52 protein-coding genes, 1 tRNA gene and 1 other RNA gene (2 of these 54 running past the window's edge) are annotated in these 56,073 nt (G+C 63.4%); 26 read left to right on the top strand and 28 right to left on the bottom strand.

The features are described 5' to 3' along the window. The 6 genes from trpC to ACXJ1Z_RS17540 form a co-directional block, all read right to left on the bottom strand. A protein-coding gene (gene trpC, locus ACXJ1Z_RS17565; RefSeq protein WP_463778436.1) for an indole-3-glycerol phosphate synthase TrpC crosses the window boundary here: on the bottom strand, positions 1-244 show its 5' portion. 545 nt of this gene lie to the left of the window's left edge; the window shows 244 of its 789 coding nt (coding positions 1-244); it begins with the start codon at positions 242-244; the stop codon falls past the left edge of the window. Between the two features lie 4 nt (positions 245-248). Further along, positions 249-1,229: an anthranilate phosphoribosyltransferase gene (gene trpD / locus ACXJ1Z_RS17560; protein WP_463778434.1), complete on the bottom strand. Its 981-nt coding sequence runs from the start codon at positions 1,227-1,229 to the stop codon at positions 249-251. Beyond that, complete coding sequence (locus ACXJ1Z_RS17555) at positions 1,226-1,810, bottom strand: anthranilate synthase component II (RefSeq protein WP_463778433.1); 585 nt, start codon at positions 1,808-1,810, stop codon at positions 1,226-1,228. Before ACXJ1Z_RS17555 ends, trpD begins: the two co-directional genes overlap by 4 nt. Next, a complete protein-coding gene (locus ACXJ1Z_RS17550; RefSeq protein WP_463778431.1) occupies positions 1,807-2,595 on the bottom strand; it encodes a phosphodiester glycosidase family protein in 789 nt (262 codons plus the stop codon). Before ACXJ1Z_RS17550 ends, ACXJ1Z_RS17555 begins: the two co-directional genes overlap by 4 nt. A 100-nt stretch (positions 2,596-2,695) precedes the next feature. Continuing rightward, entirely contained in the window at positions 2,696-4,204 is a 1,509-nt protein-coding gene (locus ACXJ1Z_RS17545) for an anthranilate synthase component I family protein (RefSeq protein WP_463778429.1), read from the bottom strand. Positions 4,205-4,223: 19 nt separating this feature from the next. Next, complete coding sequence (locus ACXJ1Z_RS17540; RefSeq protein WP_463778428.1) at positions 4,224-6,110, bottom strand: peptidylprolyl isomerase; 1,887 nt, start codon at positions 6,108-6,110, stop codon at positions 4,224-4,226. Between the two features lie 233 nt (positions 6,111-6,343). Between ACXJ1Z_RS17540 and tpiA the strand changes: the two genes are divergently transcribed. The 4 genes from tpiA (at position 6,344) to ACXJ1Z_RS17520 (ending at position 9,833) form a co-directional block, all read left to right on the top strand. After that, positions 6,344-7,093: a triose-phosphate isomerase gene (gene tpiA / locus ACXJ1Z_RS17535; RefSeq protein ID WP_463778427.1), complete on the top strand. Its 750-nt coding sequence runs from the start codon at positions 6,344-6,346 to the stop codon at positions 7,091-7,093. 129 nt (positions 7,094-7,222) lie between these two features. Then, complete coding sequence (secG, locus tag ACXJ1Z_RS17530; RefSeq protein WP_463781287.1) at positions 7,223-7,612, top strand: preprotein translocase subunit SecG; 390 nt, start codon at positions 7,223-7,225, stop codon at positions 7,610-7,612. A 112-nt stretch (positions 7,613-7,724) separates the two neighbouring features. Continuing rightward, complete coding sequence (gene pyrG / locus ACXJ1Z_RS17525; RefSeq protein WP_463778425.1) at positions 7,725-9,356, top strand: CTP synthase; 1,632 nt, start codon at positions 7,725-7,727, stop codon at positions 9,354-9,356. Positions 9,357-9,380: 24 nt separating this feature from the next. Then, positions 9,381-9,833, top strand: coding sequence for a tRNA (cytidine(34)-2'-O)-methyltransferase (locus ACXJ1Z_RS17520; protein ID WP_463778424.1), 453 nt, complete (start codon positions 9,381-9,383; stop codon positions 9,831-9,833). A 224-nt stretch (positions 9,834-10,057) separates the two neighbouring features. Here ACXJ1Z_RS17520 and ACXJ1Z_RS17515 read toward each other — a convergent pair whose 3' ends face one another. Continuing rightward, positions 10,058-10,231 (bottom strand): hypothetical protein, encoded by a 174-nt coding sequence (locus tag ACXJ1Z_RS17515; protein ID WP_463778422.1) that lies wholly within the window; start codon positions 10,229-10,231, stop codon positions 10,058-10,060. Positions 10,232-10,631: 400 nt separating this feature from the next. Next, positions 10,632-11,012 (bottom strand): winged helix-turn-helix transcriptional regulator, encoded by a 381-nt coding sequence (locus ACXJ1Z_RS17510; RefSeq protein ID WP_463778421.1) that lies wholly within the window; start codon positions 11,010-11,012, stop codon positions 10,632-10,634. 103 nt (positions 11,013-11,115) lie between these two features. Between ACXJ1Z_RS17510 and ACXJ1Z_RS17505 the strand changes: the two genes are divergently transcribed. Continuing rightward, positions 11,116-12,177, top strand: a complete 1,062-nt coding sequence (locus ACXJ1Z_RS17505; protein ID WP_463778419.1) for an SDR family oxidoreductase — start codon at positions 11,116-11,118, stop codon at positions 12,175-12,177. Between the two features lie 506 nt (positions 12,178-12,683). On the opposite strand, the gene pncB is transcribed toward ACXJ1Z_RS17505, so the two are convergent. The 5 genes from pncB to ACXJ1Z_RS17480 all read right to left on the bottom strand — a co-directional run bounded on the left by pncB (position 12,684) and on the right by ACXJ1Z_RS17480 (position 20,187). Next, on the bottom strand, positions 12,684-13,988 hold the full coding sequence (pncB, locus tag ACXJ1Z_RS17500; protein ID WP_463778417.1) for a nicotinate phosphoribosyltransferase: 1,305 nt from the start codon (positions 13,986-13,988) through the stop codon (positions 12,684-12,686). Positions 13,989-14,194: 206 nt separating this feature from the next. Next, a complete protein-coding gene (locus ACXJ1Z_RS17495; RefSeq protein ID WP_463778415.1) occupies positions 14,195-15,346 on the bottom strand; it encodes a hybrid sensor histidine kinase/response regulator in 1,152 nt (383 codons plus the stop codon). Positions 15,347-15,351: 5 nt separating this feature from the next. After that, on the bottom strand, positions 15,352-15,918 hold the full coding sequence (locus ACXJ1Z_RS17490; RefSeq protein ID WP_463778413.1) for a chemotaxis protein CheB: 567 nt from the start codon (positions 15,916-15,918) through the stop codon (positions 15,352-15,354). Then, complete coding sequence (locus ACXJ1Z_RS17485) at positions 15,915-16,739, bottom strand: CheR family methyltransferase (RefSeq protein WP_463778411.1); 825 nt, start codon at positions 16,737-16,739, stop codon at positions 15,915-15,917. Before ACXJ1Z_RS17485 ends, ACXJ1Z_RS17490 begins: the two co-directional genes overlap by 4 nt. A gap of 10 nt (positions 16,740-16,749) precedes the next feature. Further along, complete coding sequence (locus ACXJ1Z_RS17480) at positions 16,750-20,187, bottom strand: response regulator (RefSeq protein WP_463778409.1); 3,438 nt, start codon at positions 20,185-20,187, stop codon at positions 16,750-16,752. A gap of 557 nt (positions 20,188-20,744) precedes the next feature. Between ACXJ1Z_RS17480 and ACXJ1Z_RS17475 the strand changes: the two genes are divergently transcribed. After that, entirely contained in the window at positions 20,745-21,692 is a 948-nt protein-coding gene (locus ACXJ1Z_RS17475; protein ID WP_463778407.1) for a hypothetical protein, read from the top strand. A gap of 617 nt (positions 21,693-22,309) precedes the next feature. Here ACXJ1Z_RS17475 and ACXJ1Z_RS17470 read toward each other — a convergent pair. Further along, positions 22,310-22,386, bottom strand: a tRNA-Pro gene (locus tag ACXJ1Z_RS17470). A gap of 241 nt (positions 22,387-22,627) precedes the next feature. Between ACXJ1Z_RS17470 and yajC the strand changes: the two genes are divergently transcribed. The 3 genes from yajC to secF are packed head-to-tail and all read left to right on the top strand — an operon-like array spanning position 22,628 to position 25,585. Beyond that, positions 22,628-22,963, top strand: coding sequence for a preprotein translocase subunit YajC (yajC, locus tag ACXJ1Z_RS17465; protein WP_463778405.1), 336 nt, complete (start codon positions 22,628-22,630; stop codon positions 22,961-22,963). A 15-nt stretch (positions 22,964-22,978) separates the two neighbouring features. Beyond that, positions 22,979-24,586 (top strand): protein translocase subunit SecD, encoded by a 1,608-nt coding sequence (gene secD, locus ACXJ1Z_RS17460; protein ID WP_463778403.1) that lies wholly within the window; start codon positions 22,979-22,981, stop codon positions 24,584-24,586. 12 nt (positions 24,587-24,598) lie between these two features. After that, complete coding sequence (secF, locus tag ACXJ1Z_RS17455) at positions 24,599-25,585, top strand: protein translocase subunit SecF (RefSeq protein ID WP_463778402.1); 987 nt, start codon at positions 24,599-24,601, stop codon at positions 25,583-25,585. Between the two features lie 31 nt (positions 25,586-25,616). Here secF and ACXJ1Z_RS17450 read toward each other — a convergent pair whose 3' ends face one another. Continuing rightward, positions 25,617-26,804, bottom strand: a complete 1,188-nt coding sequence (locus tag ACXJ1Z_RS17450) for a glycosyltransferase (protein ID WP_463778400.1) — start codon at positions 26,802-26,804, stop codon at positions 25,617-25,619. A 4-nt stretch (positions 26,805-26,808) separates the two neighbouring features. Then, the gene (locus ACXJ1Z_RS17445) at positions 26,809-27,378 is read right to left on the bottom strand and encodes a helix-turn-helix transcriptional regulator (RefSeq protein ID WP_463778399.1); all 570 of its coding nucleotides are present in this window, start codon (positions 27,376-27,378) and stop codon (positions 26,809-26,811) included. Positions 27,379-27,543: 165 nt separating this feature from the next. On the opposite strand from ACXJ1Z_RS17445, the gene ACXJ1Z_RS17440 reads away from it, so the two are divergent. Next, complete coding sequence (locus ACXJ1Z_RS17440) at positions 27,544-29,349, top strand: DUF885 domain-containing protein (RefSeq protein WP_463778398.1); 1,806 nt, start codon at positions 27,544-27,546, stop codon at positions 29,347-29,349. A gap of 23 nt (positions 29,350-29,372) precedes the next feature. Here the strand turns inward: ACXJ1Z_RS17440 and ACXJ1Z_RS17435 are convergent, their stop codons facing one another. Further along, positions 29,373-31,175 carry an ABC-F family ATP-binding cassette domain-containing protein gene (locus ACXJ1Z_RS17435; protein WP_463778397.1) on the bottom strand — a complete coding sequence of 601 codons (1,803 nt, stop codon included), beginning with the start codon at positions 31,173-31,175 and terminating at the stop codon, positions 29,373-29,375. A gap of 67 nt (positions 31,176-31,242) precedes the next feature. Here ACXJ1Z_RS17435 and ACXJ1Z_RS17430 point away from each other — a divergent pair, with 67 nt between their 5' ends. From ACXJ1Z_RS17430 to ACXJ1Z_RS17420, 3 genes are all read left to right on the top strand, one after another. Continuing rightward, positions 31,243-31,608 carry a PepSY domain-containing protein gene (locus ACXJ1Z_RS17430; RefSeq protein WP_463778395.1) on the top strand — a complete coding sequence of 122 codons (366 nt, stop codon included), beginning with the start codon at positions 31,243-31,245 and terminating at the stop codon, positions 31,606-31,608. A gap of 90 nt (positions 31,609-31,698) precedes the next feature. Further along, a complete protein-coding gene (locus ACXJ1Z_RS17425; protein ID WP_463781286.1) occupies positions 31,699-32,376 on the top strand; it encodes a response regulator transcription factor in 678 nt (225 codons plus the stop codon). Continuing rightward, positions 32,348-33,781 carry an ATP-binding protein gene (locus ACXJ1Z_RS17420; protein WP_463778393.1) on the top strand — a complete coding sequence of 478 codons (1,434 nt, stop codon included), beginning with the start codon at positions 32,348-32,350 and terminating at the stop codon, positions 33,779-33,781. Before ACXJ1Z_RS17425 ends, ACXJ1Z_RS17420 begins: the two co-directional genes overlap by 29 nt. A gap of 7 nt (positions 33,782-33,788) precedes the next feature. On the opposite strand, the gene ACXJ1Z_RS17415 is transcribed toward ACXJ1Z_RS17420, so the two are convergent. Beyond that, on the bottom strand, positions 33,789-34,106 hold the full coding sequence (locus ACXJ1Z_RS17415; RefSeq protein WP_463778392.1) for a chorismate mutase: 318 nt from the start codon (positions 34,104-34,106) through the stop codon (positions 33,789-33,791). An 89-nt stretch (positions 34,107-34,195) separates the two neighbouring features. On the opposite strand from ACXJ1Z_RS17415, the gene ACXJ1Z_RS17410 reads away from it, so the two are divergent. Beyond that, positions 34,196-35,212 carry a polyprenyl synthetase family protein gene (locus ACXJ1Z_RS17410; protein ID WP_463778391.1) on the top strand — a complete coding sequence of 339 codons (1,017 nt, stop codon included), beginning with the start codon at positions 34,196-34,198 and terminating at the stop codon, positions 35,210-35,212. A 51-nt stretch (positions 35,213-35,263) separates the two neighbouring features. On the opposite strand, the gene ACXJ1Z_RS17405 is transcribed toward ACXJ1Z_RS17410, so the two are convergent. After that, positions 35,264-35,473 (bottom strand): hypothetical protein, encoded by a 210-nt coding sequence (locus ACXJ1Z_RS17405; RefSeq protein WP_463778389.1) that lies wholly within the window; start codon positions 35,471-35,473, stop codon positions 35,264-35,266. Between the two features lie 257 nt (positions 35,474-35,730). Between ACXJ1Z_RS17405 and hrpB the strand changes: the two genes are divergently transcribed. From hrpB to ffs, 3 genes are all read left to right on the top strand, one after another. Then, positions 35,731-38,217, top strand: a complete 2,487-nt coding sequence (gene hrpB / locus ACXJ1Z_RS17400) for an ATP-dependent helicase HrpB (protein WP_463778388.1) — start codon at positions 35,731-35,733, stop codon at positions 38,215-38,217. Between the two features lie 56 nt (positions 38,218-38,273). Next, on the top strand, positions 38,274-38,552 hold the full coding sequence (locus ACXJ1Z_RS17395) for an ETC complex I subunit (RefSeq protein ID WP_463778386.1): 279 nt from the start codon (positions 38,274-38,276) through the stop codon (positions 38,550-38,552). Positions 38,553-38,606: 54 nt separating this feature from the next. Further along, positions 38,607-38,701: signal recognition particle sRNA small type (gene ffs, locus ACXJ1Z_RS17390), an RNA gene on the top strand. Here the strand turns inward: ffs and ACXJ1Z_RS17385 are convergent. Next, positions 38,697-39,191, bottom strand: coding sequence for a DUF4188 domain-containing protein (locus ACXJ1Z_RS17385; RefSeq protein ID WP_463778385.1), 495 nt, complete (start codon positions 39,189-39,191; stop codon positions 38,697-38,699). The two genes, ffs and ACXJ1Z_RS17385, sit on opposite strands and share 5 nt — an antisense overlap. Positions 39,192-39,307: 116 nt before the next feature. Between ACXJ1Z_RS17385 and ACXJ1Z_RS17380 the strand changes: the two genes are divergently transcribed. The 4 genes from ACXJ1Z_RS17380 (at position 39,308) to ACXJ1Z_RS17365 (ending at position 45,290) form a co-directional block, all read left to right on the top strand. Beyond that, positions 39,308-41,137 carry a DNA polymerase III subunit gamma/tau gene (locus tag ACXJ1Z_RS17380; RefSeq protein WP_463778383.1) on the top strand — a complete coding sequence of 610 codons (1,830 nt, stop codon included), beginning with the start codon at positions 39,308-39,310 and terminating at the stop codon, positions 41,135-41,137. Between the two features lies 1 nt (position 41,138). Next, positions 41,139-41,474 (top strand): YbaB/EbfC family nucleoid-associated protein, encoded by a 336-nt coding sequence (locus tag ACXJ1Z_RS17375; protein ID WP_463778382.1) that lies wholly within the window; start codon positions 41,139-41,141, stop codon positions 41,472-41,474. A gap of 194 nt (positions 41,475-41,668) precedes the next feature. Then, positions 41,669-44,077, top strand: coding sequence for an endopeptidase La (gene lon, locus ACXJ1Z_RS17370; RefSeq protein WP_463778380.1), 2,409 nt, complete (start codon positions 41,669-41,671; stop codon positions 44,075-44,077). Positions 44,078-44,264: 187 nt separating this feature from the next. Continuing rightward, complete coding sequence (locus ACXJ1Z_RS17365; protein WP_463778379.1) at positions 44,265-45,290, top strand: aspartate-semialdehyde dehydrogenase; 1,026 nt, start codon at positions 44,265-44,267, stop codon at positions 45,288-45,290. A gap of 64 nt (positions 45,291-45,354) precedes the next feature. Here ACXJ1Z_RS17365 and ACXJ1Z_RS17360 read toward each other — a convergent pair whose 3' ends face one another. The 4 genes from ACXJ1Z_RS17360 to ACXJ1Z_RS17345 all read right to left on the bottom strand — a co-directional run bounded on the left by ACXJ1Z_RS17360 (position 45,355) and on the right by ACXJ1Z_RS17345 (position 48,972). Continuing rightward, on the bottom strand, positions 45,355-46,296 hold the full coding sequence (locus ACXJ1Z_RS17360; RefSeq protein ID WP_463781285.1) for a cation diffusion facilitator family transporter: 942 nt from the start codon (positions 46,294-46,296) through the stop codon (positions 45,355-45,357). Between the two features lie 66 nt (positions 46,297-46,362). Continuing rightward, positions 46,363-47,382, bottom strand: a complete 1,020-nt coding sequence (locus ACXJ1Z_RS17355) for an acyl-CoA dehydrogenase family protein (RefSeq protein WP_463778378.1) — start codon at positions 47,380-47,382, stop codon at positions 46,363-46,365. Beyond that, positions 47,379-48,566, bottom strand: a complete 1,188-nt coding sequence (locus ACXJ1Z_RS17350) for an acyl-CoA dehydrogenase family protein (protein ID WP_463778376.1) — start codon at positions 48,564-48,566, stop codon at positions 47,379-47,381. The genes ACXJ1Z_RS17355 and ACXJ1Z_RS17350 overlap by 4 nt, the downstream gene beginning before the upstream one ends. A 91-nt stretch (positions 48,567-48,657) precedes the next feature. Then, a complete protein-coding gene (locus ACXJ1Z_RS17345) occupies positions 48,658-48,972 on the bottom strand; it encodes a Rieske (2Fe-2S) protein (protein WP_463778374.1) in 315 nt (104 codons plus the stop codon). Between the two features lie 238 nt (positions 48,973-49,210). Here ACXJ1Z_RS17345 and ACXJ1Z_RS17340 point away from each other — a divergent pair, with 238 nt between their 5' ends. The 3 genes from ACXJ1Z_RS17340 (at position 49,211) to ACXJ1Z_RS17330 (ending at position 52,188) form a co-directional block, all read left to right on the top strand. Further along, positions 49,211-50,356 carry an acyl-CoA dehydrogenase family protein gene (locus ACXJ1Z_RS17340; RefSeq protein WP_463778372.1) on the top strand — a complete coding sequence of 382 codons (1,146 nt, stop codon included), beginning with the start codon at positions 49,211-49,213 and terminating at the stop codon, positions 50,354-50,356. Beyond that, positions 50,356-51,273: an acyl-CoA dehydrogenase family protein gene (locus ACXJ1Z_RS17335; RefSeq protein ID WP_463778370.1), complete on the top strand. Its 918-nt coding sequence runs from the start codon at positions 50,356-50,358 to the stop codon at positions 51,271-51,273. Before ACXJ1Z_RS17340 ends, ACXJ1Z_RS17335 begins: the two co-directional genes overlap by 1 nt. Before the next feature lie 111 nt (positions 51,274-51,384). Further along, complete coding sequence (locus ACXJ1Z_RS17330) at positions 51,385-52,188, top strand: SDR family NAD(P)-dependent oxidoreductase (RefSeq protein WP_463778368.1); 804 nt, start codon at positions 51,385-51,387, stop codon at positions 52,186-52,188. 3 nt (positions 52,189-52,191) lie between these two features. On the opposite strand, the gene ACXJ1Z_RS17325 is transcribed toward ACXJ1Z_RS17330, so the two are convergent. From ACXJ1Z_RS17325 to ACXJ1Z_RS17310, 4 genes are all read right to left on the bottom strand, one after another. Continuing rightward, positions 52,192-53,238, bottom strand: coding sequence for an ABC transporter substrate-binding protein (locus ACXJ1Z_RS17325; RefSeq protein ID WP_463778366.1), 1,047 nt, complete (start codon positions 53,236-53,238; stop codon positions 52,192-52,194). Positions 53,239-53,372: 134 nt separating this feature from the next. Continuing rightward, positions 53,373-53,894 carry a nuclear transport factor 2 family protein gene (locus tag ACXJ1Z_RS17320; protein ID WP_463778364.1) on the bottom strand — a complete coding sequence of 174 codons (522 nt, stop codon included), beginning with the start codon at positions 53,892-53,894 and terminating at the stop codon, positions 53,373-53,375. 26 nt (positions 53,895-53,920) lie between these two features. Continuing rightward, a complete protein-coding gene (locus ACXJ1Z_RS17315; RefSeq protein WP_463778363.1) occupies positions 53,921-54,733 on the bottom strand; it encodes an SDR family NAD(P)-dependent oxidoreductase in 813 nt (270 codons plus the stop codon). A gap of 85 nt (positions 54,734-54,818) precedes the next feature. Then, on the bottom strand, positions 54,819-55,214 hold the full coding sequence (locus ACXJ1Z_RS17310) for a hypothetical protein (RefSeq protein ID WP_463778362.1): 396 nt from the start codon (positions 55,212-55,214) through the stop codon (positions 54,819-54,821). Between the two features lie 121 nt (positions 55,215-55,335). Here ACXJ1Z_RS17310 and efp point away from each other — a divergent pair, with 121 nt between their 5' ends. Next, complete coding sequence (efp, locus tag ACXJ1Z_RS17305) at positions 55,336-55,899, top strand: elongation factor P (protein ID WP_463778361.1); 564 nt, start codon at positions 55,336-55,338, stop codon at positions 55,897-55,899. Continuing rightward, positions 55,899-56,073 carry the beginning of a hypothetical protein gene (locus ACXJ1Z_RS17300; RefSeq protein WP_463778360.1) on the top strand. It continues 254 nt past the right edge of the window, so the window shows 175 of its 429 coding nt (coding positions 1-175); it begins with the start codon at positions 55,899-55,901; its stop codon lies beyond the right edge, outside the window. The genes efp and ACXJ1Z_RS17300 overlap by 1 nt, the downstream gene beginning before the upstream one ends.

Raw genomic sequence — 56,073 nt, 5'->3', positions numbered from 1 at the left:
AGGCCATGGCGTGTTCGGCTGGACGAAAGTCATTCCTGATCAGCCCCTTAGAGGGGGATGCTTTCTTGATCTCAGCGATAAGGGCAAAACCATTTGCCGCCTTCGCCTCCAACGCACGGCGAAAACCACGAGGCGCGGTCTGCTCGCGCGCTTTGGCATCGAGGTCGGCGAAGGTCTCGAAGCCCTTGCGCGTGGCGACTTCCTCGCGCTTGGTGGCGCAGATTTCTTTGAGCTTGTCGGACATGATCCTACTTTGCTGTTGTGGCGATCCAGCAATCGAGCAGGGTCTTGGCAAGGCCCTTGTCGATCACCTCAGCGGCTTCCTCGGCGCCTTCGCGCCAATCGGCGGCTTCTCCGGAAAGGATAAGCGCAGCGGCGGCATTGAGCAGAACGGCGTTACGATAGGCGCCCGCTTCGCCATCCAGCAGCCGACGCAAAGCCGCAGCATTGTAAGCGGCGTCACCGCCACGCAACTGATCCAACGGGTGACTCTGCAGCCCCGCATCGGCGGGCGTGATCCGCCGTGGAAGCGCGGGAAGGCCTATCGAAGCGACGACACTGCCGCCGTCGATCGACAGTTCATCGAGCCCTTCATCGCCCCCGACGACGATTGCGGCTCCGGTTCCGACCATCGCCATGGCGTCTCGATAAATCGGCACATAAAGGGGATTGGCAACGCCCACGAGTTGGCGAGACACTGATGCCGGGTTCGCCATCGGACCCGTCAGGTTGAAGATCGTCCGCTTGCCGATCGCCTTGCGGATGGGGGCGATCCGCGCGAGCGCCGGATGATGCTTTTGAGCGAACAGAAACGCTAGGCCCATATCGGCCAGCGTCTGCTCCGCCATGTCACTGGCGCGATCGAGGTCGAGCCCGAGGGCCTCGAGGGTGTCCGCACCTCCAGCTTTCGAGGAGGCCGCGCGATTGCCATGCTTGGCAACCGGAACGCCGCACGCGGCGACGACGATCGCCACAGCGGTGGAGACGTTGAGGCTATGCTGCCCGTCACCGCCGGTTCCACACACGTCGATGGCATTGGGCGGCGCCTTCACAGGGATCATGCGGGCGCGCATCGCCAGGACGGCGCCTGCGATATCCTCGGCAGTCTCGTTACGCTCCGACAGCGCCAGCAGAGCGGCGGTGATCTCGTCGTCTTGCATGTCGCCATCGAGCATGCGGCCGAACAGAGCTTCGCTCTCGACCAGGGCGGGCGTGATCGCGACGGTCACGCGGGCAACCGCGCCTCGATGCCGCAGACCTTGAGGAAGTTCGCCAGCATCGCGTGACCGTGCTGCGTGGCGATGCTCTCGGGATGGAACTGCACGCCGTGGATCGGGAGTGTCGCGTGGCGAAACCCCATGACATGGCCATCGTCGGACCGGGCATTGACCTGCAGAGCCTCGGGAATGTCCTCGACAATGAGCGAGTGGTAGCGGGTCGCGGAGAACGGCGAGGGAATGGCGGCGAACACGCCACTGTCATCATGGGTCACCGGCGACGTCTTGCCGTGCATCAGCCCGCCGCGCACCACCTTTCCGCCGAAATGCTGACCGATCGCCTGATGCCCCAGACAAACGCCCAACAACGGCAACTCGGCGTCGGCGGCGGCCGCCACGAGGTCGAGGCTGATGCCAGCCTCGTTCGGCGTGCAGGGGCCCGGCGAAATCAGCAATCCTTGCGCACCAGTGCCGATCGCCTGGCTTGCCGACATCGCATCGTTGCGCACCACCTCGACCTTCGCGCCCAACTCCATCAGGTAATGGACGAGGTTCCAGGTGAAGCTGTCGTAGTTGTCGATGACCAGGATCATGGCGTTGCCTTCGTCCTTTTCTCGACCACGATCAAGGGGCCGAGCGGTGGTCCGCCATCGACGCGGTGCATTTGCGGATCCCACAAGGATGATACGCTGCCATCGAGGAACAATGCGTTTGGAGTATGCAGCTCGTCCCGAAAATAGCGTGCGAGCTTGCCGAACGAGATGGGGGCCTCGCTGATCACGAAGTGCGCGCGGCCTTGCCGGTCGACGCCTACGGCGTTGCGCAGCTTCTGCGATGGACCGTCGTGATCGAGGCGAGGGTGAAGCTTGCCGGCGATCACCAGCATCGGCCCGGACTGCGTGCCGAACTGCGGGCGCTTGGCGACGTGAGCGGCGAAATCCGTGGTGCTGCGAACCTCCCATTTGGTGCCGGTCCCGTAGAAGACGCCATTGGGTTGCAGATGGAAGTTCCCCCAACCCTGGGCGCGGTTGAGGGGATGGCCTCGGCGCCCGTTCTCGACATAATAGCCAATGGGCAGTCCGGCATCGTCGAACATGCCGCCATTCATCGCGAAGGCGACCCGGTTCGATCTCGAGCCAAGCGCGACGGCGAGTTCCGACAGACTGCGATGAGGTTTTCCTTCAGGGCCAAGAACCATGCGAATGGTGTGGCGCGCAGGATCGGCGATGCAGTGGGTAAGCGGCGTGCCCTCGAACGTGGCGCCGACACATGCCGGCGGCGGGGGCCTGGTTGGCGCGGCGGCCTGCCGTTCCTTCTCCCCGCAGGCGCCCAGCGTCACCACTAAAGCCAGCGCCGCGCAGCGATAACCTTTCAGCACCGAGGCGGGATGCCAGCTTGGGTGGGGAGGGCAGGCCGGTGGTTTGGCTCCGCTGAAGACAGTGGAGCCTCAAGCGTGCCTGGCTGCGACGCCGATCCCGTCACTGGCCGAAGCCCGGCTCTCCCGCGACCCTGATCGCTTCGCGCGCCGCGGCGAAGAGTGCGCCCGACTTAGCTTCGCATTCGCGCTGCTCGGACGCAGGGTCGCTGTCGGCGACGATCCCGGCGCCCGCCTGAACGTGGAGCACGCCGTCCTTGAGCACGCCGGTGCGCAGGACGATACAGCTGTCGACCGATCCATCGGGCGCGAAATACCCCACGCCGCCCGCATAGGCGCCGCGCGTTTCGGGCTCCAGTTCCGCAATCACTTCGCAGGCGCGTACCTTGGGCGCCCCCGAGACGGTGCCGGCCGGGAACCCCGCGAACACCGCATCCACCGCGTCGTGCCTGGCAGTGTCGAGCTTGCCGACCACGTTCGAGACGATGTGCATGACATGGCTGTAATGCTCGACCATGAAACTGTCGGTCACCTCGACGCTCCCGGCAGCCGACACCCTTCCCACGTCGTTGCGGCCGAGGTCCAGCAGCATCAGGTGTTCGGCAAGCTCCTTGGGATCGGCGAGCAAACTGGCTTCATTCGCCTTGTCCTCGGCCGGGTTCGCACCGCGTGGCCGGGTGCCGGCGATGGGCCGGATGGTCACCTCGCCATCGCGGACCCGCACTAGGATCTCGGGGCTCGATCCGATGAGCGCGAACCCCGGCAGATCCAGAAAATAGAGAAATGGCGAAGGGTTGATCCTGCGCAGTGCACGGTACAATGCCAGCGGCGGCAGCGGGAAGGGGCAGGTGAAACGCTGCGCCAGAACCACCTGGAAGATGTCGCCCGCTTCGATGTATTCCTTGGCCCGCAGAACGCGCGATCGGTAATCCTGCGGCTCCATCACGGGCGTACGGACAGGATCTTCCAAGGCTGGTGATGGTATCACCAGCGGGATCGGTTGGGCCAGCCGCCGCAACGCGTCGTCGATGCGATCTTCGGCTCGTGCGATACCGGCCTCGCCGTTCTCGGGCCACACCGGAGCGACGCAGAACAGTTCGTCGCCGAGGCGATCGAATACCATGATCAGCGAAGGGCGAACGAACAGCATGTCGGGGAGCTCAAGCGCGCTTTGCGGCGCACGCGGCAGTCTTTCGACCAGCCCGATCGTCTCGTAACCGAAGTAGCCGACAAGGCAGGCCAGCGCCGACGGCAGTTCGTCAGGTACGTCGATCCGGCAAGCCTCTACCAGCAGGCGAAGCTCGCTGAGGCTGTCCGCGGTCAGCGAAGTGAACGCGTCGCGGTCCACTTGCCACGAGCGGTTGATCGTGCAGCCGCTGGCGTCGGCGCGAAACACCAGATCGGGATCCAGGCCGACGAGGCTATAGCGCCCGCGCGTTTCGCCGCCCTCCACCGATTCCAGCAGGAAATCGCCCCGCTCGCCCTCGAACAGCTTGAGCGCGGCTCCGACCGGCGTCTCCGTGTCGGCGACCAGCCGCTTCCAGATAAGCGCGGGCTTGCCCGAACAGAGCGCGGCGCGAGCTTGGCGGCGTTGTGCGTCGCTGTCGATCACCACTTTCAGCCGCCCAGACTCATTCGCCGTCGCCCTTGCCGGAAAGCTGGTCGCGCATGGCCTTGATCGCCGCCTCGTTGCGCTTGACGCCGACGTCCTTGGTGATCGCCTTGCGCAGGGCCTCGGAATATTCGCTGCCCGCGGCTTTGCCCAGTTCGCGCTGAGCGCCGGTCAGGGACGGATCGCTACGATCGATCTTGCCCGGCTCGATCGTGTCGAGGACGACAACGAACCAGCCACGCTTCTGCGGCGCTTCCTGAACCTTCACGGTGCCACGCGCCATCGCGAACATGAGCTGGACGGGTGGGGGCACCGGGCGGCCGGATTGTTGGATCTGGGCCAGCTGCGGACGGCTGAGGCCAATACGTTCGACCGGGGGCAGCTTCTTGCCGATCCCCGCGACCACCGCATCCAGCTTCTGTCCACCACGTAAAGCCGCCTGGACCTTCAAGGCCTGGGCCTTTGCCGCCTGCGCGCCCTTGTCGATCGCATAGGCGAGCTTCACGTCAGGCACGATCTGGTTGAACGGGGCAGGTGCCGAGGGCGTGATCGCCGAAACGTCATAGATCACGAAGGTCGTCCCAGCCTGCGCTTCCGCCACTTGCGGCTCGCTTTCCTGCATCGCGAATGCCGTCTTGAGGACGGGCTTGAGCGTCGGCGCGATCTGCTGGCCGGGCTGCTGATACACGGCCCCATCCGCGGTGACTTGCGGCGTCGTTTGCACCTGCAGACCCAGCTTGCGGGCGACTTCAGGCAGATTTGCGTTGTTTTCGAACTGCTCTTCGACCTTGGCGACATAGTCGCTGAGCGCGGCGCGCTGCTTCTCGGTCGCAAGCGCTGTGGCGATCTCGCCGGTCACCTGATCGAGGCTGCGCGCGGGGCGGGTATCGACGGTTTCAATCCGCACGACATACCAGCCAAGCGGACTGCGTGCCGTGATCAGCGTGCCCTGTTTTGCCTTGAAGACAGCATCGGCAACCTCAGGAGCGGTCTGGGCGGCCAGATCCTGCTTGCCGAGGGGGGCAATCTTCGCTGCGGACAGACCTTTCTGCGATGCTGCGGCTTCCAGCGTCTTGCCGCCTCCAACCTCGGCGACGATCGCGTTCGCGGCAGCCTGGGTCGGGACCACGAGTTGCGTTATGCCGCGCCGTTCCAGCGCGGCATACTGCGCCTTGTTGGCGTCATAGCGCTTGGCGATCTCGGCAGCGGTGGGCGCTGCAACGTTCTTCACCACGTCGGCGCCGAACGTCGCATAACGGATCACGCGGCGTTCGGGGCGGATGAAGGTGGCGGTATTTGCCTTGTAGTAGGCCTGCAACTCGGCGGTGTCCGGTGCGCGTTCCGGGGCGAAAGCCAGTGCTGGCAAAACCAGCACCGAGCCGGTGCGTCGCTCGGTCAGCAGCTGACCATAGCGCCATGCCATCTCGCGCGGCAGCACGGCGCCATATTCGGCCGGAGCAAGGATCTGGCGCGCGACCAAGCGAGTCGCGACCGACTTGCGCGGAATGGCCTGGGGCTGGAGAGCACCGGCCCGCTGAAGCTCGCTATCGATCAGCCGCTCGCCGGCGACGATCCCATGGTCCTTGCCAAAGGCGAACAGCGCGTTGAGGTCGATCAGGTCACCGAGCAGGACACTCATCGCGCCGCGGGCCATCAGGCCGCCCATGGTGATCGTCGGATCTTGCTGGCGAACCCGTTGCAAGGCTTCTTCCGCAGCCTGGTTCATATCGGCCGACGTGATGTCCTCACCGCCCACATCGGCCAGCGTACCGCTACTGGCACCGCCGAGGCCGCCGCTCCCGCCGACATCGGCCACGACAAAGGTGAGCGCAATCAATCCCAGTACGACGATCGCGACGAGGGCGCCGACCTTGGACTTGATCATGGAGCGAAAGAACTGGAGCATGCGCGAAATGGCCGTTCAGCGTAGGATGTTGGTGGGATCGCCTGCGCGTTCCCGGAGCGGCGACGCTTTAGGAGGCAAAGCGGCGTCCTGCAATGGCACGCGGCAATCTAGTGGCTGAGGGGGCACACCGGGCATCGCCTCACCGCTTTGACAAGGCGGGCACGCCTGTCCTAGCTGCCATGCACAAGGGGGAGCCGTGTCACCGGATTCGGCTCGAACAATAAGGGTACACCATGGCGCATCTGCCTTACATCGTCGGCAACTGGAAAATGAACGGCACGCGCGCGATGCTGAACGAGGCCCGCGCGATCGATCGCGCAGCCGCGCGCTTGACCAAGGTGCAGGTAGCCGTCGCTCCGCCGGCGACGTTGCTCTATCGTACACGCGATGCGGTCGAACTGATCGGCGTCGGCGGGCAGGACTGCCACGAGAAGGAGAACGGGGCGTTCACCGGCGATATCTCCGCGGCGATGCTCAAGGATGCTGGCGCCGACTTCACGCTCGTCGGTCATTCCGAGCGACGCACGTTGCACGGCGAAACCGATGCGATCGTGCGCGCGAAGGCCGAGGCGGCTTTGTCCACCGGACTGGCGGTTATTCTCTGCATCGGCGAAACCGAGGCCGAGCGCGATGCCGGCAGCGCCGAGACGGTCGTTGGTAACCAGCTCGAAGGTTCGGCACCCCATGCCGATGGTGCGGTCGAGAAGCTGACCGTGGCCTATGAGCCGGTATGGGCCATCGGCACCGGACGCGTTCCGTCGGTTGCCGATGTCGCGGCCATGCACAAGGCGCTACGGGCCAAGCTCATCGACATCTACGGTGATGCCGGCGCTTCCGTGCGAATCCTCTATGGCGGATCGGTCAAGCCGGACAACGCCGCAGAACTGCTGTCGATACCGGACGTGGGCGGCGCCCTGGTCGGCGGTGCAAGCCTGACTGCCGAGAGCTTCCTTGCCATCGTGAGTGCAGCTGCGGCTATCTGACGCGAAAGCGAGGGCAGTTGGGTCGACCGGGCACAACGGCTTGCGCCCCGGTCACCAACCGCCTATCTGCGCGAGCAAGACGACGGGACGTTTGCTCCCGCGAAGATCGATTTACCAGAGGTCCGCATGCTGTTTACCTTCCTGACCGTTGTCCAGGCGCTGGTCGCCGCCGCACTTGTCGGCACGATCCTCGTCCAGCAGTCCGAAGGCGGTGGTCTCGGTACCGGTGGCGGCAATCCTTCGGGGCTGATGTCGGCGCGTGGGGCTTCGAATTTCCTGTCCCGCGCCACTGCAGTGCTGGCGACGATCTTCGTTTCGCTCAGCATCGTCATGGCGGCGCTCGCGGTGGACGTGACCTCGGGTCGGCAGCTTGATACATCCTTGCAGCGCAACGCCCCGGTTCAGGCGCCGGTCGATCCGCTGGCGGGCACGACGAACCCCGGTTCCGCCGCACCTGCTCCGGCCAGCCCGGCCGCGCCCGCGGCCAACGATCCCCTTGCCGGCTCGGCCGCGAAGTAAGCTGCCGCGCGATGACCTTGCGCGGCAAGGTCATCGCTTCAACCTCGTAATTGTGGATTGCGGCGCGGGGCACTTGCCCCGGCGTCGCCTTGCGTTTTAAGGCCCAGAACCCATGGCGCGGCATATCTTCATCACCGGCGGCGTGGTCTCCTCGCTAGGCAAAGGGCTGATGGCGGCAAGCCTCGCCGCCCTTCTGCAGGCGCGCGGCTACAAGGTCCGCATTCGCAAGTTCGACCCCTATCTGAACGTCGATCCCGGTACGATGAGTCCGTACCAGCATGGAGAGGTGTACGTCACCGACGACGGCGCCGAGACGGACCTCGACCTGGGCCATTACGAACGCTTTACCGGCGTCTCGGCGCACCAGGGCGACAACATCACCTCCGGTCGTATTTATCGCGATATTATCGCCAAGGAGCGCCGCGGGGACTATCTGGGCGCGACCGTCCAAGTGATCCCGCATGTGACCGATGCGATCAAGCAGTTCGCCATGGCCGATACCGACGACCTGGATTTCGTACTCAGCGAGATCGGCGGTACCGTTGGCGATATCGAGAGCTTGCCGTTTATCGAAGCGCTTCGCCAGTTGCGCAACGAAATGGGGCGTGAGCAGACCTGCTTCGTCCATGTCACGCTGGTTCCTTACATCGCCGCCGCCGGCGAGTTGAAGACCAAGCCGACACAGCATTCGGTGCGCGAGTTGACCGGGCTGGGTATCCAGCCCGATATCCTCCTGTGCCGCTGCGATCGCCCGCTACCCGACAGCGATCGCGCCAAGATCGCGCTGTTCTGCAACGTGCGTCGCGAGGCAGTCATTCCCGCGTTGGACGCGCCGAACATCTACTCCGTGCCGCTTCAGTACCATGGCGAGGGTCTGGACGCGGAGGTGCTCCACCACTTCGGCATGAGCACCCCGCTGCCGACGCTTACGCGATGGAGCGACATCGTCGATCGCTATCAGCATCCCGAAGGCGAGGTTACGATCGGCGTGGTCGGCAAGTACGTCGGCCTGCCGGACGCCTACAAATCGTTGAACGAGGCGCTGGTCCACGGCGGTATGGCGAACCGGGTCAAGGTCAACATCAACTGGCTCGATGCCGAGATCTTCGAACGAGACGATCCGTCCGAGATCGCGGCGATGCTCGAACCGATGCACGGAATCCTCGTTCCGGGTGGTTTCGGTGAACGCGGGACCGAGGGCAAGATCGCCAGCGTGCGGTTCGCGCGCGAGCGGCAGGTGCCGTTCTTCGGCATCTGCCTCGGCATGCAGATGGCTTGTATCGAAGGTGCCCGGGCGGCCGGGGTCGCCGATGCATCGTCCACCGAATTTGGCGAGACCAGCGAGCCCGTCGTCGGCATCATCACCGAGTGGATGAGCAAGGACGGGCTTCAAAAGCGTGCCGAGGGTGGCGACCTTGGCGGTACCATGCGCGTCGGCGCCTATCCCGCGATGCTGTCCGCCAACAGTCACGTCGCCGCGATCTATGGTTCGACCGAGATTTCCGAGCGTCACCGTCATCGATACGAGGTGAATGGAACGTACAAGGATGCACTCGAAAGCAACGGACTGATCTTTTCCGGCATGTCTCCCGATGGCTTGCTGCCCGAAATCGTCGAACGTCCCGATCATCCCTGGTTCGTGGGGGTGCAGTTCCATCCCGAACTCAAGAGCAAGCCCTTCGATCCGCATCCGCTGTTCTCCGGTTTTATCGAAGCTGCCGTGCGTCAGGCGCGCCTGGTCTAGGCGCGATTTGATCAGACAACGCCTGTGCGCATCGCCCTTTACGAGCCAGAGATCGCTGGCAATGTCGGCGCGGTTCTGCGCCTTGCGGCATGCATGGGAGCGTCGGTCGACCTGATCGAACCTCTGGGCTTCGCCTGGGACGATCGGCGTGTGCGGCGAACGGCTATGGATTATATCGATCACGTCGAGATCACGCGTCACGCAGACTTCGCCGCATTCGAAACGACCGTCGGTGAGGCTAGGCTGGTGCTGTTTACCACCAAGGCCACGGACTCGGCCTACAACTTCGCATTCAGCCCTGACGATATCCTGTTGTTCGGCAAGGAAAGTGCCGGCGTGCCGGCCGGCGTTGCCGATGGATGTCACGCCCGCATCCGCCTGCCGATGCAGTCGGCCGTAAGGTCCATGAACCTTGCCACCTCTGCCGCGCTGGCGCTGGGGGAGGCCTTGCGTCAAACCGGCAGCTTGCCCCAATAACGGCTTGCAGGGTCGTCACGGCCGTAAGCAAGAGCGGCCTCACAGACCCATATCGCCATCCCGCTTCGATCTTGCCGTAAAGTTTCTGCGCTCACCTTCCGCAGCTCGGCCGCGTTGTGCGAAGAAAAAAATGCAAAAAAGGTCTTTGCAAGCGTTCCGGAAATTGTTCGAACCCGTTCGCTGAAAAGGATTATGATCGGCGCTCCCGGGGTGGCAGTTTAGTCTCAAGATGAAGGCGAGGCGGCTGCCTCGCCATCGGAGCTGTGGTTATCGGCGATAGTATCGGTCACTTCGGTCGTAGCGGTCGCGATCGAATCGATTCCGCCGGTGATCCTGCCAGCCTCGACCAGAATCGCGTTGCGCCCGGCTGATTTCCCGCCGGCATTCGCGTCGTTCACGCTGATAATCCCGACGACTGTCGGCGTGACGCAGTTCGCGGCGACACTCGCGCACCTCTCGTCGTACTTCGCGGTTGTTGCCTGCGCTGTAGCGCTGCGCCGAGGCAACGCTGGGGACCAAGGTCATCGCAGCAACGATCGTACTGATAACTAACTTACGCATCCTCGTTCCTCCAAGTGGAAGTGAAGCGGTACGATCCGCGGCCTGAACGGTGCCGGTCCGGAGCGTTCAGCTCTGTCTCACCTAACTTTCCCCGAGATCTCTGGCGGCAATGGGAAGGTGTGCAAACCTGCTCCAGGCACCATGAACGGGATGCCCGATCCAAATCAAACTCCTTGGTCAACCAGTCATTCGAAGGTGAGGAAGGCAGGGCAGCGCGCGGCCCGTAAGCCTTGGGATCTAGGACCGGCGCGCGCTGGGCCTGGGGCCAAGCTGGTCGAGCGCATCCGCGTTGGTCCGGCTCCATTCGTACAACAGCTCGACCGGCTCGACGAAACGCTTCCCCAAGGACGTCAGCCGGTATTCAACCGCAGGCGGGACGATGCTGCCGACATGACGTGAAATCAGGCCGGATCCTTCCATGTCGCGCAAGGTTTGCGTCAACATTTTCTTGGAGATGCCGGGAAGGCTGCGATGCAGCACGCCGGTACGGGCGCAGTCATCATGCCGCGTATGCAGCATGTGCAGAATCATGCTCGTCCATTTGGTGGCGAACAGTGCCAGTACCCGTCGTGGTGCGCAGTCTTCCCGCCATTCTTCATCTGCCGATCCGGGCTTCATGTGGTTACCTTCTGGTGCCTGAGTCCCCTTGGGGTGCCGTCTGGAAACCGCTCGACCGGGTACCTAGCTCCCGCATCGACGCAGGATTTCTCGGAGAGTCAAGATGGCCGGAACAGCATTGGTGGTCGGCGCGAGCGGCATAGTCGGCAGCGCGACGGCAACACTTTTGGTGGAGCAAGGATGGACCGTACACGGCCTTGCGCGCAATCCGGCGCAACAGGATGGCGTGCACCCGCTCTCGGCCGATTTGCAGGATGCGACCACAACCGCTGCGGCGTTGGCGGCGATCGAACCCGATGCGGTGTTCATCACGACCTGGCTGCGCCAGGCCAGCGAGGCGGAGAACATCAGGGTCAACTCGGCGATGGTGCGCAACTTGCTTGACGCGCTGCCAAAGCCCCGCTCGCCGCGCCATGTCGCGCTTGTGACCGGGCTCAAGCATTATCTGGGGCCCTTCGAAGCCTACGGGAAGGGCGCCATGCCGCAGACCCCGTTCCGCGAGGAGCAGGGGCGGCTCGATATCGAGAACTTCTATTACGCTCAGGAGGATAAGGTGTTTGCCGCGGCCAAACGGGACGGCTTCAGCTGGAGCGTACACCGCCCGCATACGGTGATCGGCAAGGCCGTCGGCAACGCCATGAACATGGGAACCACGCTGGCCGTCTACGCCACCTTATGCCGCGAGACCGGCCGGCCCTTCATGTTCCCGGGTTCCCAGGTGCAATGGGACGGGCTGACGGACATGACCGACGCCCGGCAACTTGCCAGCCACCTGCTCTGGGCGGCAACCACGCCGGCGGCCGCAAACGAAGCGTTCAACGTCGTCAACGGCGACGTCTTCCGCTGGAGCTGGATGTGGGGCCGCATCGCGGATTGGTTCGGGATCGAGCCAGTGCCGTTCGACGGAACCGTGCGGCCCTTGGAAGCGCAGATGGCCAATGATGGCCCGCTCTGGCGGCAGATCGCCGAGCGCGAGGGACTGGTCGAGCCCGACCTGTCGCGCCTCGCATCGCCATGGCACACCGATGCCGATCTGGGCCGACCGATCGAGGTGGTCACCGACATGAGCAAGAGCCGACGGCTCGGGTTCACCCGATACCAGCCCACCGACTATGCGTTCACTGAACTGTTCGCGGCACTGCGTGCCGATCGCCTGATTCCCTGAACGAAGAAGAGCAACGACGACCACCGACTTCGATTGATCCGACAACCTGCATCGCCCGCCGCTGGGTTCAACCCGGCCGGCGGGCCGCATGCCGCCGATGGTGACGCCGACCTTCTTCAGGCGGGTGGACGACACGCCCCGGAGCGAAAGACCGCAGGATCCGGGGTCGAGCAAAAGCCGGCACGGGCATGAAGTGCATCGTCCCAACTGGCAATCGCATGCCCTGGCGATCGAGGGAGATCCCAGCCAGGCGTTCGAGCATTGGGACGAATACTGGCGCAAGGTTCATGGCCCAAGTTCGCCTGGGACGAACCGGGCAGTTGGTCCGCCAGGGTGCTGCGCTGCGATCAGGTGCGCCGCATTGCCCAGCCTATCATCCGCGTTCCCACCATCCGCGGTTCTCGTTGCGAGATGACGTCAACCTGCGTCGAGAACTGCTCGCAGTCATGGCAAGCTGGGTCTCGGTCGAACTCGATGCGCATAAGCATCCCTTGGCTAACGCAGGCTTAGACCGAAACGTTGGCCTCCACCCTCCCAGCCGTTCCGAAGATCTTCAGATAGCGCGCGATCTCGGCTTTGTCGCCGGTCGCCTTGGCGGGGTTGTCGGAGAGCTTGACCGCGGCACACCCATTGGCGCTCGTGACTTTGGCGACCAGCGAGATCGGTTCGAGGCCCATTGCTCCATCTGGCGCGCAGCCGCGGAAGTCGTTGGTAAGGTTGGTTCCCCAGCCGAAGCTCATTCGCACTCGGCCTGCGAAGTGGCGGTAGGTCTGCTCGATCGTGTCGATGTCCATGCCGTCCGAGAAGATAAGCAGCTTCTCGCGCGGATCACGGCCGTGCGCCTGCCACCAAGCAATTATCTGCTCGCCACCGGCGATCGGAGGGGCGCTGTCGGGACGAAAGCCGGTCCAGTCTGCCACCCAATCGGGCGCATGCGCCAGGAAGCTGGTCGTGCCGAATGCGTCGGGGAGCACGATCAACAGGTTCCCGGCATAATGACGGCGCCAGTCCTCAAGCACGCGATAAGGAGCAGTGGCCAGCGCCTCGTCGCTTTCCGCGAGTGCGGCGAGCACCATTGGCAATTCATGAGCGTTTGTGCCGATAGCCTCGAGGTCGTTCTCCATCGCCAGCAGCACGTTGGAGCTGCCGATGAACGCGTGGCCGAGCCCCTCCTTCAGCGCTTCGACGCACCAGCGCTGCCACAGGAAGCCGTGGCGACGGCGCGTGCCAAAGTCAGATAGGACGAGATCGGGCAACCTGCGCAGACGCTCGACCTTGGACCAGAGCTTGGCCTTGGCGCGGGCATAAAGAATATCCAGCTCGAACCGGCCCATGGTCTTCATCGCCGCGCGCGATCGTAGCTCGTTGACGATGGCGAGTACGGGGATCTCCCACATCGTCGTATGCGTCCACAGGCCTTCGAAGCGCAACTCGAACTGGCCGTCAACCGAGCGCAACTCATACTCGGGCAGCCTGAAGTCTGCGAGCCAGGCGATGAAGTCGGGCGCGAACATCCGCTCCTGTCCCGCGAAGCTGTTGCCGGCGAGCCATATCAGCTCTTTTTTGGTGAAGCGGACATTTCGGGCATGATCGAGCTGGGCGCGCAGTTCGCCTTCGTCGACTGTATCGGCGAGCCGTACCGTCTTCGTGCGGTTGATGAGCGAAAACGTTGCCCGCACGTCAGGATATAAAATGCGGATCATCTGCAGCATCAGCAGCTTGTAAAAATCGGTATCAAGCAGACTGCGCACGATCGGATCAAGTCGAAAGCCGTGATCGTAGGTACGCGTCGCGATATCGGTAACGGGCATGTATTGTCTCTCTCGACCGGTGATCACGGGCACAAGGCACGCGTCATGTGCGACGCGTATAATGGCAAGGCGAAGCGCACTTCGATCGAGGGTCGTCCAAGGGACGTGTGTTTAGCTCATCGACGGCCTGGATTGAACATTGATGGTGCTGACACCGCCTACCCGCGCGTGAACAGAGTCATAGCGCCGTGGGCCGCCAAGGCCACTTACCTACGTTCCGCGTCCCTTGAATGGACGGTGAGCGGCAAGCGCACCTGAAAGACGCTGCCTCGATCCGGCGCGCTCGACTTGAGTTCGACCGATCCACCGTGAAGCTCGGTAAGCTGCTTCACCAACGCGAGGCCGATGCCGAGACCGTCCGAGGAAGCGAGCTTGCCGCCGACCTGCGCGAACAGTTCGAAGATCTTCGCCTGCATGTGATCGGGAATCCCGGGACCGGTATCCGACACCTCGACCACGATGTGATTGTCCGCGATCTGCGCCGAAAGGCCGATGCGCCCGGCAGCCGGGGTGTACTTGGCCGCATTGCTCAGCAGATTGCTGAAGATCTGCACCAGACGCGCATAGTCGGCGTCGAGCAGCAGCGGCTCGCCGGGGAAATCGACGGACAGCTCATGCCCGCCACTGTCGATATGATGGCGGCTTGCCTCCACCGCGAAGTTGAGCGCGTCCTGCAGGTGGACCTGGTCCCGTCGCAGTGAAATCTTGCCCTGGTCGATCCGCGCGATGTCCAGCAAGTCCTCGACCAGTCGCGTCAGCTGGCGGACGCATCGGCCCATCTGCTCGTGCACGACGTGCGCCGTCTCGGCGTCCTTGCGCCGTTCCAGCAGCCGCAGCCCCGCGCCGAACGCCATTACCGGGTTGCGAAGCTCGTGGCCAAGCACGGCGAGGAATTCGTTCTTGCGCCGGTCGGCGACCTGCAACTGCCGCGCAAGCGCTTCGAGTTCGTCCTTCTGCACGCTGATCTGGCGGCGTTGGCGGTAAAGATCGAAGAACACCGCGGCCTTGGAGCGCAAGATGTCGGGCTCAATTGGCTTCTGGATGAAGTCGACCGCGCCGGCCTCGTAGCCGCTGAAGCGGCGCTGCTGGTCCGCGCTTCCGGCCGTCAGAAAGATGATCGGCACATGGCGCGTGCGTTCGCTGCCGTGCATGAACTGGGCAACCTCGAAGCCGTTCATGCCCGGCATCTGCACGTCGAGCAGCGCCAGCGCGACATCGTGGGTCAGCAGCAGTTCGAGCGCTTCCTCGCCCGAACGCGCTTTCAGCAGGCGCAGCCCGTCGTCTTGAAGCAGGGCTTCAAGGGCGATGAGGTTCTCCTCCAGATCATCGACCAGGAGGCAATCGATAGGATCATCCATGGCAGTCATCGGGGGAGGCCAACGATATAGTCGGTGATCGCGGCCAGGTCGAGCACGCGGGCCGTGGGGCACGATGCCAGCGCCGCCGCCGGCATGGTCGGGGTGGAAGCCGTCGCGGGATCCTCGACGATCGCTGATCCGCCGGCCTGTGCGATCGCCTTGAGACCGGCGGCGCCGTCGTGGTTGGCGCCGGTCAGGACGATGCCGACGAGATCCGGTCCATAGGCATCGGCGGCGGTCTCCAGCAAAACGTCGATGGCGGGGCGCGAATGGTTCACCTGCTCGTCCATCGACAGCGCCAGCGTGCCATCGGCTTCCGCCAGCAAGTGATAGTCGGACGGCGCGAAATAGACGATGCCGGGTAGGGCGATCTCCTTGTCCTCCGCTTCCTTCACCGCGATGGCGCATTTGGACGCGAAGAGCGAGACCAGCGCGTTGCTGCGATCGGGCGGGATGTGCACCACGATCAGGATCGGCACGGGCAAGCTTGCCGGAAGCGCCGGCAGGATCCGCAGCAGCGCCTGTACCGCGCCCGCCGACGCTCCGATCACGATGGCCTTGGGCGCGCTCATCGGTCCAGCCTCTGGTACACCTTTTCCTCCCGCACGAAGTCGCGGTAGGAATCGGCGTGCTTGGAAAAGCGCAGGCTTTCCTTGGATCCCAGGCCCAGGAAGCCGCGCCGCGCCAGCGAGCCGGTGAACAGGCCGATGGCGCGATCCTGCAGGTCCTTGTCGAAGTAGATCAGCACGTTGCGGCAGGAGATCAGGTGCATCTCGGCAAAGACCTCGTCGGTCGCCAGGCTGTGGTCCGAAAAGACGACATGGTCGCGAAGGCTCTTGTCGAACACGGCCCGCCCATAATCGGCCGTGTAATAGTCGGACAGTGAGGTCCGGGCGCCGGACTGCTGATGGTTCTGGGTGAACTTGCGTACTAGGTCGAGCGGATAGATCCCGGCCTCCGCCGCGCGCAAGGCATCGGGATTGATGTCGGTGGCGTAGAAGATCGTGCGCTTGAACAGGCATTCTTCGCGGAACAGGATCGCCAGCGAGTACAGCTCCTCGCCATGGCTGCACCCTGCGACCCACACCTTGAGCGAAGGATAGGTCGTCAGGTGCGGCACGACGCGCTCACGCAGCGCGCGATAGTAGGCCGGATCGCGGAACATCTCGCTGACTTGCACGGTCAGGTAGTTCAACAGGCGCGGCAGGGTCGCTTCGTCGTGCAGCAGCGCCTCCTGCAGGGCCGAGAAGCTTGCGAAGCCCATCTGCGCGCGGGCCTGCACCAGGCGGCGCTTGATCGAGGCGCGGGCGTAGTGGCGAAAATCGTAGTGATACCGCTGGTGCAGCGCCTCCAGCAGAAGCTGGATCTCAAGATCCTCGACGCTGTCGTACATGTCAGGCTCCCTAGCGCCTCATCCACACACGCACCAGCGAGAGCAGCTTGTCGACATCGATCGGCTTGGACATGTAGTCGTTGGCGCCCGCCTCCAGGCAGCGTTGCTGGTCGTCGGGCATCGCCTTGGCTGTCAGCATGACGATCGGGAGTTTGGCCCATTGCGGATCGCTTCTGATTTCGCGCGTGGCGGCCAGGCCGTCCTTGACCGGCATCATCACGTCCATCAGCACGAGGTCGATCGCCGGCGCGCGGACGTCGATCGTCGCGGCCAGCGCGTCGATCGCCTCCTGGCCGTTGCGGGCGATCTGCACGATCGCGCCGCGTGGTTCCAGAACGCTGGTGAGCGAGTAGACGTTGCGCACGTCGTCCTCGACGATCAGGATGCGCCGGCCTTCCATGGCAGCGTCGCGATCGCGTGCCTTTTCGATCATCTCGCGCCGATCCGCCGGCAGGTCGGACACCACCTGGTGCAGGAACAGCGACACCTCGTCGAGCAGCCGCTCGGGTGATTTCGCGCCCTTGATGATGATCGAGCTGGAATAGCGGCGTAGCTGCTGCTCGTCGTCGGGTGACAGGTCGTGGCCGGTGTAGACGATGACCGGCGGGAAGCCATGATCTCCTTCCTGGCTCAGGGTCTCCAGCAGCGCGAAGCCGGTGGTGTCCGGCAGCGTCAGGTCGAGCACCATGCAATCGAAGGTCTGCTTGCGTAATTGGTCGAGACAATCGGCGGCGGTGCCGACGGCCACGGTCTCGACTTCGTCCGACAGCAGCAGCCGGCTTACCGCGTCGCGCTGCACCGGATCGTCCTCGACGATCAGCACGCGACGCATGCGGGTCGACAGCTTCTCCTGCAGGCTGGCCAGCACTTCGGCGAGCTTGTCGCGCTTCACCGGCTTGATGTGATAGCCGATCGCACCCAGCGCGAGCGCGGTGTGGCTGTGATCGGCGGCCGAGATGACGTGGATCGGGATGTGCCGGGTCTCGTCGTCGTGCTTCAGCCGGTCGAGCACAGTGAGGCCGGACTGGTCGGGCAGCCCGAGGTCGAGCACCACCGCACTGGGCTTGAACTGGTGGGCCAGCTTCATCGCTTCCTCGGCCGTGCCCGCGACGATGCACTGGAAACCCATCTCGCGCGACAAGTCGCACACGATCGAAGCGAACACCGCGTCGTCCTCGATCACCAGCAGGATCCGCCGGCCGTCAGTCAGCGCTCCGCGATCGTCCTCGACCGTCCAGCGCGGGGCGTCGGAGGAGGGGTTCGCAGCCGAAGCGGTCGTCGGCGTAGCGGGAGACGGGCGCTCGAGCGGAAACGGCTCGCGCTGTTCGCGCGGCGCGACCTGACCCGCATCGTAGGACAGCGGCACTGTCAGCGTGAAGGTGCTACCTTCACCGGGCTTGCTTTGCAGGGCGATCCGACCGCCGAGCAAACGTGCCAGTTCGCGTGAAATCGACAGGCCAAGCCCGGTGCCACCGAAGCGCCGGCTGATGGTGCCGTCCGCCTGCTGGAACGCCTCGAAGATGCTGGCTTGCTGCTCGGGCGAGATGCCGATCCCGGTGTCCTTCACGCCAAAGGCAATCCGGTCGGCCCCGGCGCTGGCGATCTGCAGCGTGACGCGGCCCTGTTCGGTGAACTTGAACGCGTTGGACAGCAGGTTCTTTAGGATCTGCTCCAGTCGCACGCGATCGCTTTCGAACGTGCGGGGCACATCGGCGGCAATGTCGATGGCGAACTCCACCCCGCGGGTCTGCGCCAGCGGCTGGAACAGCTGCTGCAGGTCGCCGGTCAAGCGCTGCAGGGCGAGGGGCTCGGGCTGGATCGTGACGTGCCCCGCTTCGATCTTCGACAAATCGAGGATATCGTTGATCAGCGTCAGCAGGTCATTGCCCGAGGATTCGATGGTCCGCGCGTACTTGACCTGTTCGTCGCTCAGGTTGCGCTTGGGGTTGTCGGCGAGCAGCTTGGACAGGATCAGCAGCGAGTTGAGCGGCGTGCGCAGTTCATGGCTCATGTTGGCCAGGAAATCGGACTTGTACTGGCTGGCCTGCTCCAGTTCACGCGCCTTGAGCTGCAGGCCGGCACTGGCGCGGCTCAACTCGTCGCGCTGGTTCTCCAGCGTCTGCGCCTGTTCCTCCAGCTGGCTGTTGGTCTGTTCGAGCTCGACCTGCTGCTGTTCGAGCCGGACCTGCGACTCCTTGAGGGCGCGACCCTGCTCCTCAAGCTCTTCGTTGGTGACGCGAAGCTCCTCGCTCTGCGCCTGCAGCTCGCCGGCCTGACGCTGCGTTTCCTCGAGCGCATCCTGCAGCCGGGCGCGAAAGCGTGCCGATCTGAGCGCGACGCCGATCGCAGACGAGCTCTCTCGCAGAAGCTGAAGCACCAGATCGTCCACCGGCTGGAAGAAGCCGAGTTCGAGCACGGCATTCACCGCGCCGTCCGCCTTCATGGGGACGATCACCAGATGACGCGGATTGTCCCGGCCGAGTGCGGAGCCGATCCGAAGGTAACCGTCCGGCACATCGTTCAGGACCATCGCCTCGCCCTCGGCCGCGACCTGGCCCAGCAAGCCTTCCTTCAAGGCGAAATGGGTCGGCACGGGCGCCTCGGGCGGGATGCCGTGCAAGGCCATTCGGACGAATTTGCCGCCTTCACCTTTGAACAGCGCTCCGCCCTGGCAGCCGGTATATCTGGCGAGGAACGCCAGCACGTCCTGACTGAGCTGCTCGAGTGTCTTGTCGCCTCGGATCGCGTCGGCAAGGTCGACTTGCCCCGCCTGCAGCCACGTTTCACGCGCGCGTGCCCGGCCGTTGCGATGGAGGAGGAGGAAGACGGCAACCGTCAGGCCGATGCCAAGCAGGCCGGACACGATGCCGCTGGTGATGGCCCGGCGCGCGGCATCGGCCATGTCGGCGATCCGGATTTCTCGCAAGCGCATCTCCTCGCGCGCCATGACCTCGAGTTGCGCGCGTATCGCATCCATTTCGATCTTGCCGCGATTGCTGGTGACGATCGTGAGCGCTTCGCCAAGCCTGCGTGTGCGTCGCAGGTCGATCGTCTCGGCCAGCTCGGCGAACTTGGCGGCGACGTGCCGGCGCAAGGGCTCCATATTGGCCTGCTGGGTGGCGTTGTCCCGGGTCAGTTCCGTAAGCGTCTTGAGCCGCTCGGGCATCTGCTGGACCGCACCGCGGTAAGGGTCGAGGTAGCCGGTGGCACCCGTCAACAGGTAGCCGCGCTGGCCGGTCTCCGCATCCTGCGCGGTGGAGAGCAACTCGTCTAGGGCGATCATCACGCTGTGGGTATGGCGCACCGCCTCGTCGCTCTTGCGCAGAGCCTGGATGTTCCAGATCGCCACCATCGTGCTGACCACGAAGAACGCAAGCCCGAACACCAGGCCGACCTTGTTCCACGCGGCACCGCGCGAGCTCTTCTCCAGCCCTACTGTATCTAACATGGTCTGCGGTTCTCAAATCAACTGGCATGCGACGCTCACGCCTACTGATAGAACCATGCGCAGATCAAGCGCTGACCTCGGCGCACGTGACGCCAAGGTCTTCCGGATCTCCGCTTCGCGCCACGGCGGAAGCGGCGATAGCTATTGCTCCATCCAAACGGGAGCCCGACTCCTGGGCACGCCGAAGCAACCACGCCGCGGTGCGTTTCATCGCCTCTCAATGCGCGTGAGCGGCTGATCCGGGATTCGCCCGAGAAGATCATAACGCCTCCACCAAACCTCCATGAATCCTCGCACGCGCGTCCATCGAGCGGACCTAAACGTCGAAGATAGAACAGCGGGCATTTCGACACGCCGCGTCCCATCGATCTCGAGAAGTCAACTTGCCGGCCGTGATGGCCAGCCAAACATGTTGAGGCTCTATGACCACTATCCAGCACCACTCTCTGCCCCGCTTAACGCTCGCCTTGTCGGCGGCGACGTTGGCTTTGACATCGCCGCTGTTCCCCCCCGCGGCTTTCGCTCAGGCAAGCATAGACGTCATGGGGCGGCGACATGTGACCCACCGCGAGATGGCGCCGGTCGTGGTCGAAGACGCGATCAACATCATTGGCGTCGATGGCATGAAGCCTGGCAGCAAGGGCCGGCTCGAGATCGGCGCGGAAGGGCTGACACTGGCGAACGATAAATCGAACAGCGTCATTCCCGCAGACGCGATCAGCTTCTTCGCCATGGATCACAGCACCAAGGCCCTGATGCGAGGCGCTACCGGCGTCTTGGCCAGCCTGGCCCCCAATGGTGCAGGCCAGATCTACAGTGCGATCCGGCCTGGAGCGGAAACGCTGACGATCTTCTATCGCGATGAGGACGATGCCCTCCACGGAGCGGTCATCCTGCTGCCGAAGTCGAGCAAGGAAGCGGTGATCCGCGCCTTCGCCGATCTCGACCTGGAACCAGGCGATAGCGCCAGGCTGGAAGAGATGTACGCGGATCCTGCTCCGCAGGTGCCCGCCGCACGTACGCGCGATCACCGCCGATCCGCTCGCAGGGCGGTGACCATCGCGCTGCCCAGAGCGAACGGGCTGATGCCCCCGTCGTTCACCGCCGCCACTTATGAGGCGATGATCGTCGAAGTGAACAAAGGCGGCATCTTCAGCGATGTCTGGCGCCAAGGCGACAGTCGCGCCGATGACAACGCGCTAAATCTCACCCTCGACATTACAAGTTACAAAAAGGGCAATGCCGGCGTCCGCGGCGCCATACCGGTCGTGGGTATGATCGCCGGAAAGACGCTCATACAAGCGGATCTCCGGCTCGAAAACACCACCGGCGAGGTGCTGTTCGAGAAAGACGTCGAGGGTTCGAAGCGGATGATGGGCGAAAGCATCGGCGCAAGCACGAGCCTGGCACAGCGGGTAAGCAAGGCGCTCGTCAAGGAGTCGCGCCTTTCGGGCGGGGCCTGGTCGAACCGCGAAGTCGCGATGCGGCAATACGCGCCGCGATAATGCCTTGATGGGACATCCGACGAGCGCCCGCAGCAGTCTGTTGTAAGCTCACCCGAGCAGGGTTGTCTGTATGCAGCGCAGGAAATGAGATCCCATCGCCCGCCGCACGGTCGGGCCCTCAGCTATGAGCTTGTGGAACATTGCGCGCGCTGCTTCGGCGTGATCTGACCGGTTCCGACTTGATGGCGCAAGCTGAGGACATTTGGTCATCGTCCTCGCGCTGATCGTACGTTGAGGTGCGCTGGGCTCGCCATCCAGCGCTGAACAACCGGGGTCGCTGCGTCAGGGAGATGGCAGCAACGACCAAGCATGTGCCGAGGTAGTGCATCGATCGCGATCACGATCCGCATCGAGCGTACTACTGGCTCCGCACTCCGAGCCTCTGCCGGCGTAGCGGCGCATGCGGGACATCATGCGTGTACCTGGGCCGGGCGATCACTACGGCCTCGAAGCCGCGAAAGCACGCACGCGTTCTCGATCAGCATAGAGGTGCGCGTACTAGGGATTGGCGCCAAGCAAATCTTGCAATGCGCGCTTGGTGTGCTGACCAACACATGGGAATGAAAAAAGGACAGCTTTCGCTGCCCTTTTGCAAGCATCGCAAGATGCCGTTCCATTGGTCGGGACGAGAGGATTCGAACCTCCGACCCCCACACCCCCAGTGTGATGCGCTACCAGGCTGCGCTACGTCCCGACCGGAGCGGCGCCTATAGGCAAGCCCGCTGGCGAGTGCAAGTGCGACGAGGGCAGGGTGGATGAAGAAGGCGCCGGGATGGTCGCACCCTTATTTCGCGCGCTTCACCGTGCAAGCGCTTCGCGTTGCCAGCGCGTCGCGTTACTGCTAACCGCGCGCGCTGTTCATACTGTTTGCGATCGTGCGGCAAAGCTGATGCCCGTGACGCCAAGACCACTGATTAGAAAGCGTCCCGCCCCCCATGCACACCTCCGTCCTTTCCCTGCTCGCCGCTGCCGGTGCCGGTGCGACACCACCCGTCTGGCTCAGCTACCTGCCGTTCGTGGCGATGGGTCTGATTTTCTGGTTCCTCATCATGCGTCCGCAGATGAAGGCGCAGAAGACGCAGAAGGCGAAGCTTGAAGCGATCAAGAAGGGGGATGAGGTGCTGACCGGCGGTGGCCTGATCGGCAAGGTCGTGCGCTCCGACGACACATATGCCGATGTCGAGATCGCGCAGGGCGTGAAGGTGAAGGTGCTCAAGTCGACGATCGCCGACGTCATTCCGCCGGCTGGCGCCAAGCCCGCGAACGATTGATCGAGAAAACCACCAATGCTTGATTTTCCCACCTGGAAACGGGTCTGGTACTGGGGGCTGACCGCATTCGCGATCGCCGCCGCGCTGCCCTCTCTGTTCTCGATCGCCGGCCTGCCTTGGCCCCGTGCCTTGCCCAGCCCGATGGTCAACCTCGGGCTCGACCTCGCCGGCGGCAGCCATATTCTGCTCGAGGCGGACAAGCGGCAGGTCGCGCAGCAGCGGCTCGAAAGCATGGAGGAACAGATTCGTGGCCGACTGAAGGCTGCGGAACCGGCGATCCAGATCGGGGATATCTCAAGCCAGAACGGCCGCCTGTCGTTCATGCTGCAGAACTCCAGCCAGGTCGATGCCACGCGCGAAGCGATCATGCCGCTCACCACCGGGGCGGGTCTGACCGGTCAGCGGGACTGGGATATCCAGGTCATCGATGGCAGCCGCTTTGTCATTACGCCTACCGCTGCAGGGATCAGCCAGGCCGTTACGAACGCGATGGATACAGCCGTCGAAGTCGTGCGCAAGCGTATCGACGCACTTGGTACGCGCGAGCCGACCATCCTGCGCCAGGGTGACGAGCGCATCGTCGTCCAGGTACCGGGGCTGCAGGATCCCAGCGCACTTAAAAAGCTGCTCGGCCAGACCGCGAAGCTCGAGTTCAAGCTTGTCGACGTGTCGGCCATGCCGGATGACGTCGCGAAGGGCATCGCGCCTCCGGGATCCGAAATCCTGCCGTTTGCCGACGCCAAGGAAGGTCGCGGTCAGCCTGCGTTGGCCGTCAAGCGCTTGGGCGGGATCAAGGGTGACCAGCTTACTGATGCCAAGCAGGCGTTCGATCCGAAGACCAACTCGCCCGTCGTGTCTATCACGTTCAATAGCGCGGGCGGCGCCAAGTTCGCGAAGCTGACGAGCGAGAACGTCAATCGGCCTTTCGCGATCATCCTTGATAACAAGGTGCTGTCGGCACCCAACATCAACGAGCCGATCCTGGGCGGAAGCGCGCAGATTTCCGGGAGCTTTACCGTGCCCGAGGCGACCCAGCTCGCCATCGCCTTGCGATCGGGTGCGCTGCCGGTGGATCTCGCCGTCGTCGAAGAGCGTACCGTCGGGCCCGATCTGGGCGCCGATTCGATTCACAAGGGTCTGGTCGCGATGGCGATCGGATCGTTCCTGGTCATGCTGGTCATGATCCTGGTCTATGGCCGCTTCGGCATCTACGCCACGGTGGCGCTGGTCATCAACGTGCTGATGATCCTTGGCATCATGGCCTTGATCAACACGACGTTAACGCTTCCGGGTATCGCCGGCTTCGTGCTGACGATCGGCGCGGCGGTGGACGCCAACGTACTCATATACGAACGCATGCGTGAGGAGCGCAAGAAGGGCAGGCGGGTCGTCGCCTCGGTCGAGAATGGCTACAAGGAAGCCAGTCGCGCCATCTATGACGCCAACGTAACCAACGCGATCGCCGGCGTGTTGCTGTTCATCTTCGGTACCGGGCCGGTCCGTGGCTTCGCCGTCGTGCTGATCATCGGCCTGTTCACCAGCGTCTTCACCGGCGTCACCCTGACCCGCATGTGGGTTGCCGACTGGCTGCGCAAGAAGCGGCCGACCGAGCTGAACGTCTGAGGGACGAGACACATGAAATTGCTCAAGCTCGTTCCCGAAAACACCAACATCCACTTCCTAAAGTGGCGGGTGCCATTCTATGTCGTCAGCGCCATCCTAGTGATCGCAAGCTGGACGCTCGTGTTCACCAAGGGCCTGAACTATGGCGTCGATTTCGCCGGTGGACAGGAGATCAGCGCCACCTTCACCAGGCAGACACAAGCACCGGTCAGCGAGCTTCGTGATCTGGTTGGCGCGCTGGGCTACGGCGATCCGGTCATCCAGCGCTTCGGCAAGGACAACGAAGTCTCGATCCGCACCAAGCTGCCCGAAAGCGCCGAAGGCAACCCCGCAGCCGCCGAGCAGATCAGCAACCGTATCATCGGCAGCGTACGCAAGGCTTATCCCGATGTCCGCATCGACGGCATCGACACGGTCTCGGGCAAGGTATCGAGCGAGTTTCGCGACAAGGCGCTCTACGCCTTGCTCGCGTCGATGATCGCGGTCGCGATCTACATCTGGATTCGCTTCGAATGGCAGTTCGGTGTCGGTGCGCTGCTATCGCTGGTGCATGACGTATCACTGACGATGGGCATGTTCGCGCTGTTCCAGATGGAGTTCAGCCTACAGATCATCGCCGCAATTCTTGCGTTGGTCGGCTACTCGCTCAACGATACCATCGTCGTCTATGATCGTATCCGCGAGGATCTGAAGAAGTATCGCCGCATGCCGCTGCCAGAGTTGCTCGACATGTCGGTGAACGAGACCTTGGCGCGTACCGTCATGACCTCGGCATCGCTGCTGATCGCGTTGATCCCGTTGTTGCTCTTCGGCCCCGAAAGCCTGTTCGGCATGACCGCGGCAATCACGCTGGGTATCTTTGTCGGCACCTACAGCTCGATCTATATGGCGGCGCCGATCCTCATCTGGTTGGGCGTGAGTTCGAGCAGCTTCGTCGCCAACGAGAGTGCGACCGACAAGCAGGACCGCCTGACCCGCGAGCAGGGCGGCAAGCGCTGATCGGCGCCGCAGCGCGAGTTGCAAGGTCAGACTATTCGGCGATCACATCGCGCCAGAACGCCACGAGGCTCGCGGCGTTTTCGGCCCAGCTGAACCGCGCTACGTTCTGTGCCACGTCGTCGGGTGGCGGCGGGTCGGCAAATATCTCGCGAATGGCGTTCGCGATGGCGGCGGCTTCGCGAACGACGATGCGCCCGGCGCTGGCGGTTCGCACGATTTCGCCGGCACCGCCGATATCAGGTACTACGATCGGGGTACCGCAGGCCAACGCCTCGACCCATACGTTGGCGAGGCCCTCACTGGCGGACGGCAGCACGAGCACATCGGCAGCAGACATCAGCGCAGGCAGGTTATCGTGGCCCACCTGCCCCAGGAAACGAACACGATCTTCAAGGCCGAGCCTGCGCGCGTGATCGCGCAGCGCGGCTTCGTCCTCGCCTGTTCCCGCAAGAGCGAGGATCGTCATGGGTAAGGCGGCCAAGGCGTCGATCACCAGCCGCTGTCCCTTGCGAGGAATCAGCGCGCCTGGCGTCACCAGAAGGTGCGCGTCGCCAGCAATCGTCAGTCCCAACGCGGCGGTCACTTGCCGACGGGCATCGACGCGGGGCATCGGTTTGAATCGCGTACGATCCAGGCCGGTGTAGTGCACCCGGATGCGTTCGGCCGGCATTCCAAGCGCGATCATGTCTTCGCGCAGCGCTGCGCTGACCGCAAGCAGGCCGCTGGCCCGCGAGGCTGCGCGCAGCATCTGGCCGAGCGCCTTGCGTCGGGCACCCCAGTAATGGATGTCGGCGCCGCGCGACTTGATCGTCAGCGGCAATCCCAGTCCATCGGCAACGATCGCGGCAGCCGGACCATCGGGGAAGAAGAATTGCGCATCGACCAGATCGAACGGTCGCTCCGCATGCAGCCGACGCGCCATCGGCATGATGGCTGCGGCGATCCGCTTTGGATTGCTGTCTCCCCCCAGCTTCGGGATCAGCGTAAAGCGCGGGTAGTGCACCGGCAAACCCGCCACGTCGCTCTCGGGTGGGATCGTCCTCAAGCTCGCGTAGGGCTTCTTGAGCGAAAGCGGCCATGGCGGTGTCCCGATCGGACTGATCATCGTAAGATCGACGTCCTCGCGCGCCGTCACATTGCGCATCTGGTTGCCGACGAAGATGCCGAAGCCCGGCCTTACCGGGGTGGGGAAGAGGGTCGCAATCGAAAGAACGCGCACTCGATCAGAGTTTCCGCACCAGCATCTCGGCGACCGCCAGCCAGTCGGTAGCGGCGATCTTGACCTGCTGGCTACCACCCGGCGGGAGCAGCGCGATCCCGTCCCGGTCGTGATGCACCAGCTTTCCAAACACGAACCGACCGCCGTCTTGGAGGACCAGCACATCCCGATTGATGGCGCGCGCAGCCTGGTCGACGGTGGCCTCGCGCAGCCAGATCTGGTCTCCGGGGCGATAGTCGCCGCTCGCGGCTTCGACTGCGATCACGCGCAACATACCGTCGCCAGAAAGTGCGGTAGGCAGCAACGCGTCACCCGATCCGGTCGGCGCGCTTATGCCACCGGCGCTCAGCACCGCAGTGATCCGTGGCTCTCCAGCAGTCTCGCTACGCAGCAGAACCTCTGGCTCGACACCAAGAGCAGCTGCGATCCGGTTCATCCATATGAGTGAGAGGTTGCGCATGCCGGTTTCGAGGCGACCTATTGTCTGCGCCGTGGTCGGCGGATCGCACGCCGCAGCCACTTGCGCCAAGGTCATGCTCTTCTGCGCGCGAATGTCGCGGATGCGGTTGATCATTGGTGCCTCGCGTCCTCTAACCGTTCTGGTTTAGCGCTCTCGTACATCGCGCCTGGTTTGGCAAGTCACCGTGGCAACCCACGGCATGGCCCACCGACCGAAGGCGGCTTGCCTCGTTGCCTATCAATCGCTTACGTTGCCCAACTGAGTAACGGGAGCAGCACCATGCATCGCCGCGAATTTATCACAACCAGCAGCGCCGCACTGGCATTCGCATCCTTGCGACCCGGCATGGCCATGGCGCAATCGCCCGCAGATGCACGCCTCAAGGTGGTAATGGACGAGATATTCTTCTCGGATGTCGATCTGGAACCGGAAACGGCAACCGAACGTGGCTTCGACAAAGGCGATCGGGCCGCGCTCAAATCCCGGCTCGATGACAATAGCGCGGCGGGCCAAGCCAAGCGTACGGCCCAGGATCGCAAGTCATTGGCGCAGCTGCAAGCGATCTCACCCGCCAGCTTGAACCAGACATCCCGCCTGCAACGCGAAGTGGCGCTTTATGTCATCGGTCAGCGGTTGGTGCCGGAAACGTTCGGTCTCGATTCGATCCGTCGGCCCTACCGCTTGTTCCAGCAAGGCGGCGCCTATTTCAGTGTCCCGGATTTCCTCAACAGTCGCCACACGATCGAGACCACCGCGGACGCGGACGCGTATCTGGCTCGCTTGTCGGCCTTCCGCGGTGCGCTGGATGACGACACTAGGTACCAGCGGGCGATGGCACCACGTGGCGTGGTCGCGCCGGGCTGGTCGCTCGACCTGACGCTCGGCCAGCTGCGCCAGCTCCGTCATGTGCCCGCTACGCAGAGTACGCTGGTCGAGTCGCTGGTCCGACGCACGCGGGAACAGAGCATTCCGGGGGACTGGTCGATGCGCGCGGCGAAGATTCTCGAAAGCGAGGTCTATCCCGCCCTCGATCGCCAGATCGCCCTGCTGACGGAGTTGCGCACAAGCACACCGGCGGGTGATGGTGTCTGGCGGCTCAAGGATGGCGATGCGATCTACGCCGCCGCGCTCAAGGACAGCGTTACGACCGACATATCGCCGGAAGACGTGCACCAGATTGGCCTGAGGCAAGTGGCTGAAATCGGCGCCCAGCTTACCACCATGCTCGACGCCGCCGGATACAAGGGGGCGAATGTCGGACAGCGCCTGGCCGCACTGAACGCTGCGCCCGAACAGCTTTACGCGAAAACCGATGCCGGCCGCACCGCGATGATCGCAAGCCTCAACCAGGGTGTCGAAGCGATGAAAGGGCGGTTGCCCAAGGCGTTCAACAGCATTCCCGATCAACCGCTGGAGATCCGCCGCGTGCCACCCGAGATCCAGGATGGTGCCTCCAACGGGTATTATTATCGGGCACCGCTCGATGGTTCACGGCCGGCAATCTACTGGATCAACCTCAAGGATACGGCCGACTGGCCGAAGTATCAGCTACCGTCTTTGACGTATCACGAAGGCATCCCGGGCCATCACCTCCAGCTTGGCTATGCCGCCAGCAGCGGGGAGGTTCCGCTGCTTCTGCGAAGCCTGTTCATCTCCGCCTATGGTGAAGGCTGGGCACTCTACGCCGAGCAATTGGCCGACGAACTGGGTGGCTACACGGGATTGGAAAAGGCGGGATATCTGCAGTCGTTCCTGTTCCGCGCGGCGCGTCTGGTGGTGGACACCGGGATCCATTCCAAGCGGTGGAGCCGTGAGAAGGCGACGCAATACCTGGTCGAGACCGTCGGTTTTTCCGCCGGACGTAGCCAGCGCGAGGTCGAGCGCTATTGCACGCAGCCCGGACAAGCCTGCAGTTACAAGATCGGGCACAACAAATGGACCGAGCTTCGTCAACGTGCTCAGACCAAGCTAGGCGACAAGTTCGAGCTGGCCTGGTTCCATGATGTGCTCAAAGAAGGGCTGATGCCTTTGCAATTGCTGGAAAAGCGTGTCGACGAGCGGATCGCCGAGCGCATGCGGGCCTGACTTGCGGCGTGCAGAGGGAGGGCTCAGCCCTCCACCAGCGCCGCCAATTCGAGCCAGCGTTCCTCAGCCGCGTCCTTGTCCGCACGCGCTTTGGCGACGGTCGCGGTCAAGGCGGCGAATTTTGCGGGATCACGGACGTAAAGTGCCGGGTCGGCCATCGCTATTTCATCGCGAGCGATGGCAGCGTCGAACTCCTCGATCCGCTTTGGGAGCAACTCGTAGTCGCGCTGATCCTTGTACGTCAGCTTGACCTTTGTGGGTGAAGGTTGCGCTTGCGGGGCGGCTTCTTCCTTGGCCTTGCTCGTCTTGCCGGATTGGGTGCGTTGCCGGCGCTTCGTTTCCCAATCCGCATAGCCGCCGGCGATCACGTCGACATGGCCCGTCCCATCGAGGCCGAGCGTCACGTTCACCGTCCTGTCCAGAAAGTCGCGATCATGGCTGACGATCAGCACGGTACCCTCGTAATCGGCGATGACCTCCTGCAGCAGGTCGAGCGTTTCCAGATCGAGGTCGTTGGTAGGTTCATCCAGTACCAACAGATTCGACAACCGGGCAAACTCGCGTGCCAACAGCAGCCTTGACCGCTCTCCGCCCGAAAGCGTCCCGACTTTCGCCTCGACCATACCGGGGTCGAACAGGAATTCCTTGAGATAGCCTTGCACGTGCTTGCGCACACCACGAACGTCGATCCAGTCGCCACCTTCGGCGATGACGTCACGCAGCGTCTTTTCGGGACTGAGCAGGCTGCGCTGCTGATCGATGACGGTCGCCTGCAGCGTCTTGGCGAGCGAGATCTTGCCCTCGTCGGGTTCAAGCTCACCGGTGAGGATCTTGAGGAGGGTGGACTTGCCCGAACCGTTCGCGCCAACCAGGCCGATGCGATCCCCCCGCTGGATGCGCAAGTTGAAATCCTTGATGACGGTGCGAAGTCCGCTGCCGTCGGGCTTCTCGAAACGCTTGGTGACGTGCTCGGCGACGATCACTGACTTCGTCTTGCTGCCGTCGGCCTCGATCTTGAGCTTGGCCGCGCCCTGCGGGTTCATCATCGCGGCACGGGCGGCGCGCATCTCCCAAAGCTTGGCGAGGCGCCCCTGATTGCGCTTGCGCCGGGCGGTCACGCCGCGCTCGAGCCAATGTGCCTCGATCTTGAGCTTGGCGTCCATCTTGTCGGCCGCGCGCGCATCCTCGGCCAGCACTTGCTCCTCCCAGGCTTCATATCCGCCGAAGCCGACGTCCTTGCGCCTTAGTCCGCCACGATCGAGCCAGAAGGTCGAACGAGTGAGCCGAGTCAGGAAGGTGCGGTCATGGCTGATGACCACGAAGGCGCCGTTATAGCGTTGCAGCCAGCTTTCGAGCCATTCGATCGCTGCAAGGTCGAGGTGGTTGGTCGGCTCGTCGAGCAGCAGCAAGTCGGGTTCGGATGCCAGAGCCCGGCACAGTGCGGCCCGTCGACGCTCTCCTCCGGAGGCGCTGTCAGCCGCGCGCGACAGGTCGATCCCGAGTTGATCGGCGATGGCTTCGATCTCGAATTGGGGCGGCGCATCGTCCCCCGACAGCGTGAAGTCGAGCAGGGTTTCATATCCGCTGAAAAAGGGATCCTGTTCCAGCGTGATGATCTTGGTTCCTGGCTGAACCGAACGCGTACCGCGATCCGCCTCGACTTGCCCGGCGATCAGCTTGAGCAAGGTTGTCTTGCCCGCGCCGTTTCGTCCGATGAGCGCCAGCCGATCGCGTGGAGCGATGCTCAGGTCGAGGTTTTGAAAAAGCCAGCCAGAGCCCTGGATCAGGCCCAGGCCTTCCCAGCTGAGGATCGGTGCAGTAGCCATCGTCGCGCCCTAGCGGCTGCATGCCCGCCCTGGCAAGGGTAGTGTGGCCGCTGCGCCACATGTTGCCATGTTTCTGCCGTATTCACGGCTTGTTCAAGGGCCGCGCCACAAAGGTCGCTTCGACATGAAAAGACAACAAATCCTCCATGGTCTCGCGCTAACCTTTGGCGCTGCGAGCTTTTTTCCGCTTCCGGCGCAGGCTGACCAGGTCAGTGAACAAGGGCAGTTGCGGCGTGAGAGGCGAGCAGGAACCGTCCGCTCGACACGCGAAATAGAGCAGATCGTTCTGCCACAGATGTCCGGCATGCAGTATCTTGGACCCGAATACGATGCGGCGGCAATGGCCTATCGCCTGAAGTTCATCCATGACGGAAAGGTCGTCTTCGTCGATGTCGATGCGCGGTCTGGCCGGATCATCGGCCGCACGCGATAGCCTGACTGATGAGGTGACGGAACCGTGGGCTTTCTTGACCATTTCGCGCACTCGGCCCATCTGATTGCCGAACCTGAGGGAGACACCATTTTGCGCATCCTGATCGTCGAGGATGAACCCACGCTCGGCAACCAGCTTAAGAACACGCTGGAGCAGAATGGTTACGCCATCGATCTGTCTACTGACGGCGAGGACGGGCACTTCATGGGCTCGACCGAGGAGTATGACGCGGTCATCCTCGATCTCGGGTTGCCGGAGATCGATGGGCTTACGGTGCTCGGCATGTGGCGCAAGGAGGGCCGCAACTTCCCGGTTCTGGTGCTCACCGCCCGCGATAGCTGGTCTGACAAGGTCGCCGGCCTGGATGCTGGTGCGGACGATTACCTTGCCAAGCCATTCCAGACCGAAGAATTGATCGCTCGGCTGCGTGCGTTGATCCGCCGTGCTTCCGGCAATACTTCGAGCGAGCTGACGGCAGGCGATGTGCGCCTGGACACGCGCTCGGGCCGCGTGACGCTGGCCGGTGAACCCGTGAAGATGACCGCCCAGGAGTACAAACTTCTCGCGTATCTAATGCATCACAAGGGCAAGGTGGTAAGCCGCACCGAGCTGATCGAGCACATCTACGATCAGGATTTCGATCGCGATTCCAACACGATCGAGGTTTTTGTTACGCGCATTCGCAAGAAGCTTGGCGCTGACGTGATCACGACCATTCGTGGACTTGGCTATAGTCTCGATGACCCTGCCGACCAGCCCAGAGGCTGAGGCGAACCCAGTCGAAAGCGGGGAACTGGATCGCCAGCGAAAGCGTCGGCGTCGGCGTGTTCCGGGAACCGGTTCGCTCGCCCGGCGCATGATGCTGATCGCGGCGGGCTGGATTTCGATCCTTCTGCTGGGTGGCGGTTTGCTGCTTGACCGCACCCTGACTTCACAAGTCACGCGAAGTTTCGACGATCAGTTGGGTTACATCCTGACCGGCATGATTGGCTCGGCCGAGATCGGACCGGATGGTGAGGTTTTCTTCAATCGCCCCTTGGGAGATCAGCGTTTCCTCGAACCGAATAGCGGGTTGTACTGGCAAATCCGTGGCAGCGGGCATGAGGATTTCCCATCGCGCTCGCTGTGGGATCGCAGTCTTCAGGTGCCGCTCAACCACTTCGATGCGCAGCCGCACTTCTACGATAGCGACCAGTTCGAGGGCGAGCCGCTTCGGGTCATGGAGCGGTCGATCATTCTGCCAGGCAGCAAGACCCAGTGGATGTTCACCGTCGCCGCCAGTCGTGAGGATCTGAACGAGCAGATCAAGGACATCCGTTCGATCCTGTTCTACAGTTTCCTTGGCCTTGGCCTGGGCTTGCTGGCGATGGCGGGAATGCAGACCTGGTACGGGCTCTTCCCGATGCGCCACGTGCGCCGTGCGATAAGGCGACTGCGCACGACCGGTGCTGCGCAACTGACCGAGCCTTTGCCACAGGAGGTCCAGCCTCTGGTCGAGGAGCTGAACGCGCTACTGGAGCATACCGACCGCCAGGCGCAGGAAGCGAGAACGCATGCGGGAAACCTTGCCCATGCGCTCAAGACGCCGCTTACGGTGGTGATGAACGCGGCGACGGCGCGGGCACCCGACCTTGGTGACACGGTCATCCGCGAGGCCGCGGTGATGCGACGACAGGTCGATCATCATCTGGCGCGCGCCCGTGCCGTAGGCCGACGTGCTGCGGGCCTCTCACGAGCGGGCGTATGGTTCAGCCTCGAAGCCGTTCTTCGCGCGGTCGAGCGGCTTTACGCAGGGACACGCTTCGATCTGGCTGGCAATCACGACGCGATGGTCGCGCTGGAAAAGCAGGATCTGGAAGAACTGCTGGGCAACGTAATCGAAAACGCCGCGAAGTATGGTGGCGGAAGCGTCTTCGTCACGGTCGACGAGACCAAGGATTCCCGCTGGTGCGAAATCTGGGTTGAGGATGACGGACTGGGTATCCCGGCGGCGGAACGCACGCGAATCTTCGATCGCGGGGCGAGACTGGATACGGGGAAGCCTGGAACCGGTCTGGGCCTGGCGATCGTGCGCGATGTCGCCGAGATCTACGGTGGTAGTGTCGAACTTGGCGAGAGCGAGGATCTGGGCGGCCTCCTGGTCAAGCTCAAGCTGCCGCGAGCCGTGGCTTGACCCCGCGCTATCCAGCTGCCTTCGCGCGCTCGTGATGGCGGATCACCTCGTCGATTATGAACCGGACGAACTTCTCGCCGAAATCGGGATCGAGCTGGGCATCCTCGGCCAGTTTGCGCAACCGCGCGATCTGGCGTTCTTCACGGCTTGGGTCGGAGGCGGGCAGGTGGCTCTGCGCCTTGTAGGTACCGACCGCCTTGGTGATACGAAAGCGTTCGGCCAGCATGTGGATCAGCGCGGCGTCGATATTGTCAATGCTGGCGCGATAGCCGGCGAGCACGGGATCGATCGCAGGTGTTTCGGTAGGGTTGAAAGGCTCGCTCATGCGGCGATCCGCTAGCATGGTCGTACGGGCAATTCCACTGGCGGCTTTGCGCTTGCCTTGCGCCGCCGCACCCGGCATGGCTTGATGCGATGAGCGCCGATGTCGTACCGCTTCGTTCGCGCGAAGCAGAACCCTCGCTGTCGCCCATGCTCGCGCTGACGGCGCATGGCATGAACAGCGTCAATGCCGTGATCCTGGACCGGATGCAAAGCGAGGTGCCGTTGATACCGGCCCTGGCAGGGCATCTGATCTCGGGGGGCGGCAAGCGGCTGCGTCCGATGTTGACGGTCGCAGGTGCAGAGTTGTGTGGTTACCAGGGCACGCGCCACCACAAGCTGGCGGCCGCGGTCGAGTTTATCCACACCGCGACACTGCTCCACGATGATGTTGTGGATGGCTCGGACTTGCGCCGTGGAAAGGCAGCGGCGAACATCGTGTTCGGCAATCCCGCCACGGTGCTGGTGGGCGATTTCCTGTTTACCCGCGCCTTCGAACTGATGGTCGAAGACGGCAGCCTCAAGGTTCTGAAGATTCTGTCGAAGGCCTCGTCGGTGATCGCCGAGGGTGAAGTCGATCAACTGGTCGCCCAGCGGCATATCGACACTAGCGAGGAACGCTATCTTTCCATCATCGGTTCGAAGACGGCTGCCTTGTTCGCAGCAGCCACGCGGATCGCTGCGGTCGTCGCCGAGAAAAGCGAAGCCGAGGAACTGGCGCTCGACGCGTATGGACGCAATCTCGGCATCGCGTTCCAGCTTGTCGACGATGCGATCGATTATGATTCCGAGGCGGAGGAAAGCGGTAAGGGAAAGGGCGACGACTTCCGCGAAGGCAAGATGACCCTGCCGGTGATACTAGCCTACGCGCGCGGATCGTCCGATGAACGCAAGTTTTGGCAGGATGCGATCGCCGGGTTCCGCACTGAGGACGAGGATCTTGCATATGCGATAACGCTGATCAACCGCCACGGCTGCGTCGTGGCAACGCGTGAACGCGCGCGCCACTACGTTCAGCGAGCGATAGATGCGATTGCCGGCTTTCCCAGCGGTGCCGCTCGCGATGCCATGGTCCGCGCTGCCCTGTTCGCCGTCGCACGGCGATATTGAGCATCGAACTACCCCACCGGCATCTGCCGTGTGGGGTCGTCCAAGCGGAGCTTACTGCTCCTCTTCTTCGTCTTCGTCGACGCCCAAGGCTTCTTCCTCGTCGCTGTCGAGGGCTTCCTCGATCGCCTCCGAGATCACGTCCAGCACTTCATAATCTGCCGTGTAGTCGACCGTGTCACCGTTCGCGTCTTCGATGGTGATGCGATAATCCTCGCCCTTGCGGACGATACTGAAGGTCGCAAGTTCCTTTGCAGCTGCCATGATGTTTGCTCCGATCGCGTTGCAGTTCGGGAGCGCTAACCGTGGCTGAGGCAATAGGTTGCAGCCGAACGTATCCAAAACGACGAATGTCGCACGAAGCTGCGGCGATTGGTGGCGAGAAGCCGTGCAGGCATCCGCGAGGCCCTCTATCTTTTTGACGTTAGACGAAAAGTGTTGGCGCTTCAGATAGGCGGAGGGATGCTTGCCGTCGCGAAGGCGAGGTGGTGTGGGTATCTCGTCTGCGGTACTGGAGATGCGTGAACGACCTTCCGATCCAAGCCGTCTTGCCACGCATATTGACCGCACTCGCGGACGTCGGCGCGGCTGTCCTGATCGCCCCGCCAGGTGCGGGTAAGACGACCGCAGTCGCACCCGCGCTGCTTTCGCAGGGTTGGTGCGAGGGGATGGTGATCCTTTTGTCACCACGTCGGGTCGCGGCCCGCGCAGCGGCGGAGCGCATGGCCGAAAGCCTTGGCGAGGCCGCGGGCGAGACGATCGGCTATGTGACGCGACTCGACACCCGCAGGTCCAGCCGTACGCGCGTGGTGGTGATGACAGAGGCGATCTTCGTCGCGACGATCCTGGACGATCCCGAACTCGCGAACATCTCGGCGGTGTTGTTCGACGAAGCGCATGAGCGGCATCTCGACTCCGATCTCGGGTTGGCGCTGGCGCTGGAATGCCGCGAGGTCTTGCGGCCGGACTTACGCCTATGCATCATGTCGGCAACCATCGATGGTGCCCGCTTTGCACGATTGCTGGGCCATGCTCCGGTGATTGAAAGCGAGGGCAGAGCGCATCCGCTGACCGTTCACTGGCTTGGCGCCGCGCCCGAAAAACGGATTGACGAAGCGATGGCGGCGGCGATCATGACCGCGTGGCGCGCCGAGGCGGGCGACATCCTCGCGTTCCTGCCTGGAGTGGCTCAAATCGGCCGGCTCGAGCGCTTGCTGGCCGAACGTCTGCCCACCGCGCTGGTCCTGCCGCTTCACGGCCAATGCGAGCCGGCGGCGCAGCGCGCTGCCATCCGACGCGATCCCGAAGGCCGGCGGCGCATCGTCCTGGCGACGGCGATCGCCGAGACTTCGCTGACGCTGGACGGTGTCAGCGTCGTGGTCGATGCCGGGCTGTCGCGCCGGGCGGAGTTCGATCGTGCCGCGGGCGTGACCCGCCTCGTCACCCATCGCGCAAGTCGAGCCGCCGCGGCTCAACGCGCCGGGCGCGCCGCGCGCCAGGGTCCGGGTGCCGCATACCGCCTGTGGGAAGAGGCCGCGCACCCGGGCCGTCCCGCTTTCGATCCGCCCGAAATCGAGACCTCTGATCTGGCACCGCTTACCCTCGCGCTTGCGCAATGGGGCAGTGGCGAACCGGGTGAACTGGCATGGCTCGATCCGCCGCCGCCCGCCGCGCTGGCGGCGGCACGCACCAAGCTGTGCGAACTGGGCGCTTTGGAGCATCGTGAGGGGGCTCAATCCTGGCAGATTACCGATTGGGGAAAGGCGATGGCGGCGTTGCCTATGGACCCTTCGCAAGCGGCCATGATCCTGCAGGGCGCCCGTATGGACGAGGCCGAAACGGCGGCTCGCTTGGCGCTGTTGCTGCAGGAAAAGGGATTGGGCGGGCGCAGCGACGATCTGGCGCAGCGGCTTTCGCGATGGGCGACGGAGCGTTCTTCTCGTTCGGAGGCATTACGCAAACTGGCCGAAGGGTGGGCCCGGCGAGCCAGGAAATTGGTTTCCCGAATTGCAGCTGCGGCTGACGCGAGACATGGTGGCGAGGTGCCGGCCGGCGTGTTGCTGGCGCTCGGTTACCCTGACATGGTCGCTCGCCGACGCGATCCCTCCGGCGAAGGCTGGCAGTCCGCCGCGGGCCGCGGGTACGTCCTCGATCCGACGTCTCCGCTTGCGTCCAGTGAGTGGATCGTCATCGGCGATGCGCAAGGGCAGGCGAAGGGCGCTCGCATTCTTTCGGGACTCACGCTTACGTCGGCAGAGGTGGAGCGGTGGCTGGCGCATCGGGCCGAGCGTCGATCCATCCTGCGCTGGAATGACGATGATGCCAGGGTCGAGGCTCGGCTGGAGCGGCGCCTGGGCGCGATAACGCTGGCGACGGGGCCAGATCCGGAGCCGGATCCTGCGGCTGTCCGGTCGTTCCTGCTCGATCGCGTTCGCGCCAGGGGGTTGGACCTTGTGCCGTTCGGCCAAAGTTCACAAGCCCTGCTTCGCCGAGCGCGCTACGCTGGATTGGACGCGCTGGGAGAGGAAAATCTTTTGGCCGATCTGGATGACTGGTTGGGACCGCTGGTGCATCGTCGCATCGACATGATCGACCGGGCGGCGTTACACGCTGCGTTGCGCAACCGGCTGAACTGGGAGGATCAGCAACGCCTGGACCGTCTCGCTCCACCCGAATTCGAAAGTCCGGCAGGAACGCGTCATGCGATCGATTACGAGGACGAAGGCGGCCCTAGTGTGGAGGTCCGCGTGCAGGCGCTCTTCGGGCTCGATCGGCATCCCAGCTTCGGCAACCCCGCGCAGCCGTTGCTGCTCAAGCTGACGTCGCCGCCGGGTCGTCCGATCCAGACCACGCGCGACCTGCCGGGTTTCTGGCGTGGTTCCTGGCGCGATGTGCAGCGCGACATGAGAGGGCGTTATCCGCGCCACCGCTGGCCAGACGAACCCTGGCGCGAAGATCCCAGCCTGAAGACTCGCAACGCCTTCGAGGCCCAGAAGCGATCTTCATAGTCTGTCGACGCAGTGGGCGCTTGATTTTCGGGATCATTCCGGGGCAAAGCAGGGGCATGAGTGCAAGCATCCATCAGCGCCCCAAGAACGCCATGCAATCGGGCAAGGCTCTCGTCGATCAGTGGATCCTCGAGTTTGCCGCCATCGAAGCAAAGAAGCCGGATCCGCTGATGGGTTGGGCCGGGTCGGGCGATACCCAGCAGCAGGTGACGCTGAAGTTTCCCACCAAGGAAGAAGCGCTGGCCTATGCGGAGCGCTACGGGATCGACGCGGTCGTGCATGCCACGCCGCCCCGGCGCCTCAAGATCCAGGCTTACGCGGACAACTTTCGCTGATCGCTTCGGGCGAAGCGGTCTGGACAATCCGGATCTGACCCGCCATATGCGCCGCCGGGAGTCGGGTGGACGTTTGCGTTCGCCAACCTGGTCAGGTCCGGAAGGAAGCAGCCACAACGGATTGCGGCGGGTCGCCCGGCTCCTTTATTCTCCATCATCCTTGCCGGTCATGCGCGATCGTGCCGCTTCGCGCGAACCCGTGGCGGGTTGTAGTCCCGAGATCCGTCCCAGGCCGAATGGCGGCATGTTGGCGTAGATCGTCTCGTAGCGATCGGCCTGAACCACATAGGTCTCGTGGAAGATGCCGACGGCGCCATTTCCGCCTACGGCCTTGTTGAACGCGACCCATGCCGGCCAATGGCTCTGATCGCGGTCCCTCGCGTAGCTCTCCAGGCATTCGAAGTCGCGCCAGTACTGCAGCATCACCAAGGTACGCAGACTGGCCAGCATGGTCTCCGCGCCAAGAAACCCGCTTTCGCGTGATCTCGATAATTCTGTGATCATCGGGCCCATTGCCTTGGCGACAGGTAGCCACTTGTCGGCCCGCAGCAGCCGATTGATGCGCATGCCGATGACGAAGACCGTCACCGGCCCGGCGTGACGAGCGGTAAAGCGCCCGGCCTTGATCTTGTCGCTCATCGTTTCGTTCTACTTTGCGCCGTTGGTCCATCGCGCTTGGATCAGCGGCATGAAACGCGCAAGACATCGGGATCGGCCATTCGACTTTCATGCGTGCACCGCCTACCTTGTGGGTCATGACTGACGATTCTGGAGACATGTTCGGCGATACGCCCCCCTGGGCGGCTGATGGCGAAGACGACATGCCATCTCCGGCAGAGCTGGAGGCGGCGGGTCAGTCGTCGATGTTCGGCGGGCCTGCCCCTGTGGCGGCACCTTCCCGTGTTGCCGAGCCGAGTGTTCCAGTTGACCTGACGCCGCCCGCAGCCGCTTCCGCGCAAGCCTATCGCGTATTGGCCCGCAAGTATCGGCCGCAAACGTTCGCACAGCTGATCGGCCAAGAAGCGATGGTGCGCACCCTGGCCAATGCGATCAAGCGGGACCGGCTTGCCCATGCCTTCCTGATGACGGGCGTGCGTGGTGTCGGCAAGACGTCGACCGCCCGCCTTATCGCCAAGGCGCTCAACTGCATCGGGCCGGATGGCAAGGGGGGCGCCACGATCGACCCTTGCGGCACTTGCGAGCCGTGCACCGCGATTGCCGAAGGTCGCCATATCGACGTGATCGAGATGGACGCCGCCAGTCACACCGGCGTCGACGACGTGCGTGAGATCATCGAGGCCGTGCGCTATGCCGCCGTGACCGCGCGCTACAAGATCTACATCATCGACGAAGTTCACATGCTGTCGCGCAACGCCTTCAACGCGTTGCTCAAGACGCTGGAGGAACCGCCGCCGCACGTGAAGTTCCTGTTCGCCACCACCGAAGTGGACAAGCTGCCTGTGACCGTGCTGTCGCGGTGTCAGCGGTTCGATCTGCGGCGCATTCCGTCGGCAATGCTGGCGGAACACTTCGCGACGATCTGCGCCCACGAAGGTGTTACGGCCGAGCAGGAAGCGCTGGCCATGGTCGCCGCCGCCGCCGAAGGATCGGTGCGCGACGGCCTTTCGATCCTAGACCAGGCGATCGCGCACGCCGACCTCGATGGTGACGGCATGGTCGAAGCGGCGCGTGTGCGCGACATGCTCGGGCTTGCCGACAAGAGCGCGCAGCGCGGCTTGCTCGATGCGATTCTCGCGGGTGACGGGCCCGGCCTGCTGAGCCGCGTGGCGCAGCAATTCGCGCTGGGCGTCGAGCCGATCGCGCTCATGCGTGGGGTGATGACGCTGACGCACCGGATCACCGTCGCGCAAGTCAGCGGCGATGCGGCCGATGCCCCGTCAAGCGAGGAACGCGAGGCGCTGGAGGGATGGGCGAAGGCACTGGGCGCTGGACAATTGCATCGCCTTTGGCAGTTGCTGCTGAAAGGTCACGAGGAAGTTAAGTCGGCGCCAGATCCGCTGGTCGCGGCGCAGATGGCCTTGCTGCGCGTGATGCATGCCGCGGATCTGCCCGATCCGGGTATGCTGGCGCGAAAGCTCGAGGAGCTTGCGGCTCGACCGACTGGCCCGCTGGTTTCGATGGGCGAGGGCGGCGCCGCATCCGCGCCTGTGGCGAGCCGACCCTCGCTGCCCTGGCCGGCGCTGGTCGATCGCGTCGAGCAAATAGCCGGTCTGGCGATCGCTAGTACGATGCGGATGCAGGTTCGCGTGGTCGATCTGGTCGCCGGACGCTTGCGTTATGCTCAGCCCCCGCAATTTCGCGAGGATATTTCCGTTGCCCTTCGGGCTGCGCTGACGAAGACCACCGGCGAGCCCTGGCAGGTCGAAAAGATGACGGGCTCCGAGGCCGAGGGCGCCGTACCGACGCTCGTCGAGCAGGAAGAGGCCAATCGACAAGCCGCGGCCGACGCTCTGCGGGCATCTCCGATGATCGCCGCCACGCTGGCGGCCTTCCCCGGAGCCGAATTGATCGAGGATGACCGCCAAGCGGCGACAGCCGGCGGCAACCGCAATTGGAGACGCTAAGATGAAGTCGATGGAAGAAATGATCCAGGCAGCCCAGGCCGCTGCCGAGACCATCCAGAAGCAGATGACCGAGACACAAGGCAAACTCGACTCGCTCGAGGTCGAAGGACTGTCCGGCGGCGGGTTGGTGAAGATCCGCTGCTCGGCAAAAGGCCGCGTCATCGGCGTGACGATCGACGATAGCCTGCTGCAGCCGTCCGAGAAGCAGATCCTCGAGGACCTGGTCGCCGCCGCCTACAACGATGCCCGCGCCAAGGCGGACGGCGTCGCCGGCGAGGAGATGGCCAAGGCGCAGCAGGGCATGGGCTTGCCGCCGGGGTTCAAGCTCCCGTTCTGATTGCGGGGCTTTCCGGGGGAGGCGCGGGCGTCCGCGAGCGCGGCCGCACCGGTGGTCGGTATGACCGCGCAATCCACCGCCTGTCATGCATCCACAAGATGACGCGGTGCGGCATTGCGTCTGTGTGCGTGGATACCATATTCAGGAAGAACGTCGGATAGTACCGACAGGGCGTCAGCATGCGCTCTACAGATATGGAAAAGCCTGTGAACCTACTCCCCCTGCTTCCCTTGCGCGATATCGTGGTCTTTCCCGGCATGGTCGTGCCGCTTTTCGTCGGACGCGAGAAGTCGGTAGCCGCGCTCGAAGCCGCGATGGCTGGCGGCAAGGACATCTTCCTGCTCGCACAGCTCGATCCTGGCTGCAATGATCCCGAACGTGACGATCTCTACGACACGGGCGTGATCGCCACCGTTTTGCAACTGCTCAAGCTTCCGGATGGGACCGTTCGCGTGCTCGTCGAAGGACAGGAGCGTGCGCGCATCGAGAGCCTGCGCGCCGAAACGACCCCCGAGGGCGAAATGCTGGTTGCGCAGGTCGAGAAGGTGGAGCCGGTCGGCGCTTCGGGCACCGAGGTGTCCGCGATGATGCGGCAGGTCGTTGAGCAGTTCGGCGAGTACGCCAAGCTCAACAAGAAGCTGTCGACCGATGCGGGCGAAACCCTGGGCGATATCGAGGATCCGGCCAAGCTGTCCGACACTGTGGCGGCGCAACTGTCGGCAAAGGTTTCCGACAAGCAGGCGGTGCTGGCCGAATTCGATCCCCTGAAGCGGCTCGAGATGGTGTTCGCTTTCATGGAGGGTGAGCTTGGCGTGCTGCAGGTGGAGCGCAAGATCCGCGGACGCGTGAAGCGCCAGATGGAGAAGACTCAGCGCGAGTACTACCTCAACGAACAGCTCAAGGCGATCCAGTCCGAACTTGGCGGCGGTGACGGCGAAGACGGCAACGAGATCGCCGAACTGGCCGAGAAGATCCAGACGACCAAGCTTTCCAAGGAAGCGCGCGAAAAGGCGACCTCGGAGCTCAAGAAGCTCAAGGGCATGCAGCCGATGAGCGCCGAGGCGACGGTCATCCGCAATTACCTCGACGTGCTGCTTGGTCTGCCCTGGGGCAAGAAGAGCAAGCTCAAGCGCGATATCTCGGAAGCGCAGGCCGTCCTCGACGAGGACCACTATGCGCTCGACAAGGTCAAGGACCGCATCATCGAGTATCTTGCGGTGCAGGCACGGACCAACCGGCTCAAGGGACCCATTCTCTGCCTCGTTGGGCCTCCGGGCGTCGGCAAGACATCGCTGGGTCGTTCGATCGCCAAGGCGACCGGACGCGAGTTCATCCGCCAGTCGTTGGGCGGCGTGCGCGACGAGGCCGAGATCCGCGGCCATCGCCGGACCTACATCGGTTCGTTGCCGGGCAAGATCATCACCAATCTCAAGAAGGCCGGTCGGTCCAATCCGCTGTTCCTGCTCGACGAAATCGACAAGCTGGGCCAGGATTTTCGCGGCGATCCGGCTTCGGCGCTGCTCGAGGTTCTGGATCCTGAGCAGAACGCGAAGTTCCAGGATCATTATCTCGAGCTCGACTACGATCTGTCGGACGTGATGTTCGTATGTACTGCGAACTCGCTGAACCTGCCTCAGGCTCTGCTTGATCGCATGGAGATCATCCGCCTCGAAGGTTATACCGAGGATGAGAAGGTCGAGATCGCCGAGCGGCATCTTGTCGCCAAGCAAGTCGAGCAGCACGGCCTCAAGGATGGCGAGTTTATTCTTGAGAACCAGGCGCTGCGCGATCTGATCCGCTACTACACCCGTGAAGCTGGCGTGCGTACGCTCGAGCGCGAGATCGCGCGTCTGGCTCGCAAGTCGTTGCGACAGATCCTCGAAGGCAAGCTGACCACGGTCACGGTGACGCCCGAAAATCTTGCGGACTATGCCGGTGTGCGCAAATTCCGCCATGGTATCTCCGAAGAGGAACATCAGGTGGGTGCGGTCACCGGCCTCGCCTGGACGGAGGTTGGCGGAGAACTGCTGACCATCGAGTCGGTCACGGTGCCGGGGAAGGGCCAGATCAAGGCTACGGGTAAGCTGGGCGAGGTGATGGGTGAATCGATCCAGACCGCCTTCAGCTTCGTCAAGGCGCGGTCGCCAGCCTATGGCGTCAAGCCTTCGGTGTTCAATCGCAAGGACATCCACGTCCACTTGCCCGAGGGTGCCGTGCCCAAGGACGGGCCGAGCGCTGGTGTCGGTATGGTGACCGCGATCATTTCGACCTTGAGCGGCATTCCGGTTCGCAAGGACGTTGCCATGACCGGTGAGGTCACCCTGCGTGGGCGGGTTCTTCCGATTGGCGGCCTCAAGGAGAAGCTGCTGGCAGCCCTGCGTGGCGGCATCACGACGGTGCTGATCCCCGAGGAAAACGCCAAGGATCTGGCGGAAATCCCCGCAAATGTGAAAGATGGGCTGGAGATCATACCCGTCAGCCATGTCGACGAAGTGCTCGCCCGCGCACTGACCGAGAAGATCGTGGCAATCGAGTGGACCGAGGCGGATGAACTGGCCGCTGCTCCGCCGCACACGCCGGTGGCGAACGCCACCGCGCATTGAAACGCTGATCCCCGAAGCGGCGAAAGGTCTGTGATCGAGCTCGTGAGAGTTCGGGCATTCAGCGTCGGACGCCAACGATGCGGTGGCAATGCAGGCTGTTTGCACCTTGCTTGCCACCGCGCTGCCCTGGCGCTAACGCGCCCGCTCACGCGGTTCGATCGCGAGACATACGATAAAGGACGAAGAGATGGGTTACCGGGTGGCAGTCGTCGGGGCGACGGGCAACGTCGGCCGTGAGGTGCTAAACATCCTCGCCGAGCGCGAGTTTCCCTGCGACGAGATCGTGGCGCTGGCTTCCCAGCGTTCGGTTGGCACGGAACTGGAGTATGGTGACACCGGACGCATGCTCAAGGTGAAAAGCCTCGAGCATTTCGACTTTGCCGGCTTCGACATCGCGCTTTTTGCCGCCGGGTCGGAAGCAACCAAGATCCACGCGCCGCGCGCCGCCGCCGCGGGTTGCGTCGTGATCGACAACTCGTCGCTTTACCGCATGGATCCCGATGTTCCGCTGATCGTGCCGGAGGTCAATCCCGATGCGATAGACGGCTACAAGGCGCGCAACATCATCGCCAATCCCAACTGCTCGACCGCCCAGATGGTCGTCGCGCTCAAGCCATTGCACGATGCGGCGACGATCAAGCGCGTGGTCGTGTCGACCTATCAGTCGACCTCTGGCGCCGGCAAGGCGGGTATGGACGAGCTGTTCAGCCAGAGCCGTGGTATATTCGTGGGCGATTCGGTCGAAGTGAACAAGTTCACCAAGCAGATCGCCTTCAACGTCATTCCGCACATCGACGTCTTCCTGGATGATGGCTTCACCAAGGAAGAGTGGAAGATGGTGGTCGAAACGAAGAAGATCCTCGATCCCAAGATCAAGGTCGTGGCGACATGCGTGCGCGTGCCCGTCTTCGTCGGGCACTCGGAAGCGATCAACATCGAATTCGAGAACGAGATCTCAGCCGAGCAGGCGCAGGACATCTTGCGCGAGGCACCTGGCATCATGCTCGTCGACAAGCGTGAGGACGGTGGATACGTCACCCCGGTCGAATGCGTCGGCGATGGCGCGACTTATGTAAGCCGCGTGCGTGAAGACCCGACGGTGGACAATGGCCTGGTGCTGTGGTGCGTATCCGACAACTTGCGAAAGGGTGCGGCCCTGAACGCGGTACAGATCGCCGAACTGCTCGGACGCCGTCACCTTAAGAAGGGCTGAAATTCGGTTAGGGCTGCGGGGCTTCGAACCCGTAGCCCTAACGAGGCCTTACAGCCAATGCGGCTCAGTTAAGGAACGCGTCCGCGCGCTTTTCCGGTCGAATGTAGATCGACGAGATCTTGGCCGAAACTCCCTTCATGCGGCTTTCCAGCACCTCGATGATTGTCTCGGCCTCGCCCATCGTCAAGGCGTCGTCAAAGTCGGCACTCACGGCCACGAACACGCTGTCCGGGCCTGAGTGGATCGTACGAACGTGATTTACCGAACAGATCTGCGGGTGGGCATCAAGCACTTCGCGTAACTGGCCGATAAGCACGGGATCGGCCGCTTCACCGATCAGCAGACCCTTCGACTCCTTCGCCAAGAGGATGGCGACGGTTGCCAGAACCAGTCCGATCAGCACCGATGCCGCACCGTCGATGCGGGGATCGGCGAAGTGGACGCTGGCCCAGACGCCCAGTGCCGCGATGATCAGGCCCACCAGCGCGGCGGTATCCTCGAATAGAACGATGAAGCCCGGTGGATCTTTGGAGCGATGGATCGCCTGCCACCAACTCTGATCGCCGACATTCTGTCGGAACTCGCGTACCGCGATTGTCCATGATGCTCCCTCAAGCACGGTCGCGATCCCGAGCACGATATAGCTGAGTGTCGGGTCTTCGATTTCGTGCGGATTCTGGATATGAACGATGCCTTCGTAGATCGAGACACCCGCACCCACCGCGAAAATCAGAATGGCGACGACGAAAGCCCAGAAATAAAGCTCGCGGGCATACCCGAAGGGATGTGCCTTGTCCGGGGGCTGGCTTGCACGCTTTTGTCCGTAAAGCAGCAGGATCTGGTTGCCGCTATCGACAAGCGAGTGAACACCCTCCGTCGCCATCGACGAAGAGCCACTGATGCCGGCCGCAAAGAATTTGGCGACGGCAATGCCAAGATTTGCAATCAGCGCGCCGTAAAGCACGATGTTCTTGCGCATATGCGCGACGACGCCCGATTCTGCCATCATCGCAGAACGGCTCGCGGGACGAAGGGTTGCCCCTAGTCGCGTGGGGAACCCCGGGAGAGATTCTCAGCCTTGGATGGTCGTCAGGGTAGCCCTGCCGAGGCGTTCTTTCCACAGGTCCGGCGTGCCGCACAACTGAAGGTTGAGCATGGCGCGTTTCATGAACAGGTGGATCTGATGCTCCTCGGTCAACCCGATGCCGCCATGAAACTGGATCGCCTCTTCCGTGACGCCGGCGTACACCTCGGCCGCATACGTCTTGAGTGCGCCGAAGTGGACATCGCTTGCCGCTGGATCGGCAGCCCGGCTCCACAGCAGGGCTTCGGCCGGCACGATGCGGATCTTGCAATCGGCCGCCCTATGCTTGAGCGCCTGGAACATCGCGATCGGACGATCGAACTGCTTGCGCATCTTCATGTATTCGACCGACATGTCGAACGCCGCGTTCGCGCCGCCGAGGCTGTCGGCGGCGATGGCGAGATGCGCTTCGGGTGAGATCAGATCGTGCAGGGCGCCTGCCGCCTCTGGTCCGGCAAGTACCAGCGCCGGATCGGGCCTGAAGTTGTCGAGCACCAGATCGAACATGCGCCGGCTGCGATCCCAGATGGTCCGCTCGACCAGGCTGACGCCCGCCGCGTCCATTGGTACGATCGTGTAGCCAGTTGGCAGATAGGCGATGACCGCCACCGCCATGTCGCCGTCGAACACCCCGGAGATCGTGCCCGAGATCGCACCGTCGCTGGTGGTTTCGAGCTTGGTCGGCAGCATGTGCAATGGCACGTACTCACCACCTGCGATGCGCTCCAGCCAATCTTCGCGGCCGGCCAGCGTCGCGCTCCCGAGAATCGCATGCAGGCCAAGCTGCGCGGGGATCAATGGCGCGGTGGAAAGCACGCGGCCCATCTCGAAATGGATCATGGTCGAGGCTTCGCGGCCGAGGCCAAGGCCCCCGAGTTCTTCGGGGAGCCGGATCATCAGCCAGCCCATCTCCGCGGCAAGCGCCCAGCTTTCATCACGGGGCGGCATGACTGCGCCGGCCGGAAACGCCTTTTGTGCGGCGTCCTGGAGTTCGTTGAGTTCGATCAAAGCACCCACCCCTTGGGTTCGCGCGGCATGTCGAGCATGCGTTCGGCGATGATGTTGCGCTGCACTTCCTCGCTGCCCCCCGCGATGGTCCAAGCATAGGAGTTCATGAAGTCGGCCATCCAGTTGCCGGTGTTGAGATCACCGAAGGTGATCGGCTTGACGTACTGCTCCGCCATGCCGCCGAGGCGAACACCAAGCAGCGAATAGGCCCGCAATGCGCGGCTGTAGCTGTTCTTAACGATCGAGGCGTCGCCCATCCGCTCGACACCATTGATGCGGTTGTCGAGAAAGCGATCCGCGATCGCGCACGTCGCGTCCACTTCGCTGACCAGCGCGCCGAAGTCGCGCAGCACGCCAACATCGTTCTCCAGGCCGTTGTCGTGGATCAGCTCGACCAGGCGGCTCAATGCACCGCGCATACGGTAAGCGAGTTCCATCAGTGTAAGGCCGCGCTCCGAGGCGAGGGTGGCTTGCGCCACGGCCCATCCCTTTCCTTCCTCACCGACGCGTTGTTCGACCGGGATCTCGACATTATCGAGAAAGATCTCAGCGAATTCCTCGTCGCCCTGGATCTGGTGGATCGGGCCGACCGAGACGCCGGGCGTCTTCATATCCATCAGCAGGTAGGTGATGCCGGCCTGCTTCACCCCGTCGCTCGATGTGCGCACCAGCAGCAGGCACATGTCGGCGAACTGGGCCATCGTCGACCAGACCTTCTGGCCATTGACCACATAGACTTCACGACCGTCGCGCATTTCGCGCACCGCTTTGGTCTTGATCGCGGCAAGATCGGAACCTGCCCCCGGCTCGGAGAAGCCCTGGCACCAGGTCTCGCCTTCGAGAATGCGTGGCATGTACTTCGCCTTCTGCTCGGGCGAAGCGCATTCGTGCAGGGTGGCGAAGGCGTGATACGTCGATACGAAGGACAGCAGCAGCCGGGGGGCATCGATCCTTGCGAGTTCCTCGTAGATAACTTTCTGCTCGGCCAGAGTGCGGCCACCGCCATCGTATTCTGCCGGCCAGTGCGGGATGGCGTAGCCGGCCTGCACGAGCTTGGCGAACCACTGCCGCTGCGTGGCGACGAAATCGTCCTGGCTGCGGCTTGTATCGCGCCAATCGCGCGGGGCGTTCGCCTCCATCCAGTCGCGGACTTCGGTACGCAGGCTTTCGAGTTGATCGGTCATGGCGTTTTCCATGCACGGCGGCTTTGCGCGCGTCCAGACCTGTGCGCATCGCCGGGGTGGAGTTGGACGAGTTTGCCCGAACGGGCCACCGTCAGACCGCGACCTCGATCGAACCGTCGACGATTCGAACCTCGAATATGTCGATCGGCATCGATGCGGGCGGGTTCATCGGAACGCCTGTTTCCAGATCGAAGCGGGCACCGTGGACCGGGCAGGATATCCAGCCGTTGCGCATCCGTCCGCAGTCAAGCGCCTCGTAGGCGTGGCTGCACAGGTTGCGGACCGCAAAGACCCGGTCGTTGGTGTGGCACAACAGGATCTCGTTGCCGTTCACCTGGACCACCTTCTTGCTTCCCGCCGGAACGTCCTCGAGCCTAATTACGGCAACGAATGTCTTCTCGCTCATCGTTTCGATCATTCTCTTCGTTCAGTTCGCCGACCGTGCCGACGTGCGCGGTCATGACGCAATCGGTCATGATAGGCCAGTGGGCCTGCACCATAGCCGCAGTCTGATCGAGGGGGCGACGCGACCGCGATGCTTTGGTGGGGCTGATGGCTCGGGGCCGGGCTGCCCTCGGTCCACCCTTGTCGCGGTGGGCGAGGCTGGCTAACGCCGATGGCAGCGAAATGGAGAGCGGCACGGCATGAACTTCGAATGGACGCAGGAGCAGGACGCCTTTCGGCAGACGCTGCGCGACTTCCTTGCCGCCAACCTGCCCGAGGATTGGGAGAAGTTTTCCGAGCATGGACCGGCGTCGCCGGCGCTGACCGCCTTCGCGCGCGAGTTTTGTGCCAAGCTGGCGGGCGCCGGGCTGCTGTTTCCGCACTGGCCGGTCGAGATGGGCGGCGAGGGTCTGGGGCCATGGGAGCAGCAGATCCTGGCCGAGGAGATGTGGATCGCAGGCGAACCTCGCGGCGGCCAATACATGAACGTCAACTGGATCGGCCCGACGCTCACGAAGTACGGGACCGAGGACCAGAAGGCACGTTACCTCCAGCCGATCACCGAGGGCAAGTCACTGTGGTGCCAGGGTTTCTCCGAGCCTGACGCCGGCTCCGACCTCGCCAGCCTGCGCACGCGCGCCACGCTCATCGACGGCAACTACGTGGTCAACGGACAGAAGATCTGGACGTCGTACGCCGGTCTTGCCGACACCTGCTTCCTGCTCACCCGCACCAGCGACGATCGCAAGCGCGGCATCACCATCCTGCTGGTACCGATGGATACGCCCGGCATCACCGCGCGCCAGATCCCCTCGCTGATCGGAGAGGGTGACATCCACGAGGTGTTCTTCGACGATGTCACCGTGCCCGAAGGGGCGCGCTTCGGCGACGAGGGACAGGCCTGGGAGATCATTGCCTATTCGCTGCGCAACGAGCGCCTCGGCATCCCGCGGTTCACGCTGGCGCGCGCCGCGCTCGATCGGGCGGTGGCGATGCTGAAGGATGCCGGGGACTTCGCGCGCGATGCCGTGAAGATCGAGGCGGCGCGTTGCGCTAGCCTGTGCGAGGCGGCAGCCACGGCGAACTACGCCATCGTCCAGAAGCGGGTCGACGGGCTGGGCGTAGGCCCGGAATCGAGTTCAGCGCGGTTCGCCACCGTCATGGCCGAACGCGCAGTTTGCGAATTCGTGGTCGAATTCGCGCCGGAAGCATTGGCGGGTTCCTCGCCTTACCTCAAGATGCATCATCAACGCGGGATCGTCGCCGGAATCGCGTCGGGTGCGGCCGAGATCCAGCTCAACATCATTGCGAGCGACGTGCTCGAACTGCCCAGGGAGGCGCGCTGATGCAACTGTCGCTCAGCGAAGATCAGAGCCAGATCCTCGACTTCATCGATAGCCTTACCAAGCCGTATGCGAGCGTGCCGATGCACGACCATTCGCTGGCTTTGACCAGCGACGCACTCGACGCCGAACTGGTCGAGGGCGGCTTTCTCGACGTCATGGCCGAGGAGGAGCTTGGCGCCGCCACCGCCGCCCTCGTCGTCGAGAAACTCGCGCGGCTGCCGTTCGCCGTGGAAGCCGCCGCTTCGGCGCTGGTTCGCCCGCTGATCGATCCTGAACTGCCGCGCCCGCTGTGCCTGGTCGAGGAAGGCCAGTTGCGTAAACCGGTTCGCTTCTTGAAAGAGGGTGCCACCGTCGTCCTGGTCGGACCGTCCGGGGTTCGCAGCTTCACGGTGACCGCGGATCTGATCCGTGCGCCCCAGGAGGACACGCTCTACGCCTATCCGGTCGCATTTCTCACCGGATTGCCTGAGGCTTTGACGTCGCACGATGTCGACGTGGCACAGGTGCAACGCGCCTGGCGCGTCGCGATCGCGGCGGAAGCTGCCGGGTTGCTCGCTGCGGCTTTGCAAAGCGTGAAGACCTACGTGTCCGATCGCAAGCAGTTCGGGCGACCTCTGGCTACGTTCCAGGCGATCCGGCACCGGCTGGCCGAGGATCAGGTCGTCACGAACGGTGTCTATTGGCTGGCAATCCGCGCGGCGGCCAGTGGCACTGCCGCCGATGCCGCGCTGGCTGCGTTACATGCGCAGGAAGCCGCCAAGCGGGTGACATACGACTATCACCAGTTCCTTGGTGGTATGGGTATGACATTGGAGCATCCGCTGCACCTGTGGACCTACCGGCTCAAGCTGCTGACCGCCGAGCTTGGGGGTAGGGGGGCCAACGCGCTTGCCGCCGCCGACGCGCTCTGGGGCTGACCTGACAAGCCGTAACCGTCCGCGCGATATCCCGGCGGCACCATGCCGCCGGGACTTGGCAAAACCTGCCAGACACCCTCCTGTCGTTTCAACGAAAAAGGAGAGCTTGGGATGGGCGGCGAAGATCTACTCGACTTGAACGGCCAGGTGGCAGTGGTCACCGGTGCAGGCCAGAATGCCGGTCGCGCGATCGCGCTGCAACTTGCGCGGCACAATGCCGGCGGTATCGCGGTCAACGACTTCGTGGCAGACCGTGCCGAGGCGGTCGTGGCAGAAATCGAGGCGCTGGGTGTTCCCGCTCTGGCGGTGCCGTTCGACGTGGGTGACCTCGATGCGATCAAGGCAGCCAATGCCGCGATCACCGCCAAGCTGGGTCCGGCGACGATCCTGGTCAACAATGCCGGCATGGCCGGACCGACCGGATCGCTGCGGCCATCACTCAATTTCTGGGAGGAAGATCCCTCGGCGTGGGAGCGCTACCTGCGCACCAATCTTTACGGTGTATATAACTGCTGCTTCGGCTTCATACCCAACATGGTCGCCGCCAAACGCGGGCGCATCGTCACGATCGTATCGGATTCAGGTCGAACCGGAGAGCCCAAACTCGCTGTTTATGCCTCGGCCAAGGCCGGCGCCCAAGGCTTCGTACGCTCGATCGCCAAGGAGCTTGGCCGCTACAATGTCACCTGCAATGCCGTGTCCTTGTCGACGCTGATGCCGGACATGACCGAAGAGAAGCTCGCGCAGATCATGCAGAGCGATCAGGCCAAGGCGCAACTCTCGCGCTATACGATCCGCCGCTATGGCAAGTCGAGTGATGTGGCGGCGCTGGTGACCTTCCTGTGTTCCGAAGCATCGTCCTGGATCACCGGGCAGACTTATCCGCTCAATGGGGGATACGCGCCCTCGATGTAGAGGTCAGGCGGCAAGCTGGAGGCTGCGGCCGTCACGCCATTGACGAACCACCAGATAGCGGCCGTGCAGGGCGCCACGGTCCTGCACACCGAAGCCAAGAAGGGTCCCTTCCTCTCCTTGCGCGGCGGGAAGCCACTTGATCTGCTCGAGTCCCAATCGGATGCCTTCGCGCGTGCCGTCCCGCGATCGCGCGATACCTTCGGCGACCAGGCGGCCAAGGTCGTGGCCCTTGGCTGCGGCCAGGGCACCGCTATCGGCGATGTTCAGCGTGTCGCACAACGCGCGCAAGGTGCGGTTCCCGTCTGAGCGCATGTCGATGTAGGTCCAGCCGTCGCACATTTGCGCGAAATCGCCGTGATAGCCGCGCAGGCCGGCGGTGTTCATGATACGCGTATTCCCATAGCCGGCTTCGCCAAGCGCTTGCGCAACCGACGGTGCCGAGACCCCGAGGCCAAGATACACCACGGCATCGGGATCGACAGCGAGGACCGTCGCGACGCAGGATCGCGCGTCGGCGCTCAGCGGAGAAATCCCTTCGCAGGCGGCCAGTTCAAGACCGAGTATCGCCGCTTCATCCTCAAGGTACTTGAGGTGCCGGGTACCGATAGGGGAGATATCGTAGATGACGCTCAACCGCCTTGCGCCGATGCGCGACAGATGACGCGCGATCACCAGTGATTCGTCTTCATGACTGCCGACCTGAAGCTGGAACATATACTTGCCCCGCGCGCGTTCGGCGCCGGCCCAGTTGATCGTCGGCACCCGCAACCGTTCGGCAAGCGGACCGGCGACGAGCGCATTGTCACCGATCGCCGGACCGACGATCAGCGCGACATCCTGTGCGACCAGATCGTGGTAGGCACGCTCGATCGCCTCGGCGGTACCCGAAGGCAGGCCCAGGCCATAGGCATGGCGGAACTCGACCGGCTCGCGGATGCGCCCGCGACTTCGCAGCACTTCGATCTCGCGCTCAAGCCAGTCGGTCACGTCGCCGGGCGCGGCGGCGAAGTCTCCCATATCGTTGAGCACGCCCACGCGTAGGGTCACCATCGAGCAAGTCTCCCGGCGGCGCCGTACACTATTGCCGCAGGTGCCGCGTGCAGGAATGTTCCAATAGCGCGAAAGCTGCATGGGACCGACGACGACGGCGAAAAACCACCGCGCTTCGCCCTGGTTCGAAGCTGTCAGCCGCGCGGACCGCGGTGAAAAAGCGTCTGGCGACAAACGTCGTAGCTGGGATCGGCATCTCCCTGGCCAAGCAGACCGCCACCGGTGAAAGGGCGTCGGATCTTCAGGTCATAAGTGACCACGCGCCTTGAGAAGCGCCAGCGGTCATCTCCACAGCGACGGTAATTATCGATGTAGCGCACCGCCATGAAATCTTCTTCCTGGCCGCCCGCCCGGTCGGGAACGATGTGGTAGGCCAGCGCATAGACTTCGCCGTTCGCCTCATCGCCATCGATGCTCACCAAGTGATTGCAGACGTGGTGGCCGCTGTAGGGCATGTAAGGCAATGATCGTTCGATGAAGTCGCAATAGGCGTCCGCCGGCCCATCGAAGGTATCGCCGTGGCTGTCTGTAGCGTCGGGAGTATAGAGATCGCGCAGCAGAGCGACATCCTTGCGATCGATCGCTCGCGAATAAAGCAGCACCAGCTCGCGGATCGCATCCTTGTCGAGCAACGTCTGGATCAACCTGTCGTTCATCTGCGTGTCCTTGGCTGCCATGCGCCTTAGAGCAGCGATCCACCGTCGATCGGATAGACCTGCCCGGTGATGAAGCTTGCGCGGGGAGAGGCGAGGAACGCGACCATGCCGGACAGTTCCTCGGGAGCGGCAAAGGGCTTTCCGACGAACGTACGGCGTTGGCGCAAGGCCTTGTCCTCGGCGCTGACGCTTTCCCCACCCTTGCTGAACAAGCCGGAGGCCGGATGAAAGCGGCTGCCCTCGCTGAAGGCGGCAGGATCGGTCGAGATCGTGGCATAGGGCGCGATGGCGTTCACGCGGACCCCATGCTGTCCCAGTTCCTTGGCAAGCACCACGGTGAAACTGTGCACCGCGCCCTTCGCGGCCGAATATACCGGCAGCATATAGTCCCCGACCAGTGCCGCCGTCGATCCGACGTTCACGATGGCGCCGCTTTTGCGCGCGATCATACCAGCCAGCACGGCATGGGTCATGCGCAGCACGGTGCCCAGATTGAGGTCGATGTCCGCCATCCATTTCTCGGGATCCGAGTCGGCGAAGAGTCCCTGTGCCACGTTGCCGCCCACGTTGTTGACGAGGACGTGGACCGGGCCAAGCTCCTCGGCCTGCGCGAGAATGGCGGCGGGCGCGGCCGGATCAAGTAGATCCGCCGCCACGAACAGGGCGTCCCCGGCGCCGGCCTCGCGGCAGGCGTCCTCCAGCTTTGCGCCGGCTTGACGGTCACGACCTACCGCCACGACGCGCGCACCCTCGCGGGCGAATTCAAGCGTGATGGCGCGACCGATATTGGCGGTGGCACCGGTGACGATGACGACCTTGCCGGCAAGTTCCAGTTGCATGGATTATTTCCCCTCTCGAGCTGCAATCTAGCACCGAAGGGTCGCCGGGCAATGCGCCCGGGCGATCAAGCCGAAGCCGGCACGATCAGAAGTTGCCCGCGGTTCCCAGCACGCAGCGCAGATCGCCATCGCTGCCATCGGCGGCGACACGACGCAGGAAGCCGCTGGACAGGCGATGCAGCTTCAGGCCCTTGAGCGGGCCGCCCGTCATCGTCACCACATCTCCGGTGAGCAGATAACTGCCGCGCACGCCCTGCGAACGGTAGCTTGAGCCACGCACGACTATGAAGTCGAACTCCTTGGCTTCCACTCTGATCTGGCCTCCGGCATCACCGGGAAGCTCGCAAGTGTACTTGCCGATCTGAAGCGTGCCGATCTTTCCGCCCGGGACGGGCGGCGGGGTAGGCGGTGTTGCCGCCGCCAGCGAAAAGGCCATGCCGCAGATGAGAGCTGCGGCCGCAGCGGGATGATCACTTCGCATGGCGGCTTCGCTAGCACCGCTGGCTGGCAATTGCCACAGCGACGCACAGGCGCTAAGGGCCCCGTTCTTTCGCCAGCACCTCTGGCACCTGCGGCTCTTTTTCAGCGTAAGGCGTGTTTTCATGAAGATCAGCGGCGTCGACATCCGCCCCGGCAACATCCTCGAATACGAGAAGGGCATCTGGAAGGTCGCCAAGACCCAGCATACCCAGCCCGGCAAGGGTGGCGCATTCATGCAGGTCGAGATGAAGAACCTTATCGACGGTCGCAAGACCAACGTGCGGTTCCGCAGCGCGGATACGATCGAGAAGGTGCGCCTGGATACCAAGGATTTCCAGTTCCTCTATGCCGAGGGAGAGGATCTGGTATTCATGGATACCGAGACCTACGACCAGATCAACCTGCCTGCCGACCTTCTGGGTGATGCGGCGGCCTTCCTGCAGGATGGAATGGAGGTTCTCCTGGAAATGTGGGAGGAACGCCCCATCTCCGTGCAGCTGCCCGAGCAGGTCGAGGCGACCATCGTCGAGGCCGACGCCGTGGTAAAGGGGCAGACCGCGTCGTCCAGCTTCAAGCCGGCGCTGCTTGATAACGGCGTGCGCGTGATGGTGCCGCCGCATATCGGCAGCGGAACCCGGATCGTCGTGGACGTCTACGAAAAGTCCTACGTGCGAAAGGCAGACTGATGCGCATTCTATCGATCCTCGCCATGGGTGCGGCACTGGCGACCACGCCGGTTCTGGCCGCCCCTGCCACCAAATCGGCGAGCAAGGCAGCCGCCAAGCCTGCTGCCGCGACCGAGGCGCCTGCCGAGGTCAAGGACGCGATGCTCTATCTCAAGGTTCTGATAAGCGCTTTGC

This window comes from Novosphingobium sp. TK46 (genome assembly GCF_055361525.1).
The sequence above is the reverse complement of the archived record's forward strand: the minus strand, read 5'-3'. Positions and strand labels throughout refer to the sequence as shown.

What these genes read in the sequence shown, in the direction of transcription:
- ACXJ1Z_RS17555 (WP_463778433.1), bottom strand. Translation starts at nt 1,810, where the DNA reads ATGATCCTGGTCATCGACAACTACGACAGCTTCACCTGGAACCTCGTC.
- ACXJ1Z_RS17330 (WP_463778368.1), top strand. Translation starts at nt 51,385, where the DNA reads ATGGGCGGCGAAGATCTACTCGACTTGAACGGCCAGGTGGCAGTGGTC.
- tpiA (WP_463778427.1), top strand. Translation starts at nt 6,344, where the DNA reads ATGGCGCATCTGCCTTACATCGTCGGCAACTGGAAAATGAACGGCACG.
- pyrG (WP_463778425.1), top strand. Translation starts at nt 7,725, where the DNA reads ATGGCGCGGCATATCTTCATCACCGGCGGCGTGGTCTCCTCGCTAGGC.
- ACXJ1Z_RS17350 (WP_463778376.1), bottom strand. Translation starts at nt 48,566, where the DNA reads ATGACCGATCAACTCGAAAGCCTGCGTACCGAAGTCCGCGACTGGATG.
- ACXJ1Z_RS17480 (WP_463778409.1), bottom strand. Translation starts at nt 20,187, where the DNA reads ATGTTAGATACAGTAGGGCTGGAGAAGAGCTCGCGCGGTGCCGCGTGG.
- ACXJ1Z_RS17395 (WP_463778386.1), top strand. Translation starts at nt 38,274, where the DNA reads ATGAGTGCAAGCATCCATCAGCGCCCCAAGAACGCCATGCAATCGGGC.
- ACXJ1Z_RS17405 (WP_463778389.1), bottom strand. Translation starts at nt 35,473, where the DNA reads ATGGCAGCTGCAAAGGAACTTGCGACCTTCAGTATCGTCCGCAAGGGC.
- secF (WP_463778402.1), top strand. Translation starts at nt 24,599, where the DNA reads ATGAAATTGCTCAAGCTCGTTCCCGAAAACACCAACATCCACTTCCTA.
- ACXJ1Z_RS17345 (WP_463778374.1), bottom strand. Translation starts at nt 48,972, where the DNA reads ATGAGCGAGAAGACATTCGTTGCCGTAATTAGGCTCGAGGACGTTCCG.
- ACXJ1Z_RS17325 (WP_463778366.1), bottom strand. Translation starts at nt 53,238, where the DNA reads ATGGTGACCCTACGCGTGGGCGTGCTCAACGATATGGGAGACTTCGCC.
- pncB (WP_463778417.1), bottom strand. Translation starts at nt 13,988, where the DNA reads ATGCCCGTTACCGATATCGCGACGCGTACCTACGATCACGGCTTTCGA.
- ACXJ1Z_RS17340 (WP_463778372.1), top strand. Translation starts at nt 49,211, where the DNA reads ATGAACTTCGAATGGACGCAGGAGCAGGACGCCTTTCGGCAGACGCTG.
- ACXJ1Z_RS17420 (WP_463778393.1), top strand. Translation starts at nt 32,348, where the DNA reads ATGACCCTGCCGACCAGCCCAGAGGCTGAGGCGAACCCAGTCGAAAGC.
- ACXJ1Z_RS17485 (WP_463778411.1), bottom strand. Translation starts at nt 16,739, where the DNA reads ATGTACGACAGCGTCGAGGATCTTGAGATCCAGCTTCTGCTGGAGGCG.
- ACXJ1Z_RS17360 (WP_463781285.1), bottom strand. Translation starts at nt 46,296, where the DNA reads ATGGCAGAATCGGGCGTCGTCGCGCATATGCGCAAGAACATCGTGCTT.
- ACXJ1Z_RS17310 (WP_463778362.1), bottom strand. Translation starts at nt 55,214, where the DNA reads ATGCGAAGTGATCATCCCGCTGCGGCCGCAGCTCTCATCTGCGGCATG.
- ACXJ1Z_RS17410 (WP_463778391.1), top strand. Translation starts at nt 34,196, where the DNA reads ATGAGCGCCGATGTCGTACCGCTTCGTTCGCGCGAAGCAGAACCCTCG.
- ACXJ1Z_RS17375 (WP_463778382.1), top strand. Translation starts at nt 41,139, where the DNA reads ATGAAGTCGATGGAAGAAATGATCCAGGCAGCCCAGGCCGCTGCCGAG.
- ACXJ1Z_RS17380 (WP_463778383.1), top strand. Translation starts at nt 39,308, where the DNA reads ATGACTGACGATTCTGGAGACATGTTCGGCGATACGCCCCCCTGGGCG.
- ACXJ1Z_RS17510 (WP_463778421.1), bottom strand. Translation starts at nt 11,012, where the DNA reads ATGAAGCCCGGATCGGCAGATGAAGAATGGCGGGAAGACTGCGCACCA.
- ACXJ1Z_RS17335 (WP_463778370.1), top strand. Translation starts at nt 50,356, where the DNA reads ATGCAACTGTCGCTCAGCGAAGATCAGAGCCAGATCCTCGACTTCATC.
- ACXJ1Z_RS17505 (WP_463778419.1), top strand. Translation starts at nt 11,116, where the DNA reads ATGGCCGGAACAGCATTGGTGGTCGGCGCGAGCGGCATAGTCGGCAGC.
- ACXJ1Z_RS17495 (WP_463778415.1), bottom strand. Translation starts at nt 15,346, where the DNA reads ATGGATGATCCTATCGATTGCCTCCTGGTCGATGATCTGGAGGAGAAC.
- efp (WP_463778361.1), top strand. Translation starts at nt 55,336, where the DNA reads ATGAAGATCAGCGGCGTCGACATCCGCCCCGGCAACATCCTCGAATAC.
- ACXJ1Z_RS17415 (WP_463778392.1), bottom strand. Translation starts at nt 34,106, where the DNA reads ATGAGCGAGCCTTTCAACCCTACCGAAACACCTGCGATCGATCCCGTG.
- secD (WP_463778403.1), top strand. Translation starts at nt 22,979, where the DNA reads ATGCTTGATTTTCCCACCTGGAAACGGGTCTGGTACTGGGGGCTGACC.
- ACXJ1Z_RS17430 (WP_463778395.1), top strand. Translation starts at nt 31,243, where the DNA reads ATGTTTCTGCCGTATTCACGGCTTGTTCAAGGGCCGCGCCACAAAGGT.
- ACXJ1Z_RS17490 (WP_463778413.1), bottom strand. Translation starts at nt 15,918, where the DNA reads ATGAGCGCGCCCAAGGCCATCGTGATCGGAGCGTCGGCGGGCGCGGTA.
- ACXJ1Z_RS17435 (WP_463778397.1), bottom strand. Translation starts at nt 31,175, where the DNA reads ATGGCTACTGCACCGATCCTCAGCTGGGAAGGCCTGGGCCTGATCCAG.
- ACXJ1Z_RS17365 (WP_463778379.1), top strand. Translation starts at nt 44,265, where the DNA reads ATGGGTTACCGGGTGGCAGTCGTCGGGGCGACGGGCAACGTCGGCCGT.
- yajC (WP_463778405.1), top strand. Translation starts at nt 22,628, where the DNA reads ATGCACACCTCCGTCCTTTCCCTGCTCGCCGCTGCCGGTGCCGGTGCG.
- ACXJ1Z_RS17385 (WP_463778385.1), bottom strand. Translation starts at nt 39,191, where the DNA reads ATGAGCGACAAGATCAAGGCCGGGCGCTTTACCGCTCGTCACGCCGGG.
- lon (WP_463778380.1), top strand. Translation starts at nt 41,669, where the DNA reads ATGGAAAAGCCTGTGAACCTACTCCCCCTGCTTCCCTTGCGCGATATC.
- ACXJ1Z_RS17540 (WP_463778428.1), bottom strand. Translation starts at nt 6,110, where the DNA reads ATGCTCCAGTTCTTTCGCTCCATGATCAAGTCCAAGGTCGGCGCCCTC.
- ACXJ1Z_RS17320 (WP_463778364.1), bottom strand. Translation starts at nt 53,894, where the DNA reads ATGAACGACAGGTTGATCCAGACGTTGCTCGACAAGGATGCGATCCGC.
- ACXJ1Z_RS17315 (WP_463778363.1), bottom strand. Translation starts at nt 54,733, where the DNA reads ATGCAACTGGAACTTGCCGGCAAGGTCGTCATCGTCACCGGTGCCACC.
- ACXJ1Z_RS17440 (WP_463778398.1), top strand. Translation starts at nt 27,544, where the DNA reads ATGCATCGCCGCGAATTTATCACAACCAGCAGCGCCGCACTGGCATTC.
- ACXJ1Z_RS17445 (WP_463778399.1), bottom strand. Translation starts at nt 27,378, where the DNA reads ATGATCAACCGCATCCGCGACATTCGCGCGCAGAAGAGCATGACCTTG.